This is a genomic window from Natronococcus amylolyticus DSM 10524, assembly GCF_000337675.1.
GTDB lineage: Archaea > Halobacteriota > Halobacteria > Halobacteriales > Natrialbaceae > Natronococcus > Natronococcus amylolyticus.
In genome coordinates this window covers 341664-399334 of sequence record NZ_AOIB01000028.1, presented here as the reverse complement: position 1 = coordinate 399334, position 57671 = coordinate 341664, and the positions used below count along the sequence as shown (strand labels likewise).

Annotated in this window: 48 protein-coding genes and 3 pseudogenes (2 of these 51 cut by a window edge); 29 read left to right on the top strand and 22 right to left on the bottom strand. The window is 53.2% G+C overall.

The features are described from left to right. From C491_RS14915 to C491_RS14905, 3 genes are all read right to left on the bottom strand, one after another. On the bottom strand, positions 1-741 hold the beginning of the coding sequence (locus C491_RS14915; protein ID WP_049892052.1) for an AMP-binding protein. It extends 816 nt beyond the left edge of the window; the window shows 741 of its 1557 coding nt (coding positions 1-741); the start codon lies at positions 739-741; its stop codon lies beyond the left edge, outside the window. A 73-nt stretch (positions 742-814) separates the two neighbouring features. Then, positions 815-2905 carry a TRAP transporter permease gene (locus C491_RS14910; protein ID WP_049892050.1) on the bottom strand — a complete coding sequence of 697 codons (2091 nt, stop codon included), beginning with the start codon at positions 2903-2905 and terminating at the stop codon, positions 815-817. 6 nt (positions 2906-2911) lie between these two features. Beyond that, complete coding sequence (locus C491_RS14905) at positions 2912-3955, bottom strand: TAXI family TRAP transporter solute-binding subunit (RefSeq protein ID WP_049892092.1); 1044 nt, start codon at positions 3953-3955, stop codon at positions 2912-2914. Positions 3956-4267: 312 nt separating this feature from the next. Between C491_RS14905 and C491_RS14900 the strand changes: the two genes are divergently transcribed. From C491_RS14900 to C491_RS14875, 8 genes and pseudogenes are all read left to right on the top strand, one after another. Further along, on the top strand, positions 4268-5431 hold the full coding sequence (locus C491_RS14900; protein WP_005557731.1) for an acyl-CoA dehydrogenase family protein: 1164 nt from the start codon (positions 4268-4270) through the stop codon (positions 5429-5431). 259 nt (positions 5432-5690) lie between these two features. Beyond that, complete coding sequence (locus tag C491_RS14895; protein ID WP_005557730.1) at positions 5691-6455, top strand: IclR family transcriptional regulator; 765 nt, start codon at positions 5691-5693, stop codon at positions 6453-6455. A gap of 383 nt (positions 6456-6838) precedes the next feature. Further along, a pseudogene (locus C491_RS21900) lies at positions 6839-7523 on the top strand (IS6 family transposase). Between the two features lie 205 nt (positions 7524-7728). Beyond that, on the top strand, positions 7729-8193 hold the full coding sequence (gene lrp / locus C491_RS14890) for an HTH-type transcriptional regulator Lrp (RefSeq protein ID WP_005557728.1): 465 nt from the start codon (positions 7729-7731) through the stop codon (positions 8191-8193). Between the two features lie 436 nt (positions 8194-8629). Further along, a complete protein-coding gene (locus C491_RS14885) occupies positions 8630-9001 on the top strand; it encodes a tautomerase (RefSeq protein ID WP_241431336.1) in 372 nt (123 codons plus the stop codon). 108 nt (positions 9002-9109) lie between these two features. Then, positions 9110-9370 (top strand): hypothetical protein, encoded by a 261-nt coding sequence (locus C491_RS14880; RefSeq protein WP_152421342.1) that lies wholly within the window; start codon positions 9110-9112, stop codon positions 9368-9370. A 650-nt stretch (positions 9371-10020) separates the two neighbouring features. Continuing rightward, a pseudogene (locus tag C491_RS24265) lies at positions 10021-10099 on the top strand (IS6 family transposase); the annotation flags it as partial. Between the two features lie 68 nt (positions 10100-10167). Next, on the top strand, positions 10168-11490 hold the full coding sequence (locus C491_RS14875; RefSeq protein WP_005557723.1) for an aminotransferase family protein: 1323 nt from the start codon (positions 10168-10170) through the stop codon (positions 11488-11490). Between the two features lie 181 nt (positions 11491-11671). Here C491_RS14875 and C491_RS14870 read toward each other — a convergent pair whose 3' ends face one another. Further along, positions 11672-12406: a haloacid dehalogenase type II gene (locus tag C491_RS14870; protein ID WP_049892048.1), complete on the bottom strand. Its 735-nt coding sequence runs from the start codon at positions 12404-12406 to the stop codon at positions 11672-11674. Between the two features lie 233 nt (positions 12407-12639). On the opposite strand from C491_RS14870, the gene C491_RS14865 reads away from it, so the two are divergent. Next, positions 12640-13902, top strand: coding sequence for an MFS transporter (locus tag C491_RS14865; RefSeq protein ID WP_241431335.1), 1263 nt, complete (start codon positions 12640-12642; stop codon positions 13900-13902). Between the two features lie 417 nt (positions 13903-14319). Here the strand turns inward: C491_RS14865 and C491_RS14860 are convergent, their stop codons facing one another. Next, entirely contained in the window at positions 14320-14934 is a 615-nt protein-coding gene (locus tag C491_RS14860; RefSeq protein WP_083909352.1) for a DUF7509 family protein, read from the bottom strand. 97 nt (positions 14935-15031) lie between these two features. Here C491_RS14860 and C491_RS14855 point away from each other — a divergent pair, with 97 nt between their 5' ends. From C491_RS14855 to C491_RS21885, 4 genes are all read left to right on the top strand, one after another. Next, on the top strand, positions 15032-15442 hold the full coding sequence (locus C491_RS14855; RefSeq protein WP_005557717.1) for a winged helix-turn-helix domain-containing protein: 411 nt from the start codon (positions 15032-15034) through the stop codon (positions 15440-15442). A gap of 259 nt (positions 15443-15701) precedes the next feature. Further along, entirely contained in the window at positions 15702-16706 is a 1005-nt protein-coding gene (locus C491_RS21890) for a Cdc6/Cdc18 family protein (protein WP_005557716.1), read from the top strand. Between the two features lie 202 nt (positions 16707-16908). Then, complete coding sequence (locus C491_RS22575) at positions 16909-17289, top strand: hypothetical protein (RefSeq protein WP_152421341.1); 381 nt, start codon at positions 16909-16911, stop codon at positions 17287-17289. A 710-nt stretch (positions 17290-17999) separates the two neighbouring features. Next, positions 18000-18554 (top strand): nucleotidyltransferase family protein, encoded by a 555-nt coding sequence (locus C491_RS21885; RefSeq protein ID WP_241431334.1) that lies wholly within the window; start codon positions 18000-18002, stop codon positions 18552-18554. A gap of 171 nt (positions 18555-18725) precedes the next feature. On the opposite strand, the gene uraH is transcribed toward C491_RS21885, so the two are convergent. From uraH to uraD, 3 genes are read right to left on the bottom strand one after another with little or no spacing between them, the layout of a single operon-like run. After that, positions 18726-19076 carry a hydroxyisourate hydrolase gene (uraH, locus tag C491_RS21880; protein ID WP_005557712.1) on the bottom strand — a complete coding sequence of 117 codons (351 nt, stop codon included), beginning with the start codon at positions 19074-19076 and terminating at the stop codon, positions 18726-18728. Continuing rightward, positions 19073-20047, bottom strand: coding sequence for a factor-independent urate hydroxylase (gene pucL / locus C491_RS14840; RefSeq protein ID WP_005557711.1), 975 nt, complete (start codon positions 20045-20047; stop codon positions 19073-19075). Before pucL ends, uraH begins: the two co-directional genes overlap by 4 nt. 55 nt (positions 20048-20102) lie before the next feature. After that, a complete protein-coding gene (gene uraD, locus C491_RS14835; RefSeq protein WP_049892033.1) occupies positions 20103-20624 on the bottom strand; it encodes a 2-oxo-4-hydroxy-4-carboxy-5-ureidoimidazoline decarboxylase in 522 nt (173 codons plus the stop codon). A 248-nt stretch (positions 20625-20872) separates the two neighbouring features. Between uraD and C491_RS21875 the strand changes: the two genes are divergently transcribed. Continuing rightward, positions 20873-22141 (top strand): M20 family metallo-hydrolase, encoded by a 1269-nt coding sequence (locus C491_RS21875; protein WP_005557707.1) that lies wholly within the window; start codon positions 20873-20875, stop codon positions 22139-22141. Positions 22142-22192: 51 nt separating this feature from the next. On the opposite strand, the gene C491_RS14830 is transcribed toward C491_RS21875, so the two are convergent. Further along, positions 22193-22612, bottom strand: a complete 420-nt coding sequence (locus C491_RS14830) for a DUF3830 family protein (RefSeq protein ID WP_005557705.1) — start codon at positions 22610-22612, stop codon at positions 22193-22195. Between the two features lie 151 nt (positions 22613-22763). Next, a complete protein-coding gene (locus C491_RS14825) occupies positions 22764-24167 on the bottom strand; it encodes a dihydroorotase (protein WP_005557703.1) in 1404 nt (467 codons plus the stop codon). A 149-nt stretch (positions 24168-24316) separates the two neighbouring features. Between C491_RS14825 and C491_RS14820 the strand changes: the two genes are divergently transcribed. From C491_RS14820 to ade, 4 genes are all read left to right on the top strand, one after another. Next, positions 24317-25135 (top strand): IclR family transcriptional regulator, encoded by an 819-nt coding sequence (locus C491_RS14820; RefSeq protein ID WP_049892028.1) that lies wholly within the window; start codon positions 24317-24319, stop codon positions 25133-25135. A 443-nt stretch (positions 25136-25578) separates the two neighbouring features. Then, positions 25579-26976 (top strand): NCS2 family permease, encoded by a 1398-nt coding sequence (locus C491_RS14815; protein WP_049892024.1) that lies wholly within the window; start codon positions 25579-25581, stop codon positions 26974-26976. A gap of 174 nt (positions 26977-27150) precedes the next feature. Next, on the top strand, positions 27151-28539 hold the full coding sequence (locus C491_RS14810) for a uracil-xanthine permease family protein (RefSeq protein WP_005557697.1): 1389 nt from the start codon (positions 27151-27153) through the stop codon (positions 28537-28539). Positions 28540-28647: 108 nt separating this feature from the next. After that, positions 28648-30315, top strand: a complete 1668-nt coding sequence (ade, locus tag C491_RS14805) for an adenine deaminase (RefSeq protein ID WP_005557696.1) — start codon at positions 28648-28650, stop codon at positions 30313-30315. A 256-nt stretch (positions 30316-30571) separates the two neighbouring features. On the opposite strand, the gene C491_RS14800 is transcribed toward ade, so the two are convergent. Next, positions 30572-33013, bottom strand: coding sequence for a xanthine dehydrogenase family protein molybdopterin-binding subunit (locus C491_RS14800; protein ID WP_049892022.1), 2442 nt, complete (start codon positions 33011-33013; stop codon positions 30572-30574). Then, complete coding sequence (locus C491_RS24260) at positions 33006-33563, bottom strand: (2Fe-2S)-binding protein (RefSeq protein WP_049892020.1); 558 nt, start codon at positions 33561-33563, stop codon at positions 33006-33008. The genes C491_RS14800 and C491_RS24260 overlap by 8 nt, the downstream gene beginning before the upstream one ends. 59 nt (positions 33564-33622) lie before the next feature. Between C491_RS24260 and C491_RS21870 the strand changes: the two genes are divergently transcribed. From C491_RS21870 to C491_RS14775, 5 genes and pseudogenes are all read left to right on the top strand, one after another. Beyond that, the gene (locus C491_RS21870) at positions 33623-34777 is read left to right on the top strand and encodes an XdhC family protein (protein ID WP_005557687.1); all 1155 of its coding nucleotides are present in this window, start codon (positions 33623-33625) and stop codon (positions 34775-34777) included. 290 nt (positions 34778-35067) lie between these two features. Then, positions 35068-35745: pseudogene (locus C491_RS14790) on the top strand (IS6 family transposase). Between the two features lie 134 nt (positions 35746-35879). Continuing rightward, positions 35880-36875, top strand: a complete 996-nt coding sequence (locus C491_RS14785; protein WP_049892016.1) for a Bug family tripartite tricarboxylate transporter substrate binding protein — start codon at positions 35880-35882, stop codon at positions 36873-36875. A 67-nt stretch (positions 36876-36942) separates the two neighbouring features. Further along, positions 36943-37521: a tripartite tricarboxylate transporter TctB family protein gene (locus C491_RS14780; protein ID WP_083909347.1), complete on the top strand. Its 579-nt coding sequence runs from the start codon at positions 36943-36945 to the stop codon at positions 37519-37521. Continuing rightward, positions 37518-39002, top strand: coding sequence for a tripartite tricarboxylate transporter permease (locus tag C491_RS14775; protein WP_005557676.1), 1485 nt, complete (start codon positions 37518-37520; stop codon positions 39000-39002). The genes C491_RS14780 and C491_RS14775 overlap by 4 nt, the downstream gene beginning before the upstream one ends. 405 nt (positions 39003-39407) lie before the next feature. Here C491_RS14775 and C491_RS14770 read toward each other — a convergent pair whose 3' ends face one another. The 6 genes from C491_RS14770 to C491_RS14745 form a co-directional block, all read right to left on the bottom strand. Further along, positions 39408-40046 carry a hypothetical protein gene (locus C491_RS14770; protein ID WP_193787540.1) on the bottom strand — a complete coding sequence of 213 codons (639 nt, stop codon included), beginning with the start codon at positions 40044-40046 and terminating at the stop codon, positions 39408-39410. Between the two features lie 447 nt (positions 40047-40493). Then, entirely contained in the window at positions 40494-41021 is a 528-nt protein-coding gene (locus tag C491_RS14765) for an Lrp/AsnC family transcriptional regulator (protein ID WP_005557673.1), read from the bottom strand. A 56-nt stretch (positions 41022-41077) separates the two neighbouring features. Continuing rightward, complete coding sequence (locus tag C491_RS14760) at positions 41078-41875, bottom strand: carbon-nitrogen hydrolase family protein (protein WP_005557671.1); 798 nt, start codon at positions 41873-41875, stop codon at positions 41078-41080. Then, on the bottom strand, positions 41872-42681 hold the full coding sequence (locus tag C491_RS14755) for an enoyl-CoA hydratase/isomerase family protein (protein ID WP_005557669.1): 810 nt from the start codon (positions 42679-42681) through the stop codon (positions 41872-41874). The genes C491_RS14760 and C491_RS14755 overlap by 4 nt, the downstream gene beginning before the upstream one ends. Further along, positions 42678-44858, bottom strand: coding sequence for an acetate--CoA ligase family protein (locus tag C491_RS14750; RefSeq protein WP_083909346.1), 2181 nt, complete (start codon positions 44856-44858; stop codon positions 42678-42680). The genes C491_RS14755 and C491_RS14750 overlap by 4 nt, the downstream gene beginning before the upstream one ends. A 2-nt stretch (positions 44859-44860) precedes the next feature. Further along, positions 44861-45682, bottom strand: coding sequence for an enoyl-CoA hydratase/isomerase family protein (locus C491_RS14745; RefSeq protein ID WP_005557661.1), 822 nt, complete (start codon positions 45680-45682; stop codon positions 44861-44863). A gap of 164 nt (positions 45683-45846) precedes the next feature. On the opposite strand from C491_RS14745, the gene C491_RS14740 reads away from it, so the two are divergent. The 4 genes from C491_RS14740 to C491_RS14730 are packed head-to-tail and all read left to right on the top strand — an operon-like array spanning position 45847 to position 49677. Further along, complete coding sequence (locus C491_RS14740) at positions 45847-46926, top strand: ABC transporter substrate-binding protein (protein ID WP_241431333.1); 1080 nt, start codon at positions 45847-45849, stop codon at positions 46924-46926. A gap of 32 nt (positions 46927-46958) precedes the next feature. Then, positions 46959-48038 (top strand): ABC transporter ATP-binding protein, encoded by a 1080-nt coding sequence (locus C491_RS21860; protein WP_083909345.1) that lies wholly within the window; start codon positions 46959-46961, stop codon positions 48036-48038. Beyond that, positions 48035-48883: an ABC transporter permease gene (locus tag C491_RS14735; protein ID WP_005557656.1), complete on the top strand. Its 849-nt coding sequence runs from the start codon at positions 48035-48037 to the stop codon at positions 48881-48883. The genes C491_RS21860 and C491_RS14735 overlap by 4 nt, the downstream gene beginning before the upstream one ends. Next, complete coding sequence (locus C491_RS14730; RefSeq protein ID WP_005557655.1) at positions 48880-49677, top strand: ABC transporter permease; 798 nt, start codon at positions 48880-48882, stop codon at positions 49675-49677. The genes C491_RS14735 and C491_RS14730 overlap by 4 nt, the downstream gene beginning before the upstream one ends. A gap of 34 nt (positions 49678-49711) precedes the next feature. On the opposite strand, the gene C491_RS14725 is transcribed toward C491_RS14730, so the two are convergent. From C491_RS14725 to C491_RS14710, 4 genes are read right to left on the bottom strand one after another with little or no spacing between them, the layout of a single operon-like run. After that, positions 49712-50659, bottom strand: coding sequence for an isocitrate lyase/PEP mutase family protein (locus tag C491_RS14725; protein WP_049892014.1), 948 nt, complete (start codon positions 50657-50659; stop codon positions 49712-49714). A 54-nt stretch (positions 50660-50713) separates the two neighbouring features. Next, positions 50714-51358, bottom strand: coding sequence for an isochorismatase family protein (locus C491_RS14720; RefSeq protein WP_005557651.1), 645 nt, complete (start codon positions 51356-51358; stop codon positions 50714-50716). A gap of 26 nt (positions 51359-51384) precedes the next feature. Continuing rightward, positions 51385-53241 carry a hydantoinase B/oxoprolinase family protein gene (locus C491_RS14715; protein ID WP_005557649.1) on the bottom strand — a complete coding sequence of 619 codons (1857 nt, stop codon included), beginning with the start codon at positions 53239-53241 and terminating at the stop codon, positions 51385-51387. Beyond that, positions 53238-55301, bottom strand: a complete 2064-nt coding sequence (locus C491_RS14710; protein WP_049892010.1) for a hydantoinase/oxoprolinase family protein — start codon at positions 55299-55301, stop codon at positions 53238-53240. Before C491_RS14710 ends, C491_RS14715 begins: the two co-directional genes overlap by 4 nt. Positions 55302-55455: 154 nt before the next feature. Here C491_RS14710 and C491_RS21855 point away from each other — a divergent pair, with 154 nt between their 5' ends. Together C491_RS21855 and C491_RS14700 are read left to right on the top strand one after the other, a co-directional pair. Then, complete coding sequence (locus C491_RS21855; RefSeq protein WP_005557644.1) at positions 55456-56115, top strand: helix-turn-helix domain-containing protein; 660 nt, start codon at positions 55456-55458, stop codon at positions 56113-56115. Between the two features lie 1136 nt (positions 56116-57251). Further along, positions 57252-57671 carry the 5' portion of a helix-turn-helix domain-containing protein gene (locus C491_RS14700; protein ID WP_005557643.1) on the top strand. The gene runs 231 nt beyond the window's last position, so only the first 420 of its 651 coding nucleotides appear in the window; its start codon is at positions 57252-57254; its stop codon lies off the right edge, out of view.

Genomic DNA, 57671 nt, shown 5'->3' with positions numbered 1-57671 from the left:
GTCATTCTCGAGTTGATCCATTACTGTAGGGGCATCCCAGGAGGAAACCGGGTAGTAGGTGCCACCGCTATACATCGCGCCGTTCATGACGACGGACATACCGTAGATATGAAACAGAGGAAGGGTGCCGATAAGCCGATCCGCGGCTTGAAAGCCACCCGGTGGAACGTCCGCGTTCGCCCGCGTCGTCCACGCGATATTATGGTGTGTCAATAGGACTCCTTTCGGCGTTCCAGTAGTTCCCGACGTGTAGGGTTGGACGGCGATATCATCGTCGGCGCGCTCAACGATGTCGAGTGTCTCGTCGGCGAGAAAGACCTCGAAGTCGACAGGCTTCTCCGATCCAGCGCCATCGCCGACCGAGATAACATGCTCGACGTCGGTGTCGTCGATGACGTCAACGACCTCGGACACCTTCTCGGGAAGCGAGACAACCGCTTTCGCCTCACTGTCGCCGAGTAGGTGGCTGATCTCGCGGGCTTTGTATTGAGGGTTCATCGGGACGACGATGGCACCGGCCCGTAGCGTACCATAAAAGGCAGTCACAAACTGGGGAAGGTTCGGTAGGTAGATCCCGACACGGTCTCCTTTACCAATCCCACGGTCGTTGAGCGCTTTCGCGAATCGTCCGGCACGCTCCCAGAACGTCTCGTAGCTCACCTCCCGGCCATCAAACGCGATAGCTGGTGCGTCCGAATTTGAGTCGACAGTATCGGCGACTGCTGTCACGAGATTCGTCATATGTATGAGTCCTGTGAACACTACAAAAACGTTGCCACTCCGAACCGTGTTGAAAAGAGGTTTGCTCGGCCGCTCACTCGGCCGCCGACGGCTCGGCTCCTCGCCGAGCCTCGGCGTTGTAGCCGACGACCAGGTTTGCGTAGCCCAGCCCAGCGGCGACGAGCCCGGCACCGGTGAGTTGAATGCCGACGTGGCCGAGCGAACCGAACATCGCAGCGAACGAGGCGGCGACGTAGCTGGCCCTTATCGGGTAGCTGAGGTCGTGTGCGCCGTCAAAGCCGACGGTAGCCACGACGAGCCCGATTGTTCCAAGAAGGACGAGAGGGAACGCGACGATCGTCTCCGTCGACCAGTAAATGAGGCTGTTGTTCGCGACGAAGGCGAACGGAACGACGAATCCGGGTGCACCGATCCGGAGCGCTTGCAGACACGCCTTCATGAAGCTTGTTCCGGCGATACGCGAGCCGATGGCTACCGAGATGGCGACCGGTGGTGTAATTGCCGACAGCATCGCAAAGTAGAAAACGAACATGTGGGTCGTCAGCTCGGGAACCCCCATCTGAATGACACCGGGGGCGACGAGGACGACGACGAGGATGTACGCCGCTGGCGTCGGCATCCCCAGACCGAACAAGATGCTGGTGATCATCGCCAGTACCAGAACGACAATGAGCAATCCACCGCCCAATCCGATGATTGCCGTGGCAATTCCCTGGGTCAAACCTGTCCCTTCGAGTAGTTCGACGATCAGGCCCATTGCAGCGAGCACACCTACCAGCGGCGCCATCTCGAGGCCGCCGCGGGAGACACCGTCAAGTGTCTGTCTCCCTGTGGACTGTGCGGTGTCGACTCCGATGCCAGCGTCGTAGAAGTTCTTGACGATCATCACACCGAAGATCGTAAGGATCGTGTACAGCCCCGCGGACAGCGGCGTATATCGGAGATATATTAAGGTGTATAGCAAGACGAACAGTGGGATTGCGAAGTGGAGTCCGGTGAGTAGGAGCCGCCAGTCGAACGACGACAGTTCGCGGGACGTCCACCCAAATTTGAGGACAGCAAAGTGGACCGCAACGCAGACTGAGAGGTAAAACAACGCGGCCGGGATCACGCCAGCTTGGATGACTTGGACATAGCTGACACCAAGGAGATCTGCCATCAGAAATGCGGCGACCCCCATCACCGGAGGAAGCATTTGCCCACCGGCTGAGGCAACTGCCTCGATCGAGGCCGCGAAGTCGTCGCGAATACCCTGCTCTTGTAGCATGGGGATCGTGAAACTACCTGTTGTGGCCGTGTTCGCGGCGGCGCTACCGGTAATCGATCCCATGATCATACTGGAAATGACCGCAACCTGGACGACACCAGTACGAAGGCTTGAGCCGAGTTCGCGACCAATATCGAGGACGAACTCCATCAGCCCAAACGCTTTCGCGATGCCGGCAAACATAATGAATATCGCGACCCAGGTTGAGCCGATCCCCATTAGCGTCGAATCATAGACACCGTTGATACTGATCGCGCCGTCGCGGGCAATTTCGGTCCAGGTCATCCCTGTGTGGCGGAAAACTCCGGGAACATCGACAACAGGCACTGCGTTCGATGCGAGGAAAATGAGCCCAATTACCAGCCAGTGAGCGTACAGCACCGAGCCAATGGCGACAGCTGCGATCACCCAGCCGAACGCGCGTCGTGTAGCGTCGATGGCCAGAACGATGAGGACGGTTCCGACCAGAATGTCGACGCTGGTGTAGCCAGCGAGGTGAGCGTCCTCAAACAACCGATTGAAATTGATGTGAACGTATGCAGTTGAGACGAGGGACGCGATCGCCAACCCGATGATAATCGCGGGGTTGATCCGCGCGTATGCGGTCCTGAGTCGACCGCGCAATCCCTGCGATCCGATATCGTCGGCCGCTGTTTTGTCTGCAACTTGGTATGCTGTTCGTGCCCGGTCGACGTAGTACGTCGCCAGTCCAAGCCCGAGGAAAACGTTTACGTACATCTCCGACTGGCGGTAGATACCGACCCGCGGCAGACCAAATGCGAGCACCGTCGCGTAGCCGATCGTCAACAGCGTCAGCAGTACTCCGAACGCGTAGACGGTGCCGTTCAGCATCCGAGGGGCGTTGTCATGTTCGTCGGACCGACTGGTGGCAGCCATCGTTAGCTACTCGCCATCCGCTCGTTCGAACTCGTCTGACCAGACACCGATCTCCTCGTAGAAGTCGGCGGCAGCGGCGTGGAACGGGACCTCGTCGTACATGTTTTCAACCCAGAACTCGTCGTCCTCAAGCCGGTCGAGCAGCGCGCTATACTCCTGAAGCGCCTCGCGATTATCGTACATCGTTTCGAGGAACGAGTAGACAGCGTCGTAATCGAGGTCGTCCCGACAGACGAAGTTGTAGGCAAACGTTGGGCAGTGAATTTCGTCGGGTACCGAAGCAGCACCTTCGAGTTCGGAACCGTCAAACGATTCGATGAGGAGCTGATCGTCTCCCTCCCACTCTTCGAGCATCTCGTCGTCAACGCCGAGGACGTGCAGATCAACTGTCCCCATCATCTCCTGAATCCAGCCCGGGATAATCTGGAAATTCATGTAGGTACCAACGCCAACATCGAGCTGGCCCTCATTCATCGCGTTACCCTGCTCCCCGAAGTCGTAGCTGACACGATCGTATTCCGCAACCTGTTCTAGCGCGTGTTCAAGGGCAGGCGCGGTTCCTGAACCCTCCGGTGTCGGCGAGATTGTCGTCCCTTCCTCGATGTCCGAGAGGGTCTCGAGGTTCTCATCAGGGGTACAGAAGAACCACGGCAGGTCATAAAAGTGAAACACCTGGGCCATCTCGAAGGTGAGGTCGCCAAACGGCTCGACACCCTCGGCGACTTCCCTGGCGGACCAGTTCTGGATATACACCATCTCGGCGCTCTCGTCGTCGAGCGCACCGATATTTGCCTCCGTCCCCGAACTCGTCTGGGCCTCAACGTACACGGCATCGGTGTTATCGTTAACAACACTTGCAATACCCTCATTGGCGCCGTAAGCCGCCGTTTCAGACCCTGAGGTTCGCATTCTGATGTCGTGCTGTTCATCATCCTCAAGACTCCCTTGAATATCGTCGAGACAGCCGGCAGTCGCTGCAGCCGCCCCGATTCCAACCCCAGCAAGCAACGAACGACGAGTCTGGCGGCTGTAATGTTCTCCGATCGGCATGGTAAGGTAATCCATAGTGATAATATATAATAGTTCCGTTTGGTGTTGGCACTGGTGTCGCAGCGAAACACTCGTGTCGGTTTTTGTGCCGCGAGAAATCGGTCTGTGCTCGAATCTCTTAATTCAGTGTTGATAAGCTGGGCACCGAGCTGGGAGCTATCACGCCGTTTCACATAGTGAATTTCGACCGTCGGAATTGCTCGATCAATTGCCGGAAATCGATGGAATTTCCGCAGGGAAGAACACTGAGTATGGTCGTCTGCGGTGGTAGGAGACCACAACGCCTATTGTTCCCTTACCATACTAGATGGTATGCTGGATTTCGTGCAGCTCGAAGCAGACCTCGATCAAGAAGAGCGAATGATCCGGGATACCGCCCGGGAGTTCGTCGAGGAACACGTCAAACCCGATATTGGCGACCATTTCGAAGCCGGGACATTCCCGGAGGACCTCATTACCGAGATGGGAGAACTTGGATTTTACGCGCCGAACCTCGAGGGGTACGGCTCTCCCAACGTTTCCGAAACCGCCTATGGCCTGCTAATGCAGGAACTTGAAGCGGGCGACTCGGGACTTCGGTCGATGGCCTCGGTCCAGGGCGCACTCGTGATGTATCCGATTCATGCGTACGGGAGTGAAGAACAGAAAGAGGAATGGCTCCCGGCGATGGGGCGAGGCGAAGCAATTGGCTGCTTCGGACTCACGGAACCCGAGCACGGGTCGAACCCTTCCGGAATGACGACATACGCTGAACGCAACGATGACGGTTACGTGCTGAACGGCGCCAAGACGTGGATCACGAACTCACCGATCGCCGACGTCGCCGTTGTCTGGGCGCGCGATCGCTCTGCCGAGGATGATCCTGTTCGGGGGTTCCTCGTCGAGACCGATCGGGACGGCGTCTCGACGAACAAGATCACCGAGAAGCTCTCGCTGCGGGCGTCGATTACGGGCGAAATTGGACTCAATGATGTGCGCGTGCCTGAGGAGAACGTCTTGCCGGGAGTGTCGGGCATGAAGGGCCCACTGTCGTGTCTCACGCAGGCTCGCTACGGAATCGCCTGGGGTGCTGTCGGTGCGGCACGGGATTGCTTCGAGGAGGCCCGCCAGTACGCGCTGGATCGCGAACAATTCGGTGGCCCGATCGGTCGGTTCCAGCTTCAACAACAGAAACTTGCCGAGATGGCGACTCAGATCACCCTTGCGCAGCTGCTTGCCTACCGGCTCGCGGAGCTCAAAGAGCGCGGCGAGATGCAGCCACAGCACGTTTCGATGTCCAAGCGCAACAACGTCAGGATGGCACGAGAACAGTCCAAGGTCGCCCGCGAGATGCTCGGCGGAAACGGGATCACGACCGACTACTCTCCGATGCGCCACATGGCGAACATGGAGACGGTGTACACCTACGAGGGTACCCACGACATTCACACGCTCGTCCTCGGTGAGGAGCTTACCGGTCTCCAGGCTTACCAGTAGGATCGTCACCCGAAGCATTACTGAATCGCCACCGGTTTTCGTCGTCTGCTATTCGGCTAGTGACGTTCCCGCCAGCAACGGGACTCACCGTCAGGACCGGCAAAGCGCTACTCGAGGGAACTGATCCGTTATTCGGTGCTGAGTTCCGTACAGTGAAACAGTCCTACCGATAGACGAATCGAATCACGTTTGTTCCGCACAATGAGAGCTCCGTTTTGCTATCCGGAACATTGATTGTGATATCCGAGAATGGGAGGGTATGACCACAGAACGGGTTGATAGAACCGATGCGGGCGTCTCAACGACGAAAAAATCGTTCAGGATTCTCGAGACACTGAAGACCGAAGAGGGACTTACCATCACCGAAATCACCGAGCGGACGAATCTTTCGAAGAGTACAGTCTATCGTCACCTCGCGACGCTTACCGACATGGGGTACGTCATCGAAACTGACGGGGGATATTACATCGGCCTGAAACTGCTCGAGATCAGCGAGAAGACGCGGAACCGTGAGGCCGGATATACGGCTGCGAAACGCAAAGTGTTCGAACTTGGTCAGGAGACCGACGAACGGGCCGTGTTCCTCGTAGAGGAGGGGTACGAAGGCGTCTACCTCCACCGGTACGGAAGTCTTTCGGATACGATGATCGGGAAGCGTCGACCGCTATATTCGCTGGCTTCGGGGAAAGTTATTCTCACAGAGTGGGACGACGATGAGATCGACCGGTATATCGAAGAAACGGACCTCGAACGGCACACAGCAAATACGATCACAGACCCGGATGACCTCTACGAGGAACTTGATCAGATTCGCGAGCAGGGGTACGGGATCAACAATGAGGAGTACATGAGTGGACTCTGTGGCGCAGCCGTTCCAGTCTATACACCGGGCGATGATCTGCTTGGAGCGCTTGGTCTGTTCGGCCCCGCTAGCCGGTTCAAGGAAAAATCTGTCCAGAACGAACTTGTCGATCGACTCCGAGACAAAGCTGGCGAGATCAAGGTGACCCTGGCGTACGGCTGAGGCGACATTTGTCCACTTTCCTCGTGTCCAGTGGATTATACAGTGGCTTTCCACCATGCGAAATGGCGGCCGATACTGTCTTGATTTGAGACCGATAGTAGCCAAATCAGTACCGAACGTCACACTATAACGCCTGGTTTTGAGTCGGGTCGTTCAGTGTACGGGACGATTTTCGAGACGTGGATTACAAATGTATTAGCGTAATTCTATCACAGGGTTGCTAGATGAGCTTGGCTTTTTTAACTCATGGCATCAATGAGGAGAATCCCTCATACTGTGGCTAATTCTACGAATTTATCCCGTTCGCCGAAGATTGTAGATAACAGATTTGAGGGTACTGGCTAGTTGACCCAGTTTGAGAAATAGGCAGGTCGTTGAGTGAATTGGTTAGGAGGCTCGCAGACCTGCTCAGCGAGAGCTACGACGCGGACTTAGAAGAATCTTGGGAGAACGAGCGGACGGCGATTGCGTCAGGATGTTCGCCGTCCGCCTTCATCAGACAGGTTGTTCACTTCGAGAGACAACAACGACCCTCGCGGAATTAGGCGTTGCAAGCTCTCACGGGACGGTATGGAACTGGTATATAGGCTGGCTGACAGCGAACACGACCCGCCGATGGCGTCGGCGTCGCGGATCGCTGTTGACGACACCGCTGTCAATATTAACGGCGACTGGTCTTGGTTGTACGCTGCAATAAACACCGACACAAAATTGATTCTCGATGTCGCGTTGTTTAGTCGGCATGGCACTGATCCGGCAGCTGCATTTCTGCATGGACTCCGTGAGAAACACGATCTCTCCGAGGCCGATTTTCTCGTCGATCAATTTGGCTATCGGACTGCCCTTACTCGATTAGGATTAAACGGTCGGGTGAACTATACCGACCGAAACCTCGTCGAAAAGTGGTTTCATACCTTCAAAATGCGAGTCAACCGTTTTCATAACTCTTGGGTGGGCAGTCGAGCGAGCGCACGCGAGTGTATTGAACGGTTCGTACACTACTACAACCATCAAAGACCACATCAATCGCTTGATGGAAAAATGCCAGCTGAGAAGGTGCTGAACTAGACAGTGCCACTATACCAACTCTGTGGGTAAAAAAGAAGAGACGGTTCCAAAGGACAATCATTGCTATGCAACCACTATAGACCGAGATCGTTTGCTTGTAATCCTCATGACCAAGTTCCATTGTTTCTGGCCACAGACGGATTTTTATGACGGGGACAATGGACATTCGTAAAGTTCTAATATCAAGTAGGCGCTGTATTATTCAATGACCTACGAAAATCTGGATACGGAGTTGGTCAATGAGCTACTCGGCGACGGACGCGCCAGCCTACGGAGTCTGGCTGAGGATCTCGATGTGTCTGTGACGACGGTCTCAAATCACCTCTCCGACCTCGAGGAGGAAGGCGTCATCCAAGGATACACACCAATTGTCAACTACGATGCTGCCGGATACGACGTGACGGCTGTGATGCAGCTCCAAGTCGAAGGCAATGCACTCGGTGAAATTACGGAAACGCTGCAGGACCACGACCAGATGATGTCTGTCTACGAAGTCACTGGCGACTATGACATCATCGCGATCGGCAAGTTCAAAGACACCGATGATATGAACGATCAGATCAAGGCGCTCGTAACTGATCCCGATATCAAGCAGTCGAACACCAGTATCGTTCTGAATAGTGTTGCCGAAAACGAGCAGTTCGAACTCGAGACCGCAGCCGACGATTGAGGTAGAGAGCTGGCGGCTGTTCGGACTCCCGAAGTATTGGGCCCTCTTTTGCTGACAGACGGATTTGGATGGTTGGCGACCCGCGACGGTGCAGCCGTCGCGGGTCTGAAACACTGTTAGCCAGCCGGTACACCTAGTTCCAGACCACGCCATGAGACCGCTCAACGGCTAATTCCACGAGAATCACTTGTGTTTCTCGAAGCGAACAATAGTCTGATGGAGGCAGGCGACGAACACCCTGACGCAATCGCCGTCCGCTCGTTCTCTCAAGATCAGATTCGTGGCGTAGCACTCGCTGAACAGGTCTTCGAGTATTGGTCAAACCATTCAACCACCTGCCAATTACCAAACGGGACCACAGTATCGACCACACCGAGGATATATTTCGAATGCTGAGAGAGGATATACTATGCCACATCTTCAATTCGAAACGACGGTGTCACTGGATGCGGCGGAGAAACGATCGTTCACCACTGAGATTACCGAACTTTACGCCGAACGTATGAAGACCGGGACGGGTCACGTCGCGGTTACGGTCCGTACGCTCGAGGATGCCTCGTTTTCGTTAGGTCGACTCGAGCCCGGCGATGACGCGGTTATGGTCAATGCGGACATCCGTACGGGGCGTTCATTCGATCAGCAGCGGTCGTTCGTCCGCGATGCATTCGACGCCGCTCACGACCGGTGGAGCGTTCCGACTGCGAATATGTACGCTGTAGTCACCGAACACGACGGCGAAGAGTTTCACGAATACGACCGTGTGCTCGCTTCCTGGGGAGAACACGAGACCGAAGAGGGTGCAGATTGACAGTGGATTGCGGAACACAGTACGTGTACAACTACTAGTGAGACCATGGCTCGTCCCTTTGCTACCGCTGCACTGACCGGTGACCTCGCTGTCCGGATCGGTGTGCAGTTGAATTTCGAGATCCTCGGACCGGCTGGGTCGGCGATCGCCTCACAGGAGTGGACCGGCACCCCGGAACACCAGGGCCCGGACAGCGACGTTGTACTGCGCTCCAAGAACAAGCGTCTCGCCGCTCTCACCGCACGTGAGACCGAACAGTGGCCGGCCGTGGTGAACCCTGCTCCCGAGCAGTTCGGAGAACTGCTCGTGGTTGTCACTTGTCTCGGGTCGACCGAAGCCGACATACTGATCGACGTCGTTTGCTGCTAGCTCGAGGTTCAACTGGATCGCTTTGCAGCGTTTTCGTCCGTATCTGGAAGCCGTTCTTTGAACCAATTGGGGCACTTAACTGCCAGCGATAGGCCATGCCCAGACTTCGTGATTATTCTCGGGCTTCTGTTAACCAACGTTCGGAGGTAGAAGTGGGGTCTTTGTTGGTTAAGATATAGGACTTTTGTGGACCTGGACTCGGTCAGCTGATCCTACATGAGCGACGCCTCTCCGGCGATTCGAACAAGCAGGATCAGCCTTTCAACAGCTTTTCTTTAAGTGCTTCCGGCCATAAATTAGTGCTATGACGGGAAGTCGTTCTCGCGTAGCTCTCAATTCGGGAGCGTAGCCTACTGCTATTGTAGAGTCGTGGTTTCTATCAAAACCGTAGCCACTACTGGGTGATGCAGACGACAGCACTCGAGGGCAGCGTGACCGTTGCAGCACTGAGTTGGTTGAGTGATGAGTTTGACGACATTGATTCGGGGTTAAACTGGGTCGAGTGAAGCCGTTTCCACAATTCGTGGGTGGGCAATCAGGCAAGCGTACGCGAATGGATTGAATATAGTAGCCACTGAAAGTCAGTGCGCATCCGATCGCACGACGACTGTGTGATCGGTGTGCAAACAGTTTCAGTCGTTACTATAGTTTTCTGTTCATTACTACAACCGCCAGAGACCGCATCAACCACTCGATAGAGAGACGCCAGCCGAAGAGGTACTGAACTAGACAGTGCCCATTTACTTTTAGTGTATTTAAACCGAGAAGCTAAGAACCCGAGTACATAATGAAAAAGCATGGCGAATGAGCGACTGAAAGATGAGAGCGTTATCAAGCACTGGTACGACACCGACGACGAACCGATCACAATCGTCGAGGGCGACGACGCGACGGTTTACGACGACGAAGGCACTGCGTACCTCGATTTTCTATCGCAATTGTACTGCTGCAACGCCGGCCACAGCAATGAGCAGATCACGGCGGCCATCACGAAACAGGCAGAGCGCATCCCATACGTCTCTTCGGCCAAACACAATGATACTCGATCTCGGCTTGCAACCGATCTCGCGGAGATCGCTCCTGGATCACTCTCTGACGTATACTTCGCTATCTCTGGTAGCGAAGCCAACGAGACGGCAATCCAGATCGCACGAACGGTGCAGGACGCGCCGACAGTACTCACCCGCTGGCAGTCATACCACGGGGGCACGTACGGTGCGGGCGGACTGACCGGCGATCCAGGAACGCGAAAAACGCTTGAGCGGCGCGCAGCGACGACCGGAGTCGGAAAGTTCCTCCCACCGCTTCCAGACGCCTTCGATGCCGAGACACCCGAAGAGCTCGCGGAACAGGCAGCGAACCACGTGGAATTCGTCCTCCGGAACGAGGATCCCGACTCGGTCGCAGCCATCGTCACCGAACCGATCGGGGGAACCAGTGGTGCATATCCTGCGCCACCGGGGTACTTCGAGCGTCTTCGAGAGATCTGCGACAAGTATGATGTACTGCTGGTTTCCGATGAGGTGATCACCGGCTTCGGCCGATGCGGCGAATGGTTTGGCATCCAGACCGAGGATGTCCAACCCGACCTGATCACGTTTGCTAAGGGCGTGACCAGCGCGTACGCTCCACTCGCCGGTGTGATCGCGGACGCCTGGATTGGAGAGGAGATCCGTTCGGGATCGTACGATCTCGGACAGACATTCGCCGGACACCCCATTTCTTGTGCCGCAGCCGAGGCTGCCATTGAAGTCTACCGGGACGGCCTCATCGAACAGGGGAGTCAAGTCGCCCCATATCTGGAATCTCGGCTGCGTGATCTCGAGGAACGGTTTGACGTTATTGATACCGTACGCGGGCGCGGGCTCTTATGGAGCGTCGTCTTCGCCGACCCAAAAACGAACGAACCATTCGTCCACCCGTGGGTAGATGGCAACGCAAACAACCCCGTGGCCGACGTTCGCTCAGAAGCTCAAGAACGGGGTACGCTCTTTGGCAGCGGCCGGCCTGACACCCAAGTTATCGTGGCGCCGCCGCTGTGTGTCACCCGTTCGGAAATCGACGAGGCTGTTAACGCGCTTGAAGCAGCGATGACCGCGGTATTCGGAATTAACGAGTGACAAGTCGAACAGGTTAAGAAGGTAGATGAAGAGTTTGACATCGATCTTCAAAAGAAGGGAGTTTTTCTAGCGGCTATTGGAGCAGTTCTCGGTGCTCTCCTACCTTGGTACTCGGTGCTCGGTGTGACCGTATTCGGGTTCAAAGGAGATGGAACCATTTTGCTGATTCAGCTAAACGATTTCATCGGATAATTGGCGGGGCATCGAGGCACTCTGCAAGCTCAATGAAATCATCGGCCACAATGTCATACGCATTCTTCTCTGGTTTCTCTGTGCTGTCAGCCTTCTCTGGTCCCCACTCAAGTGGTCGATGAACATACGCAGTCTGTAGCCCCAGCTCACGGCTTGCATCAAGATCGCGTTCATGTGCCGCGACCATCATGACATTATCGACCTCGAGGTCCAACAGATCTACCGCGGTAAGGTACGTTTCTTCATCCGGCTTGTAATGTCCTGAGAGTTCAGCGGAAAGGATCAGGTCCCACGGAATCCCAGCTCGTTTGGCCATATTCGTGAGGAGTCGTACATGACCATTTGAGAGTGGTGCGATCACATAGTGTGGTTTGAGTCGGTGAAGGCCGGGTATTGCGTCTGGCCAGGGGTCAAGGCGATGCCAGGCACGATTGAGATGGACGATCTCGGACTCGGACAGGCCTTCTACGTCGAAGCGGTCAAGCAATTCCTCAAGTGACTCTCGGTGGAGTTCATCGAGATTTTGCCACGGAATCTCTCCCTGTCGAACTCGCTCCAGCGAGGGGCGGTACTCCTTGCGCCAAGCATCGGCAAACGCCGCCCAGTCAACCGTCTGGTCCGTGGATTCAGTAATTTGCTTTCCCTCACGTATAACGCTGCTTCGCCAGTCAACAACTGTACCAAACACATCGAAGACAAGAGCATCCACTGTAGAGACTGTCATAGCGTTCCGCCCCGTTCGGAAGGATATCGATTGATATTGGCTGTTCTTCTGCTTCTTTGGCGGGAAAGAGTGCCAAACACATCCATACCAACCACAGCAGGCAAGCAGCCTTTAATGTTTTGACAGTATTGGTGCGATGTATTTGGCAGTTGGATCCTCGATCTTTCCGTGAGTAGGCAGTATTGATGCTATCGAATATTTTTAGCTACTCTGGGATATTGAGTTACTCCATTGTGCGCAAAACGCTTCGGAACGTAACTGCTGTCAAGCAGCCACGGACAGTCAGTTCGGTCAGTCTCGGGCATGGTGTAAATGAATTTTTCTCAGTGATCATCCCACCGATTATCCCACTGCTGGTTAGTGATCTTGGTATCTCTTACGCCCAAGCAGGGTTTTTGCTGACTGTATTCTTTCTTATGTATTCAATCTTCCAACTGCCCGCAGGACTCCTCGCCGATCGAATCGGCAAAAAGCGACTTCTGGTAGCGGGGTTTGCAGGAATGTCAGGAGCGATCATACTTGCAAGTGTGGCGATCAGTTATGAGATGCTGATCCTTGCACAAGTCATTTCTGGGGTCAGCGGGAGTACTTTCCACCCTGCAGGGATGTCCCTGATTAGTGACGTTGAGTCTGATGAGACGGAAGGAAAGGCAATGGGAGTGTTCGGATTCGGCGGTATGGTCGGCACAATGGCATCACCAGTAGTCGTCGGGGGAATAGCTGTGATAGCCGGTTGGCGTATTGCCTTAGCCGCGGCCGCTGTTCTCGGCGTAATCGTGACCATTGTATTTATTGTTGTCTTCGATGACGAAGAGGAACGTACTGGTAACCGATCTGAACCCGCTCTCGGTGATGGTGGACGGCCACAGACTATCCAAGAAGGGTTTCAGTTCATTAGACGTACTATAAATGTTCCCCTCACCAGTGGAGTCCTTATCCTGTTGTGTGTCACGATTCTCGTATCAATTCAGAGCCGCGCGATTCAGACGTTTACTACGGCATATATCGCAGACGGAGCAGGTGCAGGCACGTCCGTGGGGAACTTGGGCTTCTTCGCATTGTTGCTTGGTGGGAGTATTTCGTCATTGTGGGCAGGTGATCTCGCAGATCGGTTTGATCGAGGAACGCTAGGGGCCGTCGCTGGAGTTGGAACAGCGATACTCGTAGCGGCAACGCTGCTCGTCCCAACGGTCGCAGGTACAGCTACGTCCTGGATTTTGTTGATAGTTCTCTCGCTCTGGTTTTTCGCTATCGGCGCTGTGATGTACGCCTGTGTCCCTGTGAAAAATGCACTTATCTCTGAGGAAGCAGAACAACAGTACAGTGGGAGTCTGTTTGGGGTTGTTCAGACATCGTCTGCCGCAGGAAGCGCTATTGGTCCTTCGCTACTTGGCGCAGTCGCAACCAACTGGGGGGTCGCCGCTGCCTATCCAGCAATTGCCGCTATCAGCTTACTTCTCGCCGGATTATTTGGTCTCCTCTCGTTGTCTGGCTGACTGTTTGGTGTTGCTAAAGCCCAAATCTCGCGGCTTCTATGCTCCAAGCAATCAAGTTGCAACAAGGCCGAAGTTACTGGTTGGCCGCTATTAAAAGGTGAGACAGAACCGAACAGTATGGCTGGGCGGAGACCAATTCCACGGGATAGCAGTGGATTGTGATTGGATCGAACTCGCTATGGTCTCGAGTGGTCAAGCCGTATCGACTCGAGAAGTTCGAGAGTCGGTTCGAGAATTTACATGCATATAATATACAATACCATATTTAAACCAGTGATTTGACCGGCGGGTATATTCCACGGATATCACATAACCACTCATCGTTTCGAGGCAACCATCGACTCATAATTTTCGCTCAAGTACCTGTGCTAGTCGCTCCCCAAGTTCGGCGCCCTGCAGTACCTGAGTATATGACGCTCACTGCAGATGATTGAGACCGCCGCGGTGTTCACGCTGCATAATCTCACCCACGAATCGCCGGAGGGTATCGACGAGTTCAGCCTCAGTGTCGTATGTTTCGATCCGTAGATCCCACCGTACTTTCGCCGATCGGATCATAGCACTTGTTACATTGGCTTCGTGAACGAAGACAAGCCGGTCACCGTGGGTTTCTGCGAGAGTAGCAAGGATGCTTCCAGCTTCCTCACCGACTCCGAAATTGTGCCCAAGAAAGGGAACGATGAACGCGGTGGCATTGCTACATCGGGTGTACTCGATGCTCTGGGTCACTGCATCTATATCATTCGTATCCACATCGACGTCGAGAGCCAGGAACGCGTTTACTCCGGGTGTCGTTCGAAGCTCCCTCTGTATTCGCCGCAAGAGTGCCTGTGCCTCGTCGATATCGGCTTTGTTCTGAAAGAGTCTCCGGAGCGGTCCCGGAAGATCGTCGATATCGAACTCTTGGCGCTCCTCTTCACTCAGCACATAGCTGAGATTGAACGACTTGTACGGCCCCATCAGATAGAACAGGAAGCGATCATATTTGACGTCCCCCAACTGATCGATAATTCTGTCTCGTGTGATTTCCATGGTGGTTCTCTTCTCTGAGAACATATAAAGAACGGTATTTTCGAGAGGTACTGGCTTGACAACGACTAAGAGCCTTCCGCCCGTCCTTCGAAGCACAATGGCTACGAATTCTCGCGCTGCTAATGGGGATTTCCCAGAAGATCCGGAGGAGTTGTTGCCCAACGACAGCATCCTTTCTCTGGATGAGTACCTCGAGATGCATGCTGCCGTTGGTCATCGGACCCGGTACGAAGTTCTCTATCGGCTCGTTCACAGTGGAGAGATGAGTCCAAAGGAACTCGAGGAGGCAATGCAGATCGACGATAGTACGCTTCACTACCACCTCAACAAACTTCTCGATGTGAGTCTCGTCGAGAAGCGACAACGCACCGAACGAGGACAGGACGGGTTGTACACTTACTATCGGGCGACCGTCTTCGGGGAAGTCACACTTACGGAAGGTGTAGATGAACTGATCCGCGGCGAACAAGTGTTCGGGAAGATGTACGATAGTTCCATTGAGAAGTAATTCGAGGTGGTACTATATCCTGACTCATCGCTCGGTGATCTACTTCTTGATTCTTGACTGAACTGTGTTCTCGCGGCTTTCTTTGTCTATCCTTTCATGCTCTTCGTGGAACTCCTCAAGTTCTCTTCGAGCCGTTAGGAGAGCGGGGTAACCGCCTCACTGGCAGCAGTTCTGAGACACGAGGGTGACTTCTGGAAGTTCTGGAAAGACCACCGCGACTGTTTTATATCCCTGACGACAAATTGGTGAGGTAACACCGATGATTACAGATGCTCGAGTTCTTCGCCAAGAGTTCGTTCCTGGTGATCTTGAGCATCGAGACGCTGAAACAACGTATCTCTCAGAAACACTCGCACCGATTGCCGACGGTGAAACCCCCGAGACAGTCATTATGCACGGACTGAGCGGTGTGGGAAAGACTTGCGTTGCGAAGTACATCGGGGACAACCTTCGACAGGAAGTCTTAGATGCGGAATTCCAGTACGTCAACTGCTGGCAGCATTACTCTCGATATCGCGCACTCCACCGAATCCTCGAAGGGCTTGGGCAAACGCTTGACATCCACCGTCAGTCGACACCCCGCGACGAGCTTTTTGAACGACTCCGTCAGTATGATGGTCCGCCCTGTGTCGTTGTACTGGATGAAGTCGATCAGTTGGAGGATACACGCCAGTTGTATCATCTTCATGAGCTCCCGCAGTTCAGCATGATCCTGATCGCAAACCGTGAAGATGCGATCCTTCGGGCGGTAGATGAGAGATTGACGAGTCGGCTAACGGGTAGCGAGCGCATTAGGTTTGATGCATATCACGAAGACGAACTTGTGTCCATCATGGCCGCTCGCGTTCGCTGGGGGCTCATTGAGAACGCGATTCAAGACGATCAACTTCGACGTATTGCAGATGCGGCAGCAGGTGATGCTCGGGTCGCTTTGAGTATCCTTCGGAGTGCAGCACGCCGTGCTGATCGTGCTACAGAGAATCAAATAACTACTGATCACGTTGAGTCGGCGATTCCCGCCGGCCGCAAGGAAGTTCGGCAAAAAAGTATTGACACACTCATCCATCACCAACGGGTTCTCTATGATATTCTCGAGGAGCACAAAGAGATCGAGCCGAGTGCGCTCTATGAAACGTATCAAGAACGTGTTGAAGAACCGAAATCCGACCGAACGGTACGGAACTATCTGGCGAAAATGGAACACTACAATCTGATCGTCGCTGACGGAACAAGCCGAGATCGCACATATCGTCTTCGGGAGTAGTGATCCGTAACATGCGTTCTGGAAATCATCAGTACCGAAGAGTAGAGCACTCTATTCGTCGCTTCCTTTCCTAACACAACATTTGGAGATTCTGGAAACTCCACGCGCTCACTTTTGTTACTATTCCTCGAACGATAAGCTATGATCCTACCGTCTGATCAAATTGTGCTTCCGACCATGTCGCCAACTGGGGTGCTAACCGATGAGTGATGATTCTACCAGCTCTGAGAGGGTGTTTGACGACGCAGATGCTCTGGTAGTGCTGTCCGAAGATAGAGTAGCGTATCTCGAACAGCTAGCCGGTCACCAAGAACGCTTAGCCGAAGAAATAGGTGAAATAAGAGGAGAACTAACGGAGATGAACCAGACACTTGAATCTACTGAGCGGCATATCCATGTGCTTCCGCCAGAGTCAGATATCAACTCACCGCTCGTGACTCTTGAGCTGACTGGTGCAGTGTTTGCATTTGCACTCGGCATTGGAGAATTGATGAGAACAGGTGAAGCCAACATAATCACAACAGTTGGCTTTGCTATCGGTGGAGCACTTGTCGTCCCACCGCTACTCTCGTATACTACATAGTGAGCATCTTCCAGCAACAGCTATTCTTCTTAACCTCCCTTCTAAACGGAATTCGCGGGATGAATGACAGATAATATCTACCGTCTACGCGTTGAGATACCCATGAGATCGGGGTCCGATAGGACTGGGGAACAGCAATACGTCAAGGCCCTCCTTTTTAACTAACCGTCGAGTGTGGTCTTTCGATTACTGATGATTTCCTTTGGGTCTAGTGAAGATGGTTCTGCCGCCGGAACACGATTAACTCTCCAATTACGTTTTTGAATGGGTGTACCAGTGAAACGGGACTTACCTGTCCGCATCCAGTGTCGGTCGTTAAACTCGAGAAGACCATCATTGCTGACCGCTGTTGAAACGAGATCCGAAATATTGGTGTTGGACTCCTGTCCTGAGAGAGGTCACTATAGTGATCAAGGTTAGCGGAAGCGATATTGCTTGGAGCATCCAGCCTACTATTTCTTCTTAAATAAGAATCTTATCTAAGACACATGCCTAAGACATCTATGCATGGGAAGCCTCGCCGTTTACGGCGAGAAGGATGTTACTTTGAATCCCGATACTACCCTCTCAGTTCCTGACCGGCGCACATCTTATCACTACTAACGTCTAAGTGGATACTGTCATATGCTATGTCCGACCGAACTACGCTTCCTATAGTTTCGCCACCTGATTGCCAACAGCCTCGCAAGTCGACTACTATCGCAGGTATCGTGCTTGCTGCAGGTACTAGTTCTCGGTTTGGTGATGAAAACAAACTACTTGCCGATGTCAACGGAAGGACGGTTATTGCACAATCTGTGCAAAATCTCACTGATTCGACAATCGATACAGTATATGTGGTTACTGGTAATGAGCACCATCATGTGGAAAATACTATTGGTCATCTTGGTGTTCAGACCGTCACTAATAAAGCATATGAGCAAGGCCAAGCAACATCAATTAAAACAGGAATTAGAGCGGTCCGTCGTGTCCCTATTGATGCTGTTTTGATTTCTCTCGGTGATATGCCCTTTGTTACCCCCTCAATGATCAACCGTCTTATAGCAACCTATCAGCAGGTAGCTGCTGGAATCATCGTAGCTGGTTATCAGGGACGTCGAGGTAACCCGGTTCTTTTCGATGCATCATATCTCGAGTCGTTAGCATCAATCCGTGGAGACACTGGTGCTCGCCAACTTATTCGAGAAAGTAACGATGCTGTTCTCGTCGAAACCGAAGACCCAGGCGTTGTTCGAGATATTGACACCCCCGACGATTTAAGATAGAATAGTATGAATTACCAACACATGGCATAATTTTTGTCGTACATTCGGATAAACACTCATCCCCAGTGTCAACATACCAACGATCTTGTAACCTCCCTACTAACTGGTTAATTGCAGAGCATCACATCACTTAACAAGTATCGGTTTTGAGCCTTGGATAGTGCCTAACGATCAACTTCCTCGGTAAGTGGTGTAACCCCCTGGCGACAATAGCAGCGGGACATGGTAATGTTCATGAACGTCATCGATGACGAACCGAACAGGGACCGTCTCTAAGAACGAAGATTCCGACTCCACTTGGCGATAGTAAGCCCCAACCTCGAATAGGAGTTGGTACGTGCCGGCTTCCATTTCATCTTCAGTTAAGAGTGGCTCATCGAGCCGCCCATCATGATTGGTTGTACCCTGACTAACTATTTCTGCATTTCCCGAATCATCTAACCGCTGAAGCGTCACGTCGACAGCGGACGCAGGGCCTTCACGGCTCGTGTCAAGGACATGTGTCGTCAGACCTGCACTCATTGTTCCTCCAGGTCGCTACGATCCATCGAGAATTGTTGATAGCCAGTTGGTCGGGGTGGTTCTCTGAATACCCTTGCGTCACCTTCTAGGTCATCACGGACCTCAATCCATGTTCGGTTATTTGCCTCAAAACTAACGGTCTCGAGTTCTGGATATCGCTCCAAGACTCGAAGACCGATCTGGTAGATGAGATCTTGAATTGAGTTTGCGTCAACCTCATGGAATACGACTTGAGCGATATCTCGAACCTGTTCAGCTGGAACATATTGCTGTGGTTCTTCCCCCAGCGCGTTTTCCGGCTCGTCATAGGTCCAGAAAATATCGAGAGAGATGTAAAGTGCGCGATCCTCCCGTTCTGGGAGTGTTGTATACTCATCTTGGACATAGCCCGTGAACGAGTTATCCTTAACTTTGATGAGTTTTATCCCTGTAACGCCGCTCGTCTGCTCTTTGAACTCAATCAGGTCGTCATTCCGCTCAAGGTATATTTCCCCGAATGCCGATTCGTCATCGGAGACCCGGAAAACGACGTCACTTGGCTCAAACCCGTCCTCTCCGGGAACGGGCCGCTCGTCAAACGGATACTCAGTTGCCGACATTTTGACTGCCTCAACGTGTGAGTACGTGTCTAAAAATTCTTTCCCGACGAAATGGAGGAAGCCCTCTGCCGTCGCTCCTTCGTACTCCCCAGCCTGATGAAGAACGAAATTCTTCATCGAGTCTGTCGCGACTACTTTGCTGTTGTCTGCTTCGCTGAAGGACGGCAGAAACTCCTCTCCCTCGAACTGGACACGAACTTCTAGTCCGAAGAGGATGTTATCCCGTCCGTCGAAAGATGATTCCGGAATAGTACGAACGCCTTCCAGTGGATTGGCGTAGGTCCGGTAGACTGCAACCTTTTCTTTTCCGTAGTTCATTGTTCGTCGGTCAGTACTCTGGGTGTCGGTATCGGTTTTGTTGCTATCGCTCATGTGTGGGATCTCGATATCTCCGTGTTCGTCATTGTATACGGGTGGCTGGTTCTTCTCAACTGTCTTGCTCCTCACTCGTTGCTACCAGTTCTTCGAGTCGAAGTTTCGCGATGACGTTGACTTCGTCCAAAGCGGTCTGGAATTCCTCGGATGTAGAATGGTCAATCCGTTTTTCCATTGCGTTCTGGATCGTCTCAACTGATTCTTCTCTTACCGCCATGATAAACGGAAATCCAAATTTATCTCGGTAAATCGTATTCAGTTGTTGGAACGTCTCGTACTGTTCGGGAGTTAGTTGATCAAGTCCGGCGGAAGCTTGTTCTTCTTCGGACTCGTCAGTCATTTCAGTACGTTCTCCGAGGTCAGGGTGGACTCGTAACAGGTCTAGCTGCTTCTTCTGTGATGAATTTCGAACGGCATCCGCCATGGTCTGCCGTAAGTCTTCGGTAGAAGAAAACGGTCGCTCCGACCAGGCTCGCTCAGCTACCCATGGTGATTCCTCGTATACGCCACCAAGAATATCAACAAACCGTCCTTTGTCGGCTTGGTTGAGATCTTCGACCGTGAGTCTCGTCATCGCATCTCAAATATAGACTACTCTCCACTTAAAACTTTCTTTGGACAGTATCCGTTGGAAGCTACGCGCAATATTTCTACATTCCACCAGCAAATCTCAAACACTATCCGTCACGGCAGTCTCCAGTGTCGGTTTAGTTCGCTCGTACTAGTTTTTGTGCAGCAGGTAGATGGGTTTCTGAGAGTCTTGAGGATCCGCTCATCCGATAACTTCAAAAGAAGTCGTGTTTTACCATACCATAGTCAACAATGGACCATGATCTCTACCAATACGTTGACGAGGATAGACTTCGGTCTGATATCACACAAACTGCTGAATTCGGATCCGTTCCTGTCGAGGAAGGTAATTGTCGGACAGTACTGACTGGCACGGAAGCCAACAAACAAGTACGAGAATATTTTGTAGAGAAGCTCGAGGAACGTGGACTGAAGGTTTGTATCGATGCCGTTGGCAACATCGCCGGTCGATGGGTACCTGACAATGTCGACCCAGCCGCTCGCTCAGTTGCAACTGGCAGCCATCTCGATTCGGTCATTGACGGAGGGATGTTTGATGGTGTACTTGGTGTATACGCTGGCCTTGAAGCGGTTCGTGCCATGCAAGACGCTGGACTTTCTCCTGGTCTTCCTCTCGAGGTCATAGCGTTCACCGAAGAAGAAGGGGGACGGTTTTCTGATGGCGTACTTGGATCTTCAGTGGCGATTGGTGACTCCAGCGTAGCAGATGCACTTGCAACTACTGACAAGGCCGGTGTAACGTTAGGTGAAGCGCTGGAGGAAATTGGCTTCAAAGGCGAAGAGCGCTTGGACGCAACCGCATGGAATTCATGGCTCGAACTACACGTTGAACAGGGAACTCGGCTAGAGGAAACCCCTGTTTCTGCTGGCATAGTGACACATATAACCGGAACAATCCGTTGCCATATTGATATCCTTGGTGAGGCAAATCATGCGGGAACTACTTCAATGGAGTCCCGCACCGATGCGTTGACTGCAGCAAGCGAACTGGCGCTCGAGATCGAGTCAGTAACGAACGAAGTCGTCAAGACGCACAGTAAGACCGCTGTTGGGACTGTAGGTCAGTTTGATGTTGAACCAGGCTCGATCAATGTTATTCCTGGGTCCGTCCATCTCGGGGTTGATATTCGGGATATCGAATACCAGTCCATGGAGCGGATTATCTCGGGCATTCAGCAATGTTTAGATCGACTAGAGGACGAGCGCAGCGTTGAAACGACATTCAGCCGCCCGTACGATATTGAACCTATCTCGATGAGCGAACGCTGTATTGAAGCGCTTCACAGCGCAGCCACACAAGCAAAAATCAGTACTATAGAATTACATTCCGGTGCAGGGCACGATACGATGCATGTCGCAAAAGCAACTGACGCTGGACTCATTTTTGCCCCCTCGGAAGGCGGATATTCACACAGCGCAGCGGAGTGGACCGACTGGAGTGACTGTGCCACTTCAACACGGTTACTTACGGGAGCACTCTATGATCTGGCGAATCAATGACACTCAGCCAGCCAAACTATCTGCGTGCGCTGGTAAAGAGTTCTCCGCTGTCTACTCCTCTAGACGAATAACTACCTCTTTCATTCCGGTTCGGAGTGTCTCTTGCTCCATTTCCCGGAGTTCTTCTCGATCTGCATCCAGCGTCGCAACGTGGTTGCCGGCGAGTTCACCTGCTGGACTCTTGAAGCAGGTTGACCCGCATGGAACCAAGATTTCCTGTTCGTTCCTGTATCCTGGGTACAGCAAAATGTCCCCGTAGGAAGGATACACTGTATGATTCTCCCGTGGAAGCTCCGGAAGCTCGATCTCGTCGATATTGATCCATGTCGCATGCCCGCTCCAACGGACATGCATCAGCTCTGATTCCAGAGGAAGGAACTCACGCATCGCAGCAACTGATTCAGGGGCTTTATCCTCGTGTAATTCCGCTGTAAACGTCCGCTCTTCGATTTCAAATTCTAGTGAACTCATGGGCTTTGACTGTGTGTCCGTATATCATTCTCACACCCTCATAATTATCTCTTTCGGACCCCACTTGTGAGATCTTCATTCAATACGTATCTTATCAGCAGAGAACGCCCTGAACGCTGTATCACAGAGAGGGGCTGTTCGCAGCCCGAGTTCAGCTACTGGTCGCGGTTGTATGATCGTTGTCCCATGTAGGTTGTTCGCGGCGAACGAACTCTCCGTAACCTGGGTTGCCGATAATCTCATCTTCACTCGCAATGAGTTTGCCCCTGAGATATGTGCGCTTTACCTTTCCGCTTACTTCTCGGTCCTCGTAGATCGTGTAGTCAGCAACTGAAGCGTTATCTTGAGCTGAGATCGTATACTTTTCATCAGGATCGAATAACACGATATCCGCGTCGGTTCCTGGTTCAAGCGTTCCTTTTTTTCGAAGGCCGAACGTCTGAGCTGGATTCGTACACATCAGACGAACAAGGAACGGGTACGAGAACCCGCGTTTGTTCACTGCTTCGTCGTGAAAAACCGGTAGACTCGTTTGGAGACTGTTTGCGCCAAATGGATCCTCCCACCACTCGCTCACTTCTTTTCGTTCGCGAGTCTGGGCTACGTGATCAGTTGAGACAACACTCAGTATTCCGTTACGGAGGTACTCAAACATTGCATCGTTGTCGTCGCTCGTACGAAGCGGTGGCGCAATCTTCGGAAGATTCCCTAATTTCTGATACATGTCCTCTGTCAGGGTCGTATAGTGTGTGCACGTTTCGCCTCGAATAAGGCTCCCATCACGTTGATATCGTGCAAGCGCTTCTGCTGCTTTTCGGGATGTAGTATGGATTCCATAGTATTTGGTTCCGGTTTCCCGTGCGAGCCTGGCGATATCGTCTGCTGCCATGGCTTCCGCATAATCTGGTCGAGCGGCGGGAAGCCACGTCGGTTCGTCTCGGTTTGCAGACTGAAATTTGGCAGTCAACGACTCACATACGCTATCGTCCTCTGTGTGAGCGACACCAACTGCATCGACTTCTCGGAGTTCTTCAAGAATTTCGCGGATAAATCCATTCGAAAGACCGAAGTCATAGGTAGTGTACATTTTGAACGACGTTATTCCTAAATCGACGAGGTCTGCCAACTCGTCAAATATCGCTGGATCCTCACGGAGAATTCCGCCGTGTAACGCAAAATCGATCAGCGCCTTTTCCCCTTTCTTGCGTTTGCGCGTGACCCCTTCCCGCAATGTCTTTTCTTTTTTCCAGGGACTATCTTCACTGACATACGACTGCCAAGCGAAGTCAATGACCGTCGTGACACCGCCTAGCGCAGCAGCACTGGTGGCCGTCTCGTACGTGTCGAGAGAAACATGATCATCGATATGCACATGCGGGTCGATTACACCAGGCATCACAAGAAGCCCCGAAGCATCGATAGTTTCCTCGGGTTCCGGCATACAGTCTTTGTCGCCGATTCCTACGATAGCTCCATCATCTATCGCCAAATCGCTAGAAAGCGTATTCTGGCTGGTAACAAGCGTGCCTCCACTAATTACTGTATCGATGGTCATGGTCTGCTTTTCTGTACACGGCTATATAATTGATTGCACTGGCTGGACAGTTCAGATTGGACCATCGAGAGTGTTACAATCAGATGGGGCGTTCGTATATATTGAACACTGACAAAATATTGAAGAGGGTTTACCTTTGATACTGTGCTATGCCAACTGACGACACAAAATCTGATCCACGTACACTAACGACTGTGCTCAACGCAATCGATATCATACGCGCCCTTATGCACTTGAATGGTGCAGGTGTTACAGAGCTCGCTAATCATCTTGGTGAGTCAAAGAGTACGACGTATACCTACCTCAAATCTCTTGAAAAGGGTGGTCTCGTTAGGAAAGATGATGACCGCTATCGGTTATCGTATGATATGCTGATCTTTGGAGAATACGTTCGGAATCAAAGCCTTCTCTATACGATAGGGAAAAGCGAGGTCGATAACTTAGCCGCAGAAACAGGACAGTACGCTCACTTGGTTGTTGAGGAGAGCGGCCGTGGACACAATTTGTATAAATCGAAAGGAGAACAGGCAGTTGGCGACGGCTACCAAATGGCCAAATTCCAGCAACGAGACTATCTTCATATTACCGCTTCAGGGAAAGCAATTCTTGCATATCTTCCCCGAGAGCGAGTGGAAATGATTATTGACCGCTATGGCTTGCCCGCTCGTACCGAGCAGACGATTACCTGCAAAGACCGTCTATTCGAAGAATTGGCTGACATTCGTGAACAAGGGTTCTCTCATAACAATGAAGAAGAGATCGAGGGTTTCCAAGCTATTGGTGCTCCAATTAGATCCCGGGATGGAACTGTTCTGGGATCTCTGAGTGTCTCCGGTCCGAAAAGTATGTTCGGGGAGGATTCTGAGTGCCAGAGAATCATTGATTTGGTAACAAAAGTGGCGAACGTCATCGAGGTGAACGTCAATATGCATAGAAGAAGCTCTGAGATAGTCAAAGACGAGACATAAATTCCGCAGTCACGTTTATCAAGACTTGGCACTTGCTCGTGTACATCTCGAGGGTCTCAGGTCTGGTGATTTGTCTTCCGTGCCTTCAGAAATTACAGCCATACTGGTGTAAATGTAAGGGCTGTTCAGTCCCAAGAACTGATTAGATGTGTCGTCTTAATATGGATAATAGATCTTGTTTGTATATGTTGAACGCACATATTGGCTATGACTGGTATTCAACGGTAGTTTCTCATCGCTCCGAGTGGGTCTATCGGAAGTCTTCAGATGCGGGAACTGCGGACCCGCGAACCTCCTCAACCCGTAGGACCACCGTCTGTGACGGGAACTCCACGACTTCAGTCATGCGAGGATGTCAGCAAACAGTGAGCACCCATAGTGTTTCATTTCGAAAATGGTGAGATAGGGAAACATATAGGATGGTATAGAATGACGTACAGCATATGTCGAAGTCACGTGACTCAGGATCGCGATTAGCAGAGTACTTTGGGTTCGAAGAATACGACACAGATTTGAGAACAGAGGTGATTGCAGGTACGACGACGTTCCTCACGATGTCGTACATTATCATCGTCAACCCTGCAATCCTCTCGGAAGCGATCGAGATTGAGGGTTACACAGATCAGGAGGTATTCCAGATGATTGCGATCGCAACCATTCTGGCGGCTGTCGCCGCCATACTCGTGATGGCATTTCACGCGAATCGTCCCTTCGGATTAGCGCCCGGAATGGGGTTGAACGCGTACTTCGCGTTCACCGTTGTGATACTACTGGGCGTTCCATGGCAAACCGCACTCGCTGCGGTGTTCGTCGAAGGAATAATTTTCATGGCACTGACGTACTTCGGTGCAAGACGCTACATTATCGAACTGTTCCCGGCACCGGTCAAGTTCGCTGTCGGCGCAGGGATTGGATTGTTCTTGCTTTTGCTGGGATTGATCGAAATGAACGTTATCGTGGCATACGATGCGACGTTAGTTCAGTTAAACGATGTCGCGACCGATCCTGTGGCGCTCGTCGCACTTGGAGGACTGATGTTCACGTTCATCCTGTACGCTCGCGGCATCACCGGTGCAATTATCATCGGTATCATCACGACGGCGATTGCGGGCTGGGCGCTTACGCTCGCTGGTGTCGTCGAACGCGGCGTTCTTGCGCCGGCCGAACTCGCATCTCCGCAGTATGATATTACGCCGCTGGCCGGAGCTTTTCTCGAGGGCTTCCACCAGATTGATCCGGCAACGTTTGTAGTAGTCGTGTTTACCTTCTTTTTCGTAGATTTCTTTGATACTGCAGGCACGCTCATCGGTGTCTCGCAGTTCGGCGGTTTCCTCGACGAGGACGGCGACCTCCCGGAGATGGAAAAACCGCTGATGGCAGACGCGGTCGGTACCACATTCGGTGCGATGGTGGGCACTTCGACAGTCACGACATACATCGAGAGCTCGACCGGAATCGAGGAGGGAGGTCGGACCGGTATGACCGCGCTTACTGTCGGCGCGCTCTTCTTGCTCTCGTTGGCGGCTGTTCCACTTATCGCTGCGATCCCGCAATACGCATCGTATCTGGCATTGGTAGTCGTTGGCATTATCATGCTCCAGGGCGTGACCGATATCAACTGGGAACACCCCGCATGGCTCATTTCGAGCGGTCTCACAATCACCGTTATGCCGCTTACGGCTTCCATCGCAGATGGCCTCGCAGCTGGTATCATTAGCTATCCGCTGGTCAAGACCGCAATGGGTGAGGGAGAAGATGTTCATCCCGGTCAGTGGGTTCTGGCCGCTGCATTCGTCCTTTATTACTATATTTCTGCCGGTGGAGTTATATCGAGCACGTAACCGCACACGTTTCATTGTCATCTTATATCCGCTGTTTGGACATGGCTGTGAATTATTTGGGCAAAGACACTCTAAGAAAAAGCTGATTATATCTAAATACCGGAGGAGAGTTGTCAGTTTCGTCCAATCCCAAGACTTTATCATGGTGCATGCATATTTGATGCATGTTATCTCATGCCATCCAATGACGGGTCTATCGAACTGGCGTATGAGCTGGAAGAGAAACCCCCAGCCCTCAAGTCCTTTTTCTTAGGACTGCAACACGTTTCGGCGATGTTTGTTCCGACCATCGCGGTCGCGATCATCGTCTCTGGAGCAATCGGGCTCGGCGCAGCGGACACGACCTATCTCATTCAGATGGTTCTGATCTTCTCGGGCCTCGCAACGCTCGTACAGGTGTTTCCGATCGGACCGGTCGGCGCGCGACTCCCGATCGTTATGGGCTCGAGTTTTGCGTTTGTTGGAGCAGCGATTGCCATTGGCGGGCAGTATGGTCTCGATGCGGTGTTCGGGGCAATTGTCATCGCAGCTCTGGTAGAGGTTCTCATTGCGTGGCAGTTCAGCCGTGTTAGACGGTTTTTCCCGCCGCTTGTCACTGGTCTCATCGTGATGATCATCGGTCTGTACTTGATCCCCGTCGGAATCGACTACGCGGCCGGCGGCGCCGAAGCCCCCGATTACGGCGCGCTTTACCACCTCGGACTCGCGATGCTCGTTCTTGGAATCACTGTCGGAATGAACCTTTTTATGGAGGGTATCTGGCGAATTCTCAGCATACTCATCGGAATTGTCGTCGGCTATCTGGCCGCCATTGCGATTGGTATCGTAGACTTCACTCCCGTTGCGGAGGCGAGCTGGTTCGCGCTTCCGGTTCCCGGTCGGTTCGGATTCGCATTCGAGCCGGTAGCAATCCTCACGTTCACGGCCCTCTTTATTACGGCGGCAATCGAGTCGATCGGTGATATGTCCGGTATCACGGCTGCAGAAGGCCGGAATCCAAAAGAGCGTGAGATCCGTGGTGGGCTGTTCGTCGACGGGTTCGGCAGTTCACTCGGTGGGATCTTCGGTGCGTTTCCGCTGACAACGTTCTCTCAAAACGTTGGAATCATCAACTTTACCGGCGTGATGAGTCGATACGTGGTCGGTGTCGGGGGCGGCATTCTCCTCGTCCTCGGCTTCATTCCCAAAGTTAGTGCGATCGTCGCGACGATCCCGGACTCGGTACTCGGCGGTGCCGTACTCGTTATGTTCGGCATGGTGATGGCGAGCGGTCTTCGACTCATTTTCCTCAATGAACGGATGAACCGACGCAATATGGTTATCATCGCCGTTTCGATCGGTCTTGGACTCGGCGTTGAAGTCCGTCCCGAAGCCCTCGAGGCACTGCCGGGAAGTGCCGAGATTTTCTTCGGGAATGCGGTAATCATGACTGCACTTTCTGCAGTCTTGCTCAATACCCTTGTTCCGCGACCAGACAGCGAATTCGAATTCGGGCTGGAGGAACCAGTCACCGATGATGATCCCTCACCGCACGATTCCACTGGTATGCAGGAGGACGATTGACTGTGAATTTGTTCGTCCCTTCGATCCGAACCGGACTCGTCCAGGACGGGGCGAACGGTCTATACAATGGTACGACCACCAGACGAAGTCCGACCGAACTTTAAAACCATGAGCCAGGTAGACACACTCGTTCGAGGAACGATCGTCAACGTCAACGCTGGCGCACTTCAAGAAGGGGCGATCGCCATCGATGACGGTGAAATAGTCGCGCTCGAGGAGCGGCCAGCAGAGCGAACGTTCGAAGCCGAATACATCGCACCGGGACTGATCGACGCACACAAGCACGTTGAGTCGAGCATGGTCACGATTCCTCAGTATGGGGAAGCGATGATACCGCGCGGCGTGACCAGTATCGTCCACGACCCTCACGAGATCGCGAACGTTCTCGGAGCTGACGGCGTTCGGGCCGTCTTCGAGGATGCGACGAAAACCCCATTGAAAGTACGGTTTAGCGTCCCATCGAGCGTCCCAGCCTCGAATTTACAAGACAGTGGGGCGACACTCGATGCCGACGACGTCGAGTCATTACTTAAACACGAACACGCTGTTGCGCTCGGCGAAGTGATGGATCTTCCCGCGCTCGTCGAGAACGATCCGGATCTGCACGCGAAGATACGTGCTGCTCGCGAACGAGGACTCACCGTCGACGGTCACCTTCCGCGGGTCACCGGCCCGGATCTACATGAGGCAGCGCGGTACCTCGACAACGATCACGAGAGTATATCCGAGGCCGAGGCGCGAGAGAAAGTCAATCTCGGTTTCCGCGTGTACCTTCGCGAAGGATCGTCATCGAAGAATCTCGCAGATCTCGTCGGGATCGTCGATGAGGTCCCAACGCGGCGACTTTCGCTGTGTTCGGACGATCGGGACGTCGTTGATCTTGTCGAAAACGGCGGTGTCGACTTCGCGGTGCGAAAGGCGATCGAAGAAGGAGTCGATCCAATTGAGGCCGTTCAGATGGCGACGCTAAACACGGCGGAGTGCTATGACTTTCCGTACGGACGGATCCAGCCCGGCGCACCTGCCGACCTTGTCCTGCTCAACGACCTCGAATCGTGGGATGTCGACCACGTCCTCATCGACGGACAGATCGATCCGACGAGTTCCGTTTGCTCCCCACCGACCACCGCTTTATCATCCGAAACCGTCGATTTCGAGCCAGTTTCAGGAGCGGATTTGGCGCTCACTTTGCCGGCAGAAATGGAACGAGTCACGGTTCGCACCCTCGCGATTGCGGATGGTATTCAAACAGAACGTACAGAAGCGACTCTCTCCGTCGTTGGGGGTCGGATCGAACCGGTGCCTGACGACGATGTCCTTCCCCTTGCGGTGATCGAACGACATGGTCAGGACGCCGGTATCGGATGCGGTTTTGTTCGTGGTCTCGGTCTCGAGTGCGGGGCGATCGGTTCGACGGTCGCTCACGATGCGCACAATTGTATCGTCGCGGGGACAACGTACGACGCAATGGCCCGAATTGCGAATCACCTTCGCGACATCGACGGCGGTGTCGCCGTTTACGATCCACAGCGGAGCGGACAAGAGATCACAGCGTTGCCGCTTCCGGTCGCCGGGCTGATGTCCGACGATCCGCTGTCAACCGTTTGCGAACGGTTCAAGCAGGTTATCGCCCGAGCGGAGGACCTCGGTCTTGATCGTCATAGTCTGATGACGCTCTCATTTCTTGCGCTCGAAGTCATTCCCCAGTACCGCCTCACAAATCGGGGATTGGTCGATGTCGAGCGCTGGAAGCACGTCGACGTTATCGTTGAGTAGCACAGACGGCGAACGACCTATGACGTCGCCGCCAAGCATGCGAGGTGCTAACGCTCATTGTCCCTTTCTAATAGTACAGATATGGCTCACGTCGGCTTCCTGCTCACCGGCAGCCCGTTTGATAGCGAACCGTCTACGAATTCGAACGGGCGGCACTGGATTATCCGCATAGGCTGGGGGAGTTACAAAAGCCACAGGTCACCCGACCTGTAGTCGTTTCCCTACTATCGAAACTCGTCGATGAGTACCGGGTCAGCTAGTCGTTGTCAATCTCTGCTTGGATTTTCTCAGCGGTGATTGGCAAGTCGCTGACCCTAATATCGACAGCGCGGCGAATCGCATTGCTCAATGCTGGCGGAACGCCGTTAACGGGGATCTCAGCGACAGATTTTGCGCCAAATGGCCCCGTTGGCTCGTATGTTTCGACGAGAATTGAGTCGAGTGGAGGCTGATCCTCCGTCGTTGGCATCCCATAGTCACGGAACCCAAGGATTTCCGGGGTCCCATCGTCGTCAAACGAGAAGCCTGCGGACACCGCGAGCTCGTAACTCATATGCATTGCACCCTCTACCTGTCCTTCTGCGAGGTCTGGGTTGATTGCGACGCCACAGTCGACTGCGTACACGAGTTGGTGGATCTCGAATTCACCGGTGTATTCGTTAACGGTCACGTCGGCAAACTGTGCGCCAAATGGGGCCGGTGATTCGTTCGTACTGTGGCTCGCCTGGCCCATTATCTGCTCGCGTACCCTGCCGCCGTAGATAGATTCATACCCGATCTCCTCTATCGTGACCGAATCGCCAGTCTGTTTTGAGTGGACGGCTCCGTCGTGGGCCTCAAGGGTTTCTGCTGGCTCATCGAGCATCTGTGAGGCAAATTCAAATAGGTGCGTCCGTGCCTCTTCGGCTGCTTTTTTCACTGCACTTCCGGTAACGTACGTTGTTGAGGACGCATATGCACCGTAATCGAACGGTGAGATATCCGTATCCGAGGGTTGAACGAGAACATCCTCGGGTGGCACACCGAGAACTTCTGCAGCGATCTGTGCCATCGCAGTGTCCGCACCGGGCCCGATATCGACAGCGCCCGTTTGAAGGATGAACGAACCGTCCTCGTTCATTTTGATATGTGCAGCACCGAGTTCGTCGCCTGCGACACCGCTTTTCTGAGCGGTGAGAGCAATACCACAGGCGCGGTGAAGATGCTCCTCTTCAGGCTGTTCGATCTCTTCCCAGCCGATAGCGTCTTTCCCACGTTCAATACACTCATCAATACCACACGAGCGAATCCGACGGACATGCTCACCATCCTTCGTGATACCCGATGCAGTATCCAGATCACCGTTACCAATGAGGTTCCGCGAACGAAACTCGATAGGATCAAGCTCTAGTTCGTTGGCGACTTCGTCCATGTGGCCCTCGAGTGCAAAGTGCCCCTGGGGGGCTCCATAGCCGCGGAATGCGCCCCCGATCGGGAGATTAGTATGGACTGCTTTCATCTCAAACCGGATGTTCGGTGTATGTGTGTACAGCGGCAGCGGTTTCGTTGCAATAGAACTGGCTACTGTCATCCCATGCGGTCCGTACGCACCCGAGTTCGTAACCGCCGACATATCGAGTGCCTTGAGCTCCCCTTCCTGAGTAACGACGCTTCGCAATCGGACTCGAGCAGGACGTCGGGATCGCATGGCATAGAACTGCTCGCGGCGCGTCGTCTCCAATTTCACAGGTCGATCTGCGGCCAGCATCAGCGCCATGGTAATTGGTTCGATCAGCATCGACTGTTTGGCACCAAATCCGGCACCGATTCTCGGCTTCGTTACCCGAATATCTCGGATTGGAACATCGAATAGATGCGCGAGCTGCCGACGTGTATGGTACGGAACCTGTGTAGCCGAGATGAGATGAAAGCGATTGTCCTCGTCGCGATGTGCAATAGTCGTATGTGGTTCGGGAACACAGTGGGATTGGTAGGGCGTCTTCCACTCGGTCTCAGTGACAATCCAGTCATCTCTGGACGTTGCCTCCTCGAAAGCTGCGTCCACATCGCCGATTTCGCCTTCGATCTGTGCTTCGATATTCCGTTCGTAGTCCGCACCCGGCTGAATGTTTTCTACCCGATCGGGATCGTGTATCTGTGGTGCATCAGGTTCCATCGCCTCCTCTGGGTCGAGAACGGCGTCTATCTCTTCGTACGTGACATCAATCGCTCTGATAGCTTTGTCAGCTGTCTGGCCATCTGTGGCTGCTACAGCAGCGATTGGATCACCCACATAGCGCACTTTTCGTCGGAGAACGCTTAGGTCCCATGGGCTTGGTTCGGGATACGACTGTCCTGCGGAGGTATACATCGTGTCAGGTACCTCGCCGGAATCGGGCGTGATGACTGCATGGACTCCCTCCATTGCTTCAGCGGCACTCGTATCGATTTCGGTTACGTACCCGTGTGCAATATCTGAACGTAGGACCGCTGCCTCAGCTAAATCCGGGAAGTTCAGCGCGTAATCGGCAGTGTATTTCGACTCACCTGTAACGATTTTTCGAGCGTCGTTTTTCTCTTCGCGCTTGGAGATGGCCTGTCGCTCGCTCTTAGACTTGCGATTGTTCGGGCTCTCGTCCCACTCGAGGGGATGTTCGTCCTCAGCGGAGGTCGATTGCTGGTGAGTCTCATCGCGTTGTGGCCCATCGGGTTTACTCATCGTTCTCACCCCTGCTGCACTTCCGGTTCGAACACGCCGTTGTTCCGTGAGTCGGGTCGCCACCGTCAGTAGCGACGGTCTGATCGCTACTCATCCGTTCGGCGGCGTCCTGTACCGCATCGATGATTTTCTCGTAGCCGGTGCACCGACAGAGATTCTCTGAGAGCCCCTTGCGGATCTCGGCTTCAGTCGGATCAGGATTGTCTTGAAGCAAACTTCGTGACTGCATGATCATCCCGGGGATACAGAATCCACATTGGAGTGCGGCGTTATCGACGAACGCCGCCTGAACGGGGTGGAGGTCATTCTGGGTGCCGAGTCCCTCGATGGTCTCGATCTCTGCCCCATCCATTGTACTGATAGGTCTGATACAGGAACGCTCTGGTTCGCCATCAACAGATACAGTACAGAAACCGCAGTCCCCCGTATCACAGCCACGTTTCGCGCCAGTGTAGCCATTTCGACGAAGAACATCAAGAAGCGAATCTGACCGTTCAGCTTCGAACGTACGTTCAGCCCCATTTAGCGTAATATCTATCTCTACGGGCATAGAATGACAATGACTAACGACAACCATATATGTGTCGGTCGAATAGCTAATCTATGCATATGGCGGCAGATTCATGGAGTACCACTACATCCGAGGTCTACCGGCAAATTGAGCAAGCTCTTGCAGCCACCTCTCAATTTGCGGTCGCAACGATCGTTGATGTCGAGGGAACGGCTTATCGACGACCCGGTGCCAAAATGGTGATTGAATCGGATGGTACGTCCCACGGCGGAATCACCGCTGGGTGTCTCTATGAACCGTTGCAGGAAGCTGCGAATGAGGTTCTTGAATCCGGGTCTTCGACTGTTGTCACGTATGATCTTACAAGCGACGATACCTGGGGGCTTGGCCTCGGCTGTAATGGTGTCATCGACGTTCTCATCGAGCCTACCGATGACTCGTGGCAGCAGATGGTTGACGCACGCACGAACCGCAAGGCGTGTAGTCTCGTAACCGCAATCGAGAGCAATGACCCCTCGATTCCCGTCGGAGCTAGAGCGGTTATCAGTGAACAAGGTTCAGGAACTAACGACCGCCGCATTCGTGAGCGAACGGTTCTTCCTGACTCGGTTATAGCAGATATTGAAACGGAGGCACGAACGTATGCGACTGAAGGGAGCACTGACTGCATCTCTGTGTCAACTGAGACGGGAGAAATAGTGCTCGTTATTGACGGTATCGAACCCTCACAAAAACTGGTCGTATTCGGTGGCCAGCCAGATGTTCGTCCCGTTGTCCGCTTCGCAGCGCAGGTCGGGCTTGAAGTTACAGTCGTGACAGGTCGTGGTGGACGTGCTGATGATGAGATGTTCCCGGCTGCAGATCGCGTCTTAGCAACCCATCCAACCAACTTATCCAATGCCGGAATCGATGAACGGACATTCGTTCTTATTATGTCTCACAACTTTGTCGACGATAGACTCGCGCTTGAGGCAGCACTTGGGACAGAGGCCCCGTACATCGGGTTGATGGGACCCCGAAAACGATTTGAGCAACTTCAGTCAGATCTGGAAAATGAGGGTGTCGAACTCTCGAAACGGGATCGGGAACGGATTGCGACTCCGGTCGGGCTAAATCTGGGGAGTGATGCACCAGTCGAAATTGCTCTGAGTGTTGTGTCGGAAATCATCGCAGTTAGTAACGATCGTAACGGTGGTCGGCTCGTAGACCAAGCAGGACCTATTCACGATCGGAAGTCGGTCATGTCACAGTAGGCCGAGAAGCAATCAACATGTAGCTAACTCCCTGTCTGGTTGTACTTATGGGCTTGAAAAGGAGCACAAACGTAGCAAATATCTATTCGAGCCAGCCAATATGATTAGTAATACTGTACAGTATTACTGACTGGTGAAAATAGGTGGCTTATCTCCGTCTTGTCTCAAGTCGATCTAATAGCTGCAAAGCTTCGCCATAAAGTGGTTGAAATCCGAACTAATCAAGTTTCGGGCACTGTCTAGTTGAGGCAGCTTGAGAAGTGAGCAGGTCGTTGAGTTCGTTGGACCAAATGCTCGCAGACCTGCCCAGCGAGAGCTATGACGCGGATTTAGAAGAATCTTGGGAGAACGAGCGGACGGCGACGCCTGTCAGGGCATTCGCCGTCCGTCTCCATCAGACCGGTCGTTCTATCCGGGAGACAACAACGATTCTCGCTGAATTAGGCATTGAGCGCTCTCACGGAGCGTTCTGGAACTGGGTACATCGGCTGGCTGACAGCGGACGCGACCCGCCGACAGCGTCGCCGTCGCGGGTCGCTGTCGACGAGACCGCTGTCAAGATCAATGAGGGGTGGTCTTGGTTGGACGCTACAATAGATACCGAAACAAAATTGATTCTCGACGTCGCGTTGTTTGGTCGACATGGCACTGATCCGGCAGCTGCATTTCTATATGGACTTCGCGAGAAACACGAGCTCCCAGATGCTGAGTTTCTCGTCGGTCAATTTGTCTATCGGACTGCCCTTGCTCGATTAGGGTTGAACGGTCGAGTGAACTCTACCGACCGAAACCATATCAAAAAGTGGTTTCACACCCTCAAAATGTGAGTCGACTGTTATCATAATTCCTGGGTGGACAGTCGAGCGAGCGCACGCGAATGGGTTGAACAGTTCATGCATTATTATAACCGCCAGAGGCCGCATCAATCGCTCGATGGAAAGACACCAGCCGAGGGGATGCTGAACTAGGCAGTGCCTGTTAGCCAATTCTGCTGCTATTTAGAAAAATTCAATAGGTCAATTAATAGTTATTAATTATTTGGAGAATTACTAGTAACGGGAAAGAGTTTATACCCTATGCTTGTGAACGCATGAGGTGTGCTATGGATAGACGCACTTGCTTAAAAACTGCAGGAACGGTTTCAGTCGCGTCAGTGGTGGGGTTAGCTGGGTGCCTTGGTGACGAGAATGGTGATGGTGAGTATCCGAGCCAGACAATCCGATGGGTCGTTCCGTTCGGTGAAGGCGGAGGTACAGACACATACGCTCGACAACTACAACCGGCTTGGAATGAGGCACTCGACGGAGAACTTGACATCGATAATCAACCAGGTGCTGGCGGACTTGAGGGGACCGGAATTCTCCACGGGGCTGATGGCGATGGGTATACGATTGGGAACGTCAACTTACCGTCGGTCGCAACGGCGTGGTTAATGGACGACCCCGGATACGATATCACCGATCTCGAAGGGATCGGTTCTATCGGCCAGTACCCGTTTACACTTATCGTTAACCCCGAATACGACCACATCGAGGATATAGATGACCTCGTCGATGCATACGAGGACGGTGAATTCACCCAATTCGCTATGCAGGGAATTGGCCACTCGACACACGTTATCTCGTTCCTCCTTCGCGACGACTTCGGAATGGAATGGGAGGAAGTCGTTCCATATGATGGTGGTGGACCGACAAGTGAGGCCGTGATATCCGACGAAGTGTCGGTCGGGATTGCGACTGCAACGTCGGCTCGTGAACCGGTCGAGGGAGGAGACCTAAACGTGGTCGCCAATCTTTCAAGCGAACCGACAGATGTTTTCCCCGATCTCGAACCGGCAACTGAACTTGGGTATCCAGATATCGACTTCGTTGCGATGACGACGCTCGCGTTGTACGCTGCTCCAGGAACAGACGAGGAGCAAATTGAAACCCTCACTGAGGCCCTTGAAGAGGCAACGCAGGACGAGGACGTGCAAGACTGGTCTGATGAGACCGGCAACGACGTCACATACGGAGATCCGGAATCGGCGAACCAAACCCTCGAGGAGACACTTGACGAGATTCCGGATGCCGTTGATCTGGATAATCTCCAGGAGTAGGTGATTCTCCTCCTCCCAGGATCAGCATATTCACATATAAATAAGTGTTAGATTCAAAAGTACTACAATGAGTGAAAAACATCCCACATTCAATTTGAAAGAAGAGGTAACAATGGAACATGTACTACTTCTAGTTTTCATTCTACCTTCGGTGTATATGTTTGTAGAGTCGTTTGAATTTTCTTCTGCTGCACAACACTTTCCACAATTTACGTCCGGAATGGTAATTCTATTTGGTGTGCTACTACTTTTCAGAGGTTATCTTCCCGGACCACTGCGCCGACTGGTTGTTGATGAAGCCGACATTCTCGAAACAGACACTAGAGATGCCGAAAGTATAGTAGAGGAGACAGACTCAGACGAAGAAGAGTTCGCAGCTGAGACCTCCGATATCCAGGAAGAAGAGACGGTCGCATATGGAGCAGCAGTTCTCGGATCCATGTGTGTTGGATATCTGATGGGGTCGTTCCTGATCGGAATGTTGTGGGCAACCCCATTATTCGTCATCGCATACACTTGGTGGCGGAAGCAACCGATATACGCGATTGTTGGTTTGACGCTACTATCGTTCGGTATCGCGTTTCTCTTCTACGATATCATCGGTATCCCGATTGAAGAAGGATACCTTCATGAGGTGTTTCTATGAGCTTTGAGGTGTTTATTGAAGCCGTCCAACTCGTATTCAGTTGGCCGACTATTTTCTGGGTTATGGCTGGTCTCATCATCGGGATTGTCGTTGGGGCACTCCCCGGATTAGGTGCTTCACTCGGGATGGCAATTTTACTTCCGCTAACGCTGCCGCTTGGTGGCATTGACGCAATTGTTTTGCTCATCGGAATATACAGCGGAGCAATGTACGGCGGGTCTATTGCTGCAATCCTCATTAACGCTCCGGGGACGTCAGCAGCCGCTGCAACGACGTTTGATGGATACCCTATGTCACGTCAAGGAGAAGCGGTTACTGCGCTTTCGTTATCAGCAACCTCGTCTGCGCTTGCGGGGTTCATTACCGTCACAGCGATTATTCTCTTATCGCCGATTCTTATTGACTTCGTCCTCATGTTCGGCTCGCCAGAACGATTTTTGATCGCCATTCTTGGCCTATCGATGATCACAATCGTTGCCCGCGGCTCGATGGTCAAAGGCCTGATCGCTGGATTTTTTGGTTTATCCTTGACGGCGATTGGATCGGCACCGATGACCGGAGACGTTCGATATACGTTCGGATACTTCCCACTCTATGAGGGACTGTCGTTTATAGCTGCTCTGATCGGTCTGTTCGCTGTCGCTGAAATGCTAAAATTAGCTAACGAAACAGGAGGTATTTCGAAGAAAGAGTTCGAGGTCACCGGCGACGTCTTCGGCGGCGTCAAAACAGTTTTGGACCACCCAGTAACGCTCGTAAAATCAGCGTTCATTGGAACCGGAATCGGTTCTATTCCGGGTGCCGGTTCAACAGTTTCTAACTTCATCGCGTACACCGAAGCAGTACGCGCGTCAGAAGATTCGGAGTCGTTTGGGAAAGGAAACCCTATCGGAGTGATCGCTTCTGAATCGTCGAACAATGGGACTATCGGCGGATCGGTAATTCCAGCTATTGCCTTCGGAATCCCCGGTAGCGCCGCGACGGCGGTATTAATCGGGGGGCTGATCATGCATGGGCTTGTTCCCGGCCCTGACTTGTTCGATCCCGACGCGAATCTTGATGTGACCTATGCACTCTTCATTTCATTACTGATCGGTAACGTCCTCATTCTCGTGCTCGGACTTGGTCTCGTCACTCGCGCAGGCATTTTAACAAAGATTGACACTGACTATATTATCCCGATGATTATCGTCCTCTCGTTCCTCGGCTCGTTTGCACTCAACAACGGCCGCTGGGTCGACGCTATCACGATCGTCGGACTCGGAGTCATTGGATATTATATGAAGAGATATGATTACTCGATCATTGCGTTTGTCCTCGGTATCGTTTTAGGCAGTATCGCCGAAGAAAATCTCCACCGATCGTTGATTCTGGGCGAAGGGACCGTTCCGGTATTCTTTACCGAACCCTTATCCATAGTGATCGTCGTTCTCATTGCAGTCATTCTCTTTGCACCAATCGTCAAACCGTGGCTGGAATAGAGGGGTCATGACGATCTGGTTCTTTTCAGTAACGAGTGATGCAGGTTTCTAACAGAGACGGAACGTCGACGGGCACTGTTTAGTCAAGCCAGTTTGAGAAGTGAGCAGATCGTTGAGTTCGTTGGATCAAATGCTCGAAGACCTGCTCGTTCCTCAAACTGCGCTAATTAGACGGTGCCCACCAATCCGAGATCCTCCAGCGGTTACGTACAGGAATCCAGACACGTGCCAGCTAACAGCCAGCCTCGATACTACTCCCTCTGTGTGAGGTCCGAGATCTCGTTTGATCTAGCGACACCGTGGAGTTATCGAGTTCGTCGTACCGTTCGCGATTGTTCACGACTCAAGAGATAGTCGACCGGCTTGAATTGACGCGAGCAGTGATCCCCGTTAGGAGTGGTAAGATCAGAAGAGTTCATCGAGAGGTCGGTCTGCACCGGGTTCGGTTTCACCGTCTTCATCCGGTTCAATAGGGGGAGCATCGAAGAGCCGGTCGCCACCGCGTTCTCGGGCAGCGAGCGTGTCATCAACAATGGCCTCTGTTGCGTCGTCTATTTCTGGTATTTTGAGGGCTCCACTAACGTCTTCTGGCAGTTCTGGTCGCGGCGAATCCTGGTGCCGTTCAATTTTCTCGGTCAGATGGAGATTTTCCTGTAGGGCACGCAGAACCGGGACGTACCGGAGGTAGCTGTACTCATCTAAGAGGGTGATCCCGTAACTGGTGAACCCCCAGAACTCCCGTGGTTCGTTACGCTCGGTCTCATCTCCACGGTATTTGTACTTTACCATCACCTGCTTATCTGCGAGCTGGTCAAGATGCTCCCGGATAGTAGAGCGATTCTTGGGCACGAGGTATTTGAGCTCGTCGAGTGTCGCCAAGTACGTTGGATGCCCAAGCACGGCTTGGATGATGAGGTAGCGGGTTTCCTGCGTGAGGAATTGGTGTGCCCGTCGCTGTTTCTCGATCGGCATGACATCGTCACCGCCAAATGGTTCTGCCTCGCCGCCGACCGGATTTCCTGCGCCCCCCGCACTATTACTCATAGGTGTCTATTTTGTCTCCATTCACGTAACTGTTCGGGGCGGGCAAGTTGGGAAAATACCATATTTTCCAACTCGAATATGGACGCTTAAGACGGACACATCTGTAGACAGTAGTATGAGCGGCCCACGCGTTCCACGCAATTCATACGCCATCTACCGGGCTGTCAACCGTATTTTCGAAGGAATTAGCTCCCCACCTCGGGGGGACTACCACGAAGTTGTCCGTTATATGAACGAAGAGCTCCCCCGGTTCGAGCAAGCAAATAGTAGCTACCTGGTTCTTGGAAGCTACCGCGGCGCATACGGACGACGTCTCCGAGAGTTCGCTAACTGCCTCAACATGCCATCAAACACCTGTACAAAGCCATCCAGCGATTCGTTCGTCGCAACGACATCACCTTCGTTCTCCCGAACCGAGTATATGACGAACTCGCAGCTGACAATGCTTTAGTCCGAGATCGATGACTTATCGTCAGCAGTATAAGCGAACAATTTCTCGAGATCAGCATCATCGTAGTTGACCAGCAACCGTGGCTCCTCTTTGAACGTCCGGAGCACAATATTCGTTTCTGAGTTCTGAACACCTTCTGTCTCGATAATCTTCTCAACAAGCCCCTGAAGATGTTCATGGTCCCTAACATGAGAGATGACGCAGAACGACATTTCTCCGAGCATAGAATACACCTGCTGAACACCTGAGAGTTCCTGGATTCTTTTGCCGACTTCCATCGCTTCCGGCCCATAGACGGTCTTGATCCGAGTAATAGCAGTCATCCCAAGGCCGAGTTTGTGACGGTCAAGATGGGCAACCGTGTCAGTGATGATTCCCTTTTCGCGGTATTTTTCTAGACGATAGTATACCGTTGATTGGCTGATGTCCAGTTCGTCTGCAATTTCATCGGCATCGACATCGCCGTTCTCGTCAAGTGCTTTCAAGAGCCGAAAGTCAGTTTCGTCAAGTGTTAAGTTCGTCATTTGCTTTTGTTGTATGTAGGATGGGTGATCCCCACTACGATTCTTGGTACTCCAGTTCACTCAACCTGAATGCGTTCAATTCCTGGTCCGTCTTCACGCCTATCCTCGCGCATTGGGTTTCGTTTGCGTTCCTGCGTGAGCAGTTTCTCTTCGAATTGCCAGGTGATTGCATCGGGCTCGTTCTTAAGTCGCCTGTTTACTGATCCGTCCGGATTATATACAGTGCTATGGCCGTAAAACATGAGGTCTCCTTCGTCTCCGGCATGGTTACAGCCAAGAACGAATGCCCCGGTCTCAATCGCACGGGCAGGCAGTAGCCGGTCCCAATCACCTTTCATCGGCTCAGACCACGCCGAGATGTTCACCAAAAGATCCACCTCAGCGCGGGCAAAGGCAGCTGCTTGCTCAGGGAAATTCAGATCATAACAGATCTGAATTCCTACTGAGAGTCCTTCACAGTCAACTACAACGAGATCCTCACCCGGAGTAAATACGTTGCATTCGTCACCCCACAACTGCCGCTTGTCATACTGAATACGCACCTTGCCTTGGCGGTCAATCCATATCGCACTGTTATGGACGCGGTTCTGGCCCTGAACAGGCATTCCCAGGAGAACGTGAGTATTCGACTCAGCAGCCGCTTGGCCAAGTATACGAGTGGTAGGACCTGGTATCGGCTCGGCACATTTCTCGATCTGATCAAAGATAGAGTAGCCAGTCGTCGCGAGCTCGGGGAAGACGATTAGATCAACATCCGCAGCTCGAATGTGCGCACACATTCGTTCGAGCGTCCCATCTTCGGCGGGGCCGATCGATGAATCGAACTGTACTAATGTGATTGTTTCAAGGCTCATTCTCCCGTGAACTCCGGATCTCGTTTCTCGTTGAACGCGGCGACTGCTTCTGCGTGATCATCAGTCTGTGAACAGATCCGCTGGGCGCGAGTGGCCTGATCAAATGCGGTTTCAAGGTCGACATCGAGACTCTCCCCGACGAGCGTCTTACTCAGGCCGAGGGCAACCGGTGGCTGGGAAGCGAGGTCGGCAGCGAAGTCTTCAGCAGCCTCGAGTAACTCTCCCTGCGGAACACACTCGCGGGCAAGGTCCCATTCGACGATTTCTTCTCCCTCAAGTTTCCGACCAGTGAAAATCAGCTCTTTTGCTCGAGACTCCCCGATGAGCCGAGGAAGGAGATAGGCACCGCCATCTCCAGGAACGAAGCCGACATCGATGAACGTTTCACCGATAGTGGCCTCCTCACTGACGATACGAATATCACAGGCAAGGGCAGTGTCACAGCCAGCGCCGAGTGCGTAGCCATTCACCGCGCCGACGACCGGTGTTTCGATCGTTCGTAAGGTTCGGACAACGTTCTGGAACAATCCGAGCCCCTCCTCGTATTCGGCAAATTCCATCTCTGGAGTAAGCGGCATATTCTCGAGATCGACACCGCTGCAAAACGCACGATCACCAGCACCAGTCAGAACGATCGCCCGGACATCCTGATCGGAGTCGAGTCCCTCGAGCCGATCGACGAGTGTCCGCAGGAGCGATTCGTTGTAAGCGTTCAGTGCATCCGGTCGATCGAGCGTAACGCGGGCAACGTGTTCACGTGGATGCTCAACACAGACGGGCTCATCTACCGATTCACGGTCACTCATTCGTTGTCACCTCCATCCGAAATGACCTCATTTTCTGACTCCATTGTGTGGGTCGTAGTTTGGCTTTCATTCGACAAAAGAATACTTGCGTCGAGAATTTCTACTCCGTCTTCGGCTGCGAGCACGGGATTCAGGTCTACTTCTTCGACCACGGGATTATCAACGACGAGATCCGAGACAGTACAGAGTACATCGACTAACGCTTCCTGGTCAACCGATGACCCACCCCGTGTTCCATTGAGTAGTGGCTGGGCATCGATCTCCTCGATCATCGACCGCGCATCGCTTTTGGAGAGCGGCGCAGCACGGAAGGCGACATCCTCGAAGACCTCAACGAAGACGCCACCAAGACCAAACATGACGACGGGCCCGAACTGCTCGTCGCTAGTCGCCCCGACAATCACCTCGATGCCGTCAGTACGCATCGGGGAAACGAGAACGCCATCGATCCGCGCTTGTGGGTCATATGTGCGTGCGTTCTCAACCAGGTCCTGGAAAACGTCATCGGCATCCTCTGTAACCTCAAGGGCGACCGCATCGGCTTCGGTTTTGTGAACGATGTCAGGTGAAACAGCCTTCATCGCGACTGGCGCATCGAACTCAACTGCGGCACGCTTCGCTTCCATCGGCGTCTCGACCAGTTCGTACGGTGTCACCGGTGCATCGTACTGATCGAGTACCTTCTTCGCATCGTACTCAGTAAGCGTGCCGTTGGTCGCCTCAGCCGGATCTATGGTTCGTTCACCTTCTTCAAGGTTGAAACTGTCCCTCTCGTCTGTAGTCTTCAGATGAGTGCCGTATTCCGCAAGTGCAGAGAGACAGGCGACCGAAAGATCAAGTGACTCGTAAACTGGGACATCGCTCTCGCGCAGAATCGTATGGACCTCGGGGTCAGCACTCTCATAGGCGCTCTGAACTACCAGTGGTGTATCGGTATCCTCAGCAAAGGTGACGATATCTCGTGCGGCCGCTTTCTCGATCGGCTCGAGATCGTCAGTAAATCGGATGCCGTAGCCACCGAATAGTCCAGAAAGCAACACGCCATCGACGTTCGGATCATCGAATAGCGCCTCGGCACAATCAGCGAATACCGAGGGGTCATCGTCAGTACCGCCGGCGACGTCAACTGGGTTTCGGACGCTTGCTGCGTCAGGAAGAACTTCACGAAGACGGTCTTTGGTCCCTGCCTCCAGTTCAGGGACGGAGAGATCACGGGCGGCCAATGCGTCTGCAGCAAGTGTCGCGTGCCCGCCGCCGTCAGCGAGGATTGCAATGTTCGCGTCGTCCATCGGTGGCTGGGAGGCGAGTGCGTCGGAAACCGCAAGTAGCTCGTCCGATCGATCAACGCTGATGACACCAGCTTGGCTGAAGACAGCGTCGGCTACGGCTGCATCGCCGGCCAGCGATCCCGTATGAGAATTCGCAGATTGTTTCCCAACTGCGGATCGTCCGCTTTTGCAAACGACGATCGGTGTCTCGGGGACAGTTTCGTGAGCCTCTTGAAGGAAGGCACGTCCATCAGCCAACCCCTCGACATAACAGACAATCGCATCAGCTTTGTCGTTATCGGCGAAGTACGGCAAGTACTCGTGGAATTGGAGGTCAGCTTCATTGCCGACTCCGACGTAGTGACTGAAGCCGACTCCTTCGAGAGCGGCGGCTTCGGTGAATAATGCAATTGCGAGGTTTCCACTTTGGCAGAGCAAACCGAGTTCGCCGGCAGGTACATTGTCGGCTCCTACGAGGTTGGCTCCCTCGTGAACGTTGATCAGTCCGGAAGTATTTGGACCTACCAGACGGACATTGTTTTGTCGGGCAATATGGATAATATCTTCCTCGAGTTCTTCCCCTTCGTCGCCGGTCTCACCGAAACCAACAGCAATGACGACTGCTCCCGCGACATCGATGTCGCGACACTCTTCCAGGACTGATGGAACGACCTGTTTGGGGACAACAATCAGTGCCAGATCAACAGGCTCTGGAATCTCGGAAATGGAGGAACAAACACTGAGACCTCGAATTGTTTCTGCGCTTGGGTTGACAGGGTAGACGGTTCCCTCGAAACCTCCCTCTTGTAGAGTTTTGATAGCCTGGTGCCCGCGCTTGCTTGGATCAGTGGAGGCACCGACGACTGCGATTGTCTCGGGTTCGAGGATACGGTCGATAGTTTTCCGCATCGTTATCGCCCCTCGAAGACTGGCTCGCGCTCCTCGGCGAACGCGTCGATGCCTTCCTGCCAGTCGGCGGTTTCCATACATGTTAGGAGTGCATCGACTTCTGCAGTCAGTATCAGCTCACGGTCAGCTGGTTGCTGATTCAGTTGTTTTTTCGCGAAAGCAATTGGAATCGGGGCGTTGTTGGCAATCTCAGTTGCCAGGTTGTTGACGGCGTCGTCCAACTTGTCGTCCGGGACAACCTCATTTACGAGTCCGATCTCGGCAGCCTCGGCTCCGTCTAGTGAGGCTGCAGTGAGCAATAGCTCCTTTGCTTTCGCGGTTCCGACGCGTTCAGGCAGTGTATCCGTAACACCACCACCAACGTAGGTTCCAATAGATGTTTCCGGGAACCGTATTTCTGCTTGTGTCGCCATTACGATGAGATCTGCACTAAGTGCCATCTCTGCGCCAGCACCGATAGCATATCCTTGGATCTTGACAATAACTGGTCGCTCATGGGTCTGGATTGCCTCACAGGTTCGTTGAGCAGTCCAAGCGTACTCGCGTTTCTCTGCAGCAGTTCGTTCGCGTTCGTCGTGGTCTTTCAGATCTGCGCCAACACAGAAAGCACGGCCTTCGCCCTCAAGTACTATCACGCGGGCATCGTCCTCACTCGCCCGCTTGAGAGCACCTTGAACGCCCGCATATAGTTCCTTTGTAACGGCGTTGAGCCGATCCGAGCGTGTCAGCGTGACGTACGCGACGTTGTCGTCGACTCGGTAGTCGACAGTTTCGGTCGATGCCGGTTCGACAGTTTCCACTCTTCGATCCTCGGTACAGGTCATGTGTTGTCTCGTATGACGCCCACCAATCTTCACGGCGAGGCGCGTAGCTATTATAATTGTCCCTATCTGACTTAGGCATTTCGGAGATTTTCCTAAATTATACTTCTTAATTCGGACTCACCGGAACACTATTATACCATACCATAGAATGTAGAGAAAGGTCCATGGAAGGTAGTAACATGGTGACTCGGCGCAGCGCACTGGCTACACTCGGAGCAGGATCAGTCGTAAGCCTCGCGGGTTGTATGGGCGGCATGAATGGTGGTGGTGGTACGCTTCGCTTCCTCGGGTTCGGTGGAAATACACAGGAAGCACAGGAGCGAATTTTTGACGCGTGGGCAGAAGAGGAGGATGTCGAAATTGAGGGTGACTCCGCTGGAGGGACGGTTGAGATGATCTCCCAGATTCAACAAAACACAGGGGAATATGACATCGTCGCACTCAATGATACTGGAATGGCCCAGGGGCAAGACGAAGGTGTTCTTGAACCGATTGACCTCGATGAAGTGCCGAATTATACAGACAACATCCGCGACGATGCACAGGAACTCGACTTTCTACTCGATGATGGTGAGACGATCGGCCTGATTCGAGAAAACGGGGCAACTGGGTATGCGTACAACACTGAACTTGTTGACGAAGAACTCACTAGTTGGGAGGAAATTAAAGATCCACAGTACGAGGGACAGGTTGCACTACTCGACCGAGCAGTCGATCGGTTTTCGAACTGTGCTGCTGCGATCGACGTTGATATCAACGAAGCCGCAGAGGACGAGGATCTCTTCGAAGAGGTAATCGAAGAAGCTGAAGAACAAAACGAGAACGCTTTTAGTTACTGGTCTGACGGAGACACCTCAATCCAGTATCTACGCCAGGAGAACGCCCACATCTGTGAGGCATGGGGTGGTCGTGTTATTGCGCTACAAGAAGACGGCCATGAGCACATCGAGTACGTTCTCCCCGAAGAGGGAACGATGGCGTGGACTGACACACTATCAATTGTCCAAGAAACGGAAAACCGAGATCTCATTCACGACTTATTGAATTTCACCTACGAGCGAGATAATATCCTCCAGATGTCGGATGACATGAATTATACAGTACAGGTGGAGGATCCCCCTGAGGAGATGACAGAACTCCCAGATTATGCGCCCATCGATGAGTTGAGCTTCAATGACTGGTCCCGAATTCTCCCAGTTCAAGACGAGTGGTCGGAGCGCTTCCAGGAAGTACAGCAGAGCTAACCATAATAATACTACCAATACAAATTTTAACGATGTTAGAAGTCAACGGACTTACAAAGTATTACGGCGACTTGTGCGCCGTCAACGACGTCGGTTTCCGTATCGATGAGGGTGAATTCGTCACTCTGCTAGGCCCGTCTGGCTGTGGAAAGACAACGCTGTTGCACATGATTGCGGGTCTCAGAGAGCCAACGGAAGGAGAGGTGACATTACGGAGCGAGAATGTCACTAACCTACCCCCGGAAGAGCGAAACATCGGGATGGCCTTTCAGAGTACTGCCCTCTTTCCCCATATGACTGTTCGGGAGAACATCGCATATGGACTTCGTATGCACGGGTACGATGAGGAAGAACGTCATGCACGAGTACAAGAATTTCTCGAACTCGTTGATCTTCCCAATCACGATGATCATCGCCCTGGCGAACTCTCAGGAGGACAGCAACAGCGCGTCTCGTTAGCTCGGGCACTTGCCTACGAACCCGATATTTTACTGCTCGACGAGCCGCTGACCGGGCTCGACCGAGTTCTCCGAGAAGAGATGCGACAGTGGCTCATGACGCTTCAGCGAGAGTTGGGAGTGACCTCATTGTACGTTACACATGATCAAGAGGATGCGCTGTCGATGTCTGACAAAGTCGTCGTCCTTGATGATGGGGAAATCCAGCAAGTCGATCATCCACAGGCTATCTACGAACAACCAGTAAACGACTTTGTCGCGGAGTTTGTCGGAAAGTCGATGCAGTTCAGTGGACCGATTAGAAACGATGGGCCGAGACCCTTCGTAGATGCCGGCGATACCTGTGTTGTTCTTCCAAATGATAGTGTTAGCAGTGATCGAGAAGAAGTCTCGTTGTATGTTCGCCCAGAGGATGTCAATATCGAGGCAGCACAGGCAACAGCTGACGGTGGCGCAACGACTGTAGCTGCGACTGAAGAGAACGCGTTTCCAGGGACGATTGAAAAAGTTTCAAATCTCGGTAATCGGGCTGAGGTCACAGCTACCCTCGAAAGTGGCGAAACCGCTCTTGCGAGTACAAATCGTTTCCCGCATCTTGAGGTCGGTGATGAAGTACTCGTCACGTTCGACTCAGAATCGGTGATCGTTCTATGAGCGTTGTCGTCGAACGCAGCCCCGTTCCGAGCTGGCTCAGCGATCGGATAACCAATCGCCACCTCGTAGCTATCGGTGTCGGTTGGGTCACGTTCTTTTTCGTGTTTCCAGTCCTCTTCCTAGTTGTTGAGAGTATCAACTTCGGCGATGGGCACCCACTTCAGGCCTATCAGCGTGCCATGGGTGGCGTCTATCTCGCCGCTTTTGTTCGTTCGTTCCTCTACGGAATCGTAACGACGCTGGTGACACTTGCGTTGGCGTACGCCCTTGCGTACTATCTCGTGTTCTCGAGCAAACGCGTTCGTCTCCTGTTGACGTTAGTGGTTGTTCCGCTATGGATCGCATACATCATCCGTTACTTCGGGGTGCTCTTGTTTTTCTCACCGACCGGTCCGCTCGCACAGTCATTCGGTATTGAAACGGACTTACTGTTTACGACAACAGCGGTAATCATTGGACTGGCCAACGCCTATCTTCCGTTTGCCGTCCTCCCAATCTACAATTCGCTCAACGCAATACACCATGAGACGATCAACGCTTCCCGGACCCTTGGCGCTGGCCAGTTGCGAACGATCTATTCGGTTGTCCTTCCGTTGAGCATGCCAGGTGTCGTCGCTGCCGGAGTAATCGTGTTCATCCTCTCGGCAGGATCGTTCCTCGGCCCAGACATCCTTGGCGGATCGGGACAGTCAATGATCGCCAACGAAATTGCCCGCGCATTCCTTGAGGCGTTTAATATCCAACTCGCATCAGCATTAGCAGTGATCTATACGATCCTGCTAATCGGGTTTATCGCGATATTCAATGCCGTGTTCGATCTTCAGGAGGCGCTTGGTAACCTATGAGCGCAGTTGGATCTCTCAAGCAGACAGGGCTGCTGCGCCGTGGCGTGTTACTAGGCACTATCTTGCTGATCTACGTCTTCTTGCTTGTGCCAGTCGCGATGGTCGTTCTGACTTCCTTTACCGGACGAGCATTTCCCGCGATCCCGTACGATGGTATTAGTCTGCAGTGGTACGTTGCATTGATGACCGACAGCCAGCTGCTTGGCGCGCTCTTTACGAGTTTTGTCGTCGCAACGGGTGCAGCGATTATTGCGGTCATCTTTGGAACCATTGCGGCTATTGGTTTTGTCCGTGCGGAGTTCCCCTACAAACAGCAGCTTTCGACGATCATGCTGTTGCCGATGATCATCTCTCCTGTGATTACGGGAATCGCTCTGATCCGCTACTTCGGGCAGATCAACGTCAATGCCGGCTATCCAACGCTCATCATCGGTCACTCTATCCTGGGCGTTCCGTACGTCTTTTTGCTCGTGCGCTCAGAACTCGTAACATTCGATAACGATCTCGAGAAAGCCTCTCGTGTTCTCGGCGCTGATCCGACAATGACGTTCACGAACGTCACTGCCCCCATCATTTCACCGGCCTTGCTCTCTGGGTTGTTTATTGCATTTATTGTCTCATTCGGCGAGTTCACTGCCACACAGTTTCTCATTGCACCTGGAACCAGTACTGTTCCGGTCGAGATCTACGATATGCTCCGTACTGGACTCACCCCCGAGATCAACGCTCTCTCAACAGTACTTGTTGTAATAATGGTGCTTGCCGCAGTACTGAGCCGCTATCTTGAAAGATAAAATCAGGACTAAACTATCACCGACCTTTTCGGTGCTATTCGGATTCGAGCTCGTCTCCCAGTGATCCCTCGTACTTCTCTTGTTCGTCATCGGGGAGATACTGCTGTTCCCACTCAACAACTTCTGGAAACCCAGAAAACTCGTGGAGACTACCGATCGGTTGAGAATTGAACGTATCATCGATGGCTCGCATTGCTGCAACTGGATCCTCTGCGAAGGCGCTGAAGTCAGCGTACACGTTTGCAATCGTTGAGAGTGTCGCGGCGATTGGGAACAACACGAGATCGAATCCTAACTCTTGGAGTACGGAGAGTTCAACGTACGGTGAGGAGCCGAGATCGCCGACGAAATTGTAGACGAGTGGTCCGTTGACCTCCTGGCCGATACGTTCGAGTTCCGATTCATCGGTCGGTCCCTCGACGAATGCGATGTCGGCCCCAGCCTCGAGAAAATCGTTAGCGCGACCGATCGCCTCGTCGAGTGATCCGTCCCCGGTACCGCGAGCGTCCGTCCGAGCAATGAGGACGAAGTCTTCACCACGGTCGTCTCGTACGTCAGCTGCAGCTTCGATCTTTCCAACTGCCTCGTCTCGCGGAATGACCTGCCGGCCTTTCGTATGACCACACCGTTTCGGGAAGGTCTGATCTTCGATATGGATCGCGCCGACGCCGGCCTTGATGTACTCTCGAACCGTTCGGACGACGTTTGTTGCGTTTCCGTACCCGTTATCGGCATCGGCGATCAGTGGGACGTCGATACGCTCCTGAATATTTGCAGCGTTGCTGATCATCTCCGGCATCGTAATAAAGCCGGCATCAGGATAGCCCGTCTTCGATAGGGAGGTTCCGTATCCGGTCATGTATATCGCATCGAAGCCGACGGCGTCAGCAACACCGGCTGTAAGCGGGTCGTGCACGCCCGGACAGGCTAAGATCTCGTCACGATTGAGGTGCTCTCGGAGTATTGCACCGGACTCAGTCATCGTCGATCACCTGATCGAAGTCGGTAAGGTAGCGTCGATACAGTCTGTTCATTGTTAGTTTTCTTCTTCATTGTTGGAGAGGTGTTCGAGTACGGTATCTGTAGTAACAACATCGCCATACTTCGTATCGATATCATAGAGATTGGCTCGATGTGGTCCTTCGGCACGGTCACCGACTGCATCCGAAGGGACGATAGTCCGGTAACCGTGTTGGAGACTGTCGACGGCCGTTGCACGGATACAGCCACTCGTCGTTACACCGGCGAGGACAAGTGTATCGACACGGTCTGTCGTCAGTTCGGTTTGTAAGTCAGTCCCGTAAAAGGCACTGGCGTACTTCTTCAGGATCACTCGTTCATCGTCCACCGGGGCGACCTGATTGTCGACTTCAACTGCTTCGGTGCCAAGCTGTAGTTCTTTGAGTGCAGGAACCTTCTCGATGAACCGACCGGCATCACCGTAGGACTCCTCGAACGCGACAGTCGTGAAGTACCGAGGTAAGTTGTGCTCGCGGAAGGCCTCAAGTAGCCGAGAACTCTGCTCGAGAACGTCAGTTACGTCCGAGCCGAGACTCGTTTCGGGATCGGTGAAGGCATTTATGAGATCGATGACAACCAATGCGGGTTGGTCACCAATACCGACACTCGCACCAAACTCTGAGTCGTCGTAGTCGATATCGATGTCGTGGAGCCAGTCCATGATGATGTAGTGGAAGTAGGTGTCGTTCAGTTGTCTCGGTTGGCAAACTCTCGGCGCTCGTTTGCGATCTGCGCTTCGAGTGTCTCGTTGTCCGGCAACGGACCGTAGTCGAACGCGTCGGGTTCGTCACGGTTCGATCGTATTTCATTGCGCCGTTCCTCCGTCGCGGTAGTCTCAACCGCCCCATCGTCGTCGAGAACGACGCCGTACTCTTCACGTGCCGTGACTTCGGAGATGAGCCCTCGTTCGACTTCCGTAGCAACGACGTCGGGATCACGTTCTACGGGATCACCGAGTCCGCCACCACCGGCGGTGCTAAAGACGAGCTTGTCACCCGCCTGTACGGCGACGTTTTCGACTTTCGACGGGAGCTCTTCTTCCGTCCCGTCGGTCCGAATCAGCTTCTTTTCGCTCGTCTGGCCGTGCTGCCCGCCGTCGACACCCCACGGATAGGTGTGTGCACGATCGTCCTGGAAGGTTATCGCTCCGTCCTCCTCGAAGGTGTAGACCTTCGTGATACCGTGACCGCCACGGAATTCGCCAGCGCCACCGGTGTCTGTTCGGGTACTGTACTCGTCGATAGTCAACGGGTAGTAGGCCTCCTGATACTCCGCCGGAACGGTACGGAACAGCGGCCACCAGGAGTGGCCGTCGAGACCGTCGCCGCCCGGTCGAGCAGGAATTCCTCCGTACAAGATCTCGAGCATCTGGAAGTCGTTACCTTCGGAGTCAGTTCCCGCGTAGACGAGATTTGGTGACGTTCCGTAGCTCCCCGCGACGGAGAAGTCGTCGATGAGCTTCGAGAATGTTGCCTGGAGCACGTCGAACTGGCGAGCCATCATCGGTAACCGATTCCCGAGCGCTGCCGGGAACTCCGGCTGAACGACCGATCCCTCCGGTAGTGTTACGTCGAAGAGGTCGTAGTAGCCGTCGTTGAACGTGAGCAAGGGATCGAATGCCATGATTAGAAAGACCCCGGTGAACATCTTGAACATCTGCTCGTTCAGGAGGAAGTTCACCGTTCCCGGTACCTGCTCGTCGGTTCCGGTCCAATCGAGGTACACCGTTTCTCCCTCCCGGTAGATTTCGAGGTGGAGCTTGATTGGACCGTTCCCCATGCCGTCGTCGTCGACGTAATCCGCGAACGTGTAGCGCTCTCCCTCGGGAATGAACTCGTGGATCAGGTCGATCATCCCATCACGGGTACGATCGAGAATGGCGTCACACGCTTCCACGTACGTCTCCTTGCCAAACCGATCACAGAGTTCGTGGACTCGAGTTTCGGCAGCTTTCGTCCCCGCTGCAAGCGCCTTGATATCTGCTTCCGCGTGGTTCGGGAGTCGAGTGTTGTGCGCGAACGTTTGGAGGAGTTCGCTATCGAATTCGCCTTGCTTGTAGAGTTTGACCGGTGGCAAGCGCATCCCCTCCTCGAAGATCGTCCCTGCCTGGACGGGCATGCTACCGGGTGTCTTCCCACCGACGTCCATCAGGTTCCCCCACTGACTCGAGAAGCCGATCAGATCATCCTCGTAGAAGATCGGACGCAACAGGAGCATATCTGGGGTATGCGAGACGGCCCCAGCACACATGTAGGGATCGTTAGTTGCGATCACGTCACCGTCCTCGAGATCCTCGCGCTCGAACGCGGAATTCTCGAGAATCGTGTCGATGGCCGAGCCAAACTGGCCCATGACCATCCGACCCTTCGCGTCTGCGATCAGCGGAAACTGATCGGACTGTTCACGGATTACCGGACTGATCGCCGTCGTCTCGACGACTCGATCCATCTCGTAGCGGGTGTTCGAAAGCGTGCTTTCGATGATGTCGAGTGTCGTCTGGTCGATGTCGTGTTCGCCGACAAAATCTGGTTGTGAATCACTCATTGGTCCTCACCTCGATTGATTTCGATGTTTCCGTAGCGGTCGATCGTCGCGCGATGGTCCGGCTGGACGACGACCGTCGAGTCGTTATCGGTGACGACCGCAGGTCCCTCAATCTCGTTACCTGGTCGGAGTCGTGCTCGGTCGTACACTGGGGTCTCGTAGTTGTCGCCGTCGAAATACACGTCGTTCGAATCGATTACAGCGTCACTCGGATCGGATGCTGTGAGCTCCTCCTCTTCGATGGTCACGCCCTGTACGGTCCCCTTTCCGATGACTCGGAGATTCGCGATCTCGAGGGGTGCATCGAGTGAGAATCCGAACTGCCGGTCGTGGCGGGCCTCGAAGTCGTTCTTGATTTCTGCAAGACCGGCCTCGCTTCGAAGATTGTCGATCGTGACTGGAATCGACATCTGGATGTCCTGGCGGAAGTACCGACACTCCGCGAAATAATCGAACGAGTGAGCATCTTCGTCGACGCCTTCGGAAGCCAGCCACGATCCCGCTTCGCCCTTGAGGTCGTGGAGTTTCTCGTAGACGTCTTCGCCGGTAATGTCCTCTTCGGTCTCCAGATAGGTCTCAGAGAACTCGTTTTGAATATCGGATGTGAGAAATCCGAACGCGGACATCACTCCCGGACCCGGTGGGACGATTAGCGGATACGCATCCATCACATCTGCAAGTGCGTTGGCATGCATCGGCCCGGCGCCACCGAATGCCACCAACCCAAACTCTCGAGGATCATACCCGCGTTCAACGGACACGACACGGAGTGCACCGTGCATATTCTCGTTGACGATATCGAGAATGGCTTGTGCGGCTTCCTCAACCGTGCTACCGCGGTCGTCGGCAACCGTCGCGACGGCGTCACGAGCAGCCTGTCTGTCGAGTTCCATCCGGCCGCCGAGTTGAACACTCGGTGGAATACGGCCGAGGACGACGTTCGCATCTGTAACAGTCGGTTGCTCGCCACCCTGTCCGTAACAGGCTGGGCCGGGATCGGCACCGGCGCTTTCTGGACCGACCTGTAACGCTCCGTTTAGCTGGACGCGCGCGATAGAACCACCGCCGGCTCCGACGGTGTTCACGTCGACCGACCGTGACGTAAACTCTCGATAGCCGACCTTTGTTTGCCGCGTTGTTTCGGCCGTCCCGCTTTCAACGAGCGAAACGTCAGTCGAGGTTCCGCCCATATCGAGCGTCAAGACGTCCGGTGTTCCTTTCTTCGTGGCAATGGCCGCAGCGCCAACGACACCGCCGCTGGGTCCCGAGAGCGCGAGTTCGACTGGTCGTTCCTTGGCAGCCTTGGAGCTCATCAGCCCGCCGTCCGAGCGGACAATATTCATCGTCGCCGTCGACCCAGCATCGGCGAGTGAGTTATCGAGATCCTCGAGATATCCGATGACCGTTGGGCGCGCATAGTCGTTGATAACCGTCGTGAGCGTTCGTTCGTATTCGCCGTACTCTGGGACGATCTCGGATGAAATCGAAACCGGAAGCTCCGGGGCTTCCTCGGAGACGATTTCGCGGACACGTTCCTCTTGGGCTGGATTGAGGTACGAATTCAGCAGTGCAACCGTTACCGACTCGACGCCAGCTGCCTCGAGTTCACGAACAGCTTCCCGGACTGCGGCCTCGTCAAGCGGTTCTACTTCCTCGCCCGTTGGCGAATCAATAGTCCCAGCAACCCCTCGCGTGTCGACGAGATCTGCGAGTGGCTCCGGTTTCTCCATACCCATCCACCCATACAGCGGCCCGGGTGTCCACGCCCGTGCCAGATGGAGAATATCCGTGTGACCGGCAGTGGTGATGAGACCGACGCGAGCGCCTGTCTCCTCGAGAAGCATATTCGTCACGACCGTTGTGCCATGAAACAACAGCTCGACTTCGGATAACGACGTGTCTGCTTTCGTCGTCGCTTCCGCAATCCCATGAACAACACCCTCAGAGGGGTTTTTAGGTGTGGAGAGAACCTTGTCTATGGTCAGTTCATGGGTATCTTCGTCGAAGACGATAACGTCCGTGAACGTCCCACCGACGTCGACGCCAATATTGTATGACATATGTTATCGCACAGTGTGCTAGATAGCAGATCGGGGAGTAAGGATTCCCCCAACAGCTGTTGGCCAATTATATACCGCGGGGAATCTGCGGTCGGCCTTGTGAGCGAGTAACTAGGCTTTTGGTTATGCGACTCACTCACATAGAGAGACAGAGATGTTTACTGCGACGCTCCATTTCACGCAGCATCGAGAGTGCATCCTTCGACGGCTTACAGCCGACATTAGCGATCCAGTCCCGATTGAAATTGAAGAAATTCAGAATGGTGTCGTCACGTTTGTTCTCCAAGCTGGGCCCCACGCAGACAACTTTCAAGCCGAACTCGAGGCTGCAGACCACGTTCGGCATGTAAAACGGCTCGATGACGGAAATTTGCTGGTCACCAAGCCCTCCTGTGGGGCATATTCTGCTATCTACAAAAACCACGGAACGCTACGGCGATCGAATACGGTTTCAGGTCGGCAAAGAGAATACAACGTTCTCGTCTTTCAGCGCGCCGATCTCAAAAATATCCTCGAAGATTTAGAAGAGTTCGGAACGGTAACGCTTGGTCGTCTCGAGGAGTTCAGAGCGAATTCGGATTCGCTGCTAACTACACGACAACACGAAGTCGCCAGTGAGGCCTTAGCTCGTGGGTATTACGACTGGCCGCGAAAAATAACGAACGAGGAACTTGCCGAGGAACTCGAGATCAGTCGTGCAACACTGCATGAACACCTACGAAAGGCCGAGCAAGCGTTGTTGTCCTCAGCGTTGATGAATCCACACGAGCGTGCCACTCGCGATCAGTATCGGCAAACCACAATTGAGCGGTAATCAACGCACAGAGGCCAAGTGTGGAAGCTACTCACTCTCGGCCTACGTGCGGATTGTTGTCTCGAATTCGTCTTGTGCTCATATCGTCACCGTAGACAAGTCGAGAGAATCTCATACTAAGTATGATAATCGACACCGGCGTGCATCTCGAGGGGTAGGAACATCAGCCACAGACCAGTCAAGAGGTAACGCTCACACTCCATGCGTCAGGAACGACGAATCTGGGGGGGAAGCGCGGCAACTGAGCCAGTTAGCATCACCTTCGATGTAGTCGTCGACAACCCCGAAGGTACTGCCAGCGCATCCTTCACTGAAGTCGAAGTTGAGGCAACTGCCAGCGACAGCGAAACTGAGAATTGGCTCTGTTGAAACCCTCGCTAGGTGATACGTTCCTGCATTCCTGCTGCATACAGAGCATGAGTTCAGCACGGCAGCTTCGGTTATTTCACACTGAATCTACTGAACCAGCCGGTAGGATCGGTGGCCAACGCAGAAAGAGTAGGTAGCCGGGTACGTGAGGTATGTCTCATCCGTGTCTCATCCAATATATGAGTGCCCCACCAGGCCCAAGCGCACCAAACAGAACTGCTCTAGCGCGCGGTCGAGCGATGTCACGGCGAATGGCATCAAGGTAAATCCCACCAATAAAGATAACCCATATAAACACGAGGTAGAAGGCGTTAATTCCGACTTCATTGAGGGGCATATGGCTATAGACGACGCGGGTGTCAATAAACCTATGTGTGCTGGGCGTGTTTTGGCCTGTTCTGAGTAACCACTGGTCGGTTTCTGATTGCTGCTACATTCGCGCTCTGTATTCAGCACGCTGTTTCTATCAACTACGAAAGGTTTCAACAGAGCCGATCTCGTTTATTTCAATCGAACTACGCCGAACCAGCTGTTCAGTAGACCTGCGTATTGACCGTTGGTAATTCTACCAATTCCAAGAATTTCATTTAAAATCTGAAATTTGGGTATGGGAAAATACTGCCTAATTAATGAGCGTTCATGCCTTGCACCCAATAGCTATCAGACTCCCCCATTCCGTTTCAATCTCGGGGAACACTCAAACCAACACCTATGTTCCATCCACGTCCCAACAAACGAGAGCCGCATTCGACTCCCTGTGAGAGACAATGAGTCATATTGGTGAGATGGTCGTGCGCCATTCTGACTTATCGTTGACGACGACTCTGGAGGAGGTCGAAAACCTTGACATTCGTGTTGAATCCCAAACGACAACCCCTACAGACACCCTCATGTTGTTCTATCTGGTTCAGACCCCCGACTTCGACCAGTTCGAATCGTCACTGAGGTCCGATCATACCGTAGTTGACTGGGAAGTCAACGCTGAGGTTACCGAGTCTCGAATCTATAAAATTGGGTTTTCCGATGAGACAAAAATTCTGCCATTTACAGAATCCGGGTTACGGTTCATGGATGCAACCGGTGTAGACGGTGGTTGGCAGGTTCGGGTTCACGCCTCGGAGCGCAGTCACTTCGAAGAATTCCTCGCGTACTGTCACGGTGAAGACATCGAGTGCCACCTGAAGAAA

Bases quoted from the DNA above. Each gene is read 5' to 3' on its own strand.
- C491_RS14910 (WP_049892050.1), bottom strand. From the start codon at position 2,905: ATGGCTGCCACCAGTCGGTCCGACGAACATGACAACGCCCCTCGGATG.
- C491_RS14905 (WP_049892092.1), bottom strand. From the start codon at position 3,955: ATGCCGATCGGAGAACATTACAGCCGCCAGACTCGTCGTTCGTTGCTT.
- C491_RS14900 (WP_005557731.1), top strand. From the start codon at position 4,268: ATGCTGGATTTCGTGCAGCTCGAAGCAGACCTCGATCAAGAAGAGCGA.
- C491_RS14895 (WP_005557730.1), top strand. From the start codon at position 5,691: ATGACCACAGAACGGGTTGATAGAACCGATGCGGGCGTCTCAACGACG.
- lrp (WP_005557728.1), top strand. From the start codon at position 7,729: ATGACCTACGAAAATCTGGATACGGAGTTGGTCAATGAGCTACTCGGC.
- C491_RS14875 (WP_005557723.1), top strand. From the start codon at position 10,168: ATGGCGAATGAGCGACTGAAAGATGAGAGCGTTATCAAGCACTGGTAC.
- C491_RS14870 (WP_049892048.1), bottom strand. From the start codon at position 12,406: ATGACAGTCTCTACAGTGGATGCTCTTGTCTTCGATGTGTTTGGTACA.
- C491_RS14860 (WP_083909352.1), bottom strand. From the start codon at position 14,934: ATGGAAATCACACGAGACAGAATTATCGATCAGTTGGGGGACGTCAAA.
- C491_RS14855 (WP_005557717.1), top strand. From the start codon at position 15,032: ATGGCTACGAATTCTCGCGCTGCTAATGGGGATTTCCCAGAAGATCCG.
- C491_RS21890 (WP_005557716.1), top strand. From the start codon at position 15,702: ATGATTACAGATGCTCGAGTTCTTCGCCAAGAGTTCGTTCCTGGTGAT.
- C491_RS22575 (WP_152421341.1), top strand. From the start codon at position 16,909: ATGAGTGATGATTCTACCAGCTCTGAGAGGGTGTTTGACGACGCAGAT.
- uraH (WP_005557712.1), bottom strand. From the start codon at position 19,076: ATGAGTGCAGGTCTGACGACACATGTCCTTGACACGAGCCGTGAAGGC.
- pucL (WP_005557711.1), bottom strand. From the start codon at position 20,047: ATGAGCGATAGCAACAAAACCGATACCGACACCCAGAGTACTGACCGA.
- uraD (WP_049892033.1), bottom strand. From the start codon at position 20,624: ATGACGAGACTCACGGTCGAAGATCTCAACCAAGCCGACAAAGGACGG.
- C491_RS21875 (WP_005557707.1), top strand. From the start codon at position 20,873: ATGGACCATGATCTCTACCAATACGTTGACGAGGATAGACTTCGGTCT.
- C491_RS14830 (WP_005557705.1), bottom strand. From the start codon at position 22,612: ATGAGTTCACTAGAATTTGAAATCGAAGAGCGGACGTTTACAGCGGAA.
- C491_RS14825 (WP_005557703.1), bottom strand. From the start codon at position 24,167: ATGACCATCGATACAGTAATTAGTGGAGGCACGCTTGTTACCAGCCAG.
- C491_RS14820 (WP_049892028.1), top strand. From the start codon at position 24,317: ATGCCAACTGACGACACAAAATCTGATCCACGTACACTAACGACTGTG.
- C491_RS14815 (WP_049892024.1), top strand. From the start codon at position 25,579: ATGTCGAAGTCACGTGACTCAGGATCGCGATTAGCAGAGTACTTTGGG.
- C491_RS14810 (WP_005557697.1), top strand. From the start codon at position 27,151: ATGCCATCCAATGACGGGTCTATCGAACTGGCGTATGAGCTGGAAGAG.
- ade (WP_005557696.1), top strand. From the start codon at position 28,648: ATGAGCCAGGTAGACACACTCGTTCGAGGAACGATCGTCAACGTCAAC.
- C491_RS14800 (WP_049892022.1), bottom strand. From the start codon at position 33,013: ATGAGTAAACCCGATGGGCCACAACGCGATGAGACTCACCAGCAATCG.
- C491_RS24260 (WP_049892020.1), bottom strand. From the start codon at position 33,563: ATGCCCGTAGAGATAGATATTACGCTAAATGGGGCTGAACGTACGTTC.
- C491_RS21870 (WP_005557687.1), top strand. From the start codon at position 33,623: ATGGCGGCAGATTCATGGAGTACCACTACATCCGAGGTCTACCGGCAA.
- C491_RS14785 (WP_049892016.1), top strand. From the start codon at position 35,880: ATGGATAGACGCACTTGCTTAAAAACTGCAGGAACGGTTTCAGTCGCG.
- C491_RS14780 (WP_083909347.1), top strand. From the start codon at position 36,943: ATGAGTGAAAAACATCCCACATTCAATTTGAAAGAAGAGGTAACAATG.
- C491_RS14775 (WP_005557676.1), top strand. From the start codon at position 37,518: ATGAGCTTTGAGGTGTTTATTGAAGCCGTCCAACTCGTATTCAGTTGG.
- C491_RS14770 (WP_193787540.1), bottom strand. From the start codon at position 40,046: ATGAGTAATAGTGCGGGGGGCGCAGGAAATCCGGTCGGCGGCGAGGCA.
- C491_RS14765 (WP_005557673.1), bottom strand. From the start codon at position 41,021: ATGACGAACTTAACACTTGACGAAACTGACTTTCGGCTCTTGAAAGCA.
- C491_RS14760 (WP_005557671.1), bottom strand. From the start codon at position 41,875: ATGAGCCTTGAAACAATCACATTAGTACAGTTCGATTCATCGATCGGC.
- C491_RS14755 (WP_005557669.1), bottom strand. From the start codon at position 42,681: ATGAGTGACCGTGAATCGGTAGATGAGCCCGTCTGTGTTGAGCATCCA.
- C491_RS14750 (WP_083909346.1), bottom strand. From the start codon at position 44,858: ATGCGGAAAACTATCGACCGTATCCTCGAACCCGAGACAATCGCAGTC.
- C491_RS14745 (WP_005557661.1), bottom strand. From the start codon at position 45,682: ATGACCTGTACCGAGGATCGAAGAGTGGAAACTGTCGAACCGGCATCG.
- C491_RS14740 (WP_241431333.1), top strand. From the start codon at position 45,847: ATGGAAGGTAGTAACATGGTGACTCGGCGCAGCGCACTGGCTACACTC.
- C491_RS21860 (WP_083909345.1), top strand. From the start codon at position 46,959: ATGTTAGAAGTCAACGGACTTACAAAGTATTACGGCGACTTGTGCGCC.
- C491_RS14735 (WP_005557656.1), top strand. From the start codon at position 48,035: ATGAGCGTTGTCGTCGAACGCAGCCCCGTTCCGAGCTGGCTCAGCGAT.
- C491_RS14730 (WP_005557655.1), top strand. From the start codon at position 48,880: ATGAGCGCAGTTGGATCTCTCAAGCAGACAGGGCTGCTGCGCCGTGGC.
- C491_RS14725 (WP_049892014.1), bottom strand. From the start codon at position 50,659: ATGACTGAGTCCGGTGCAATACTCCGAGAGCACCTCAATCGTGACGAG.
- C491_RS14720 (WP_005557651.1), bottom strand. From the start codon at position 51,358: ATGGACTGGCTCCACGACATCGATATCGACTACGACGACTCAGAGTTT.
- C491_RS14715 (WP_005557649.1), bottom strand. From the start codon at position 53,241: ATGAGTGATTCACAACCAGATTTTGTCGGCGAACACGACATCGACCAG.
- C491_RS14710 (WP_049892010.1), bottom strand. From the start codon at position 55,301: ATGTCATACAATATTGGCGTCGACGTCGGTGGGACGTTCACGGACGTT.
- C491_RS21855 (WP_005557644.1), top strand. From the start codon at position 55,456: ATGTTTACTGCGACGCTCCATTTCACGCAGCATCGAGAGTGCATCCTT.